This window comes from Paenibacillus sp. FSL K6-3182 (assembly GCF_037976325.1).
GTDB lineage: Bacteria > Bacillota > Bacilli > Paenibacillales > Paenibacillaceae > Pristimantibacillus.
Window position 1 is genome coordinate 2,933,946 of sequence record NZ_CP150265.1, and the last position, 57,671, is coordinate 2,991,616.

Sequence of the window (57,671 nt, forward strand, 5' to 3'; positions counted from 1 at the left end):
TAATCGAATTGAACGAGCTGATTTTTCACCGCAAAAATTACAAGTTCCCGTTCGTGTGGTAGAAAGAGAGTCCATTGGCATGCAGACGGTAGATGATCAAGCCTCGGTCAAATCGGTATAGGCAATCTATTATTCTGCGTCATTCATTATAGTGTAAAAAGCTGGCCATAATGGCCAGCTTTTTTATTTGGTATAATCAATAATGTATTTTACTATATTAAGTATATTCATTGTTTACAAAAAATAGTATTGCGATTATAATAACTTTTGTAAGCAGGCTAAAAGGTATATCTAATTACATAGCCAAGTCGGTTTGTAATTGAAGTGATGCACCTTGAGAACGAACCGATTGTACAACAATGGATATATCGGTTATTTTTGCTTGCGAAGAATGTAAGCGCTTTATAACTGGTTTTATTATGCCGTTAAGGAGGGCTGTTCGGTATTTCTGTCTAGAGCTTGGTTTAGCGTTTCGTAATCATGTCTTTTTAAAATTTCAATCCAATATGAATGATGGGGGATTTTAAATGAAAAAGCTAAAATTACGCTCGTTTGCAGTCATTGCATTAATACTCATGGTTTCAATTGTAGGATGCTCCGGTAAAAATGGTGCTAACAGCAATCAAGGGAAAGAAACGAATGCAGTTTCTCCGACAAATGCTGAACCAACAACAGAAGCGACTGTGGCGCCGGAAGAGAACAAATACGATTTAAAAGGTCAGACGATTAAAATCGGCGTTTGGTACGACGGAGCAGATCCAAGATTAGTAGAAGAAAAAGGTCCCGCAGAAGAAGCGCAAATCAAATTGATTGAAGCTGCGGAGAAAAAATATAACGGCAAAATTGAATTTGTAAAGTTCGGCGACTATGGAAAGTATATTGAAAATTTTACGACGACCTCTCTCTCAGGCACACCGTTTGCGGATATCGTTCGGATCGAGCTTTTCTGGGCGTTTCCACAACTTGTGAACAAACAGTTCATTCAGCCAGTTGATGAATTTTTGGATTTGAATGATCCGAAATATATTAGCTGGATGAAGGTTGGAGGAAGTTATGACGGCAAGCAATACGGGATGACGGATTCAGCTCCTTCTCCGTACGGCATGTTTTATAACAAAACGCTCGTTCAGAAGCTTGGCCTAGAGGATCCATACGAGCTTCAACAAAAAGGCGAATGGACATGGGATAAATTCCGTGAATTTGCAAAAACAGCAACGAAGGATACAGACGGCGATGGAAAAACAGATGTATTTGGCGTAACCGGCGCTTACGGTAAAGTTAAAGCATTTGCAGAGCAGATGGTCTACACGAACAACGGGGCTCTGGACAAGGATGCAAGTGGAGAATACAAATTCGCTATGAACAGTGAAAATGCGATTGAGTCCTTGCAGTTCATTTCTGATCTCTACAACACAGATAAATCGATCATGCAGCCGGTTCCTGAGGATGCAGCGAAAGAATTCATCGCTGGCAAAGGCGTTATCTATGCAGGATTTAGCTGGGAGCTTGGCACGTTTGTCGATAGTATGAAGGATCAACAACTTGGTTATGTTTTCTTCCCGAAAGGCCCTAAGGCTGATCGCTATGTTTCCTACACACCGTTTGGCAATATGTTCATGGTAGCTAAATATTCGAAAAATGCTGAAGTTGCTGTGAAAATTCTTGATGAGATTAGTCTTCATGAAGAGGGCAGAAAGCTAGCCAATGAGTCATGGGAAACTTCTTACCCAAGTAAAGAGTCGCTCGATACTCGGAAACAGATGGCCGACAACATTGAGTATATCTCCTACTATGGCATTCCAGATGGCGAGAAGCTCTTTGAAGGTGTCGTCAAAGAAATTACAGAAGGCAAAGTATCGCCGTCCACTGCAGTTGACAAAATCAAACCGCAGTTTGAAGCGAACATGAACAAATTGCTTCAAGACAACAAATAAAATTTTGTCAAAAACTCTCGGCAGGCTCCTATTTTATTAGAGAGCCTGCTAGGGAGGAGGGGGAAACGATGCGGCGACCAAGCGTTAAAGTCATTTCGTTATTGCTTCTGTCACTAGCTGTTTGCGTCTCCTTGTTTTTTCAGGAGTCCGCACTAAACGGCACGGTTACTGCTGAAGGAACATCGGCAAGCAATCGGAATACCCATTCGACGGCTTTAGATACGCCATATGAAAAGGGTGGTTATGACGAATACTTGTCTAAATATGATCCTATTCAACTGGCGGCTAACGATACGATTGTAATCGAAGGGGAGAGCTACAGCGAGGTTAAGGGAATGGAAGTTTCTATCGTTGAGAATAGAGCGGGCAATGAGGGGCAAGCGGTTCTCACGGAAGATTCAGGTGCGATTTCCTGGGCATTCGAGGTTAAGCAAGAAGGACTATACAATCTCGGTATACATTTTTATAGCGAGCCGGGCAAGGATTCAGATATTGAACGGGAGCTGTTAGTGGATGGGCAATCGCCTTTTAATGAAGCTAGAAGCATAACCTTCAATCGAATATGGAAAAACGAGAAGCAAAGCTTCGATCGCGATGCAAGGGGAAATGATCTGCTGCCTAACCAAATCGAAGAGCATATGTGGCAGGAAAGCTTAATTAAAGATAACACAGGCTTTTATGAAGAGCCTTTTTTATTTTATTTCTCGAGAGGCCAGCATACACTGACGCTGACTTCGGTTAAAGAGCCGCTCGTCATCGATTGGTTGAAGCTGTCTGCACCGGAAATTGCTCCTACATATGCTGAGGTTGCCAGCAAGTATAAAGAAGATGGGCTAAAGCAGGCTGCAGACGTTTCGATCAAGCTTCAAGCAGAGCAAGCTTTATACAAATCTACGCCAAGCTTGCTGCCTTATAATGATCGTTCTTCTCCCGCGGTCGAACCTTACCATGTATCAAAGCTTCGCAATAATGCAATGGGTGGATGGGCATGGAGAATGCCGGGACAATGGATTGAATGGGAAATTGAAGTAGAGCAAGAAGGGCTCTATCAAATCGCTTTGAAAAACCGTCAAAACTATTTGAATGGCATGTCTGCGCTGCGCTCCATTTATATAGATGGGAAGCTGCCCTTTAAGGAGTTGAAAGAGGTTCAGTTTCCATATAACCATTCTTGGCAAATGAATGTTTTGGGAACGAGCAAAGATGAGCCTTATTTATTCCATCTCACTAAAGGCAAGCATCGGTTGCGGATGGAAGTGACTTTGGGCGAGCTGGCGTCAATTTTGCGATCGGTGGAAACGAGCATTCTTGAGTTAAATGCCATGTATCGCCAAATCATCAGCTATACAGGTACCGTTCCGGATACCTTCCGTGATTACAATCTGGAACAGCGCATCCCTGAAATGATTGAAGTGTTTGAGAAACAAAGCGAGCTGCTTTATAGCATTGCGAGCAGTATGGAAGGACCATCCGAGAGTGGAAATGACCGTACAGCGATTATTAATAGACTAGCGTATCAGCTTAAGGACATGGCGGGCCGCCCGGAATCCGTACCATCACGGATCGAAGCATTTAAGACGAATGTTGGCGCGCTTGGCTCATGGATGCTTACAATCAATGAACAGCCGCTTGCTTTGGATTATTTGATCGTTAGCTCGCCAGAAGCAAAGCTGCCGAAGCCCGAAGCAACCAGATGGGCAAAGATGTTAACTGGGATCAAATCGTTCGCAGCATCCTTTAGTGAAAATTACGATGATTTCTCGGATGAAGAAGAGACGAAGCAAAGCGTTACTGTATGGGTCACATCGGCTCGTGACCAAGCACAAGTCATTAAACGATTGATAGATGATCGTTTTACGAGTACGACGGGCATACATGTGAATTTAAAACTCGTAAGCGCGGATGTGCTTCTACCGTCAACCGTCTCGGGGAAAGGGCCGGATGTTGCTTTGCAGGTTGGCAACGACTTGCCGATGAATTACGCGAGCCGCAGCGCTCTTCAGGATTTATCTGCGTTTCCAGATTATCCGGAAGTACAGCAGCAGTTTCTGGCCAGCGCCATGGTGCCTTATGAATATAAAGGAAGCTATTACGCATTGCCTGAGCAGCAAACGTTTCCAATGATGTTTTTCCGAAAAGATATATTGGAGGATGAGCTTCATTTGGAAGTGCCGGAAACGTGGCAGGATGTCTATGATATGCTCCCTACGCTCCAGAAGCATAACTTGCAGTTTGGTTTACCGCAAAAGCCGCTTGATTCCATTGGCAATGAGCTTGCAACGACGAATATTATGACGCTTCCGCCAAATCCTGCATTTGCGATGTTTCTGCTTCAGCAAGGCGGCCAGTTTTATAAGGACGGTGGTAAATCGAGTGATTTGGATTCAGAGACATCGATTTCGGAGTTCAAGAAGTGGACCGATTTTTATGTCAATTATAAAATTCCAATCGCAGCTGATTTCGCAAACCGCTTCCGAACAGGCGAAATGCCAATCGGTATCGTCGATTATACGATGTATAACAAGCTGACTGTTTTTGCGCCTGAGATCAAAGGGCTGTGGTCATTTGCGCCTGTTCCAGGCGTTGCTGCTGCCGATGGTTCCTTCCACCGCGAGGTAGGCAGCGGAGGCTCGGCATCGATTATGTTCAAGCAAGCGAAAAACAAAGAAGAGGCGTGGACCTTCTTGAAATGGTGGACAGGCAAAGATACGCAGGTTGCTTTTGGCAGACAAATGGAAATTCGAATGGGTGCTGCTGCTAGATACCCAACGGCAAATATGGAAGCGTTAGCTTCACTTCCTTGGCCAACAAAGGATTTTCAAATGCTGCAGGAGCAAATGAAATGGGTTAAGGGCATACCAGAGGTTCCGGGTGGATATTTGACAGGCAGAAATATCGATAATGCATTCCGCCGTGTTGTCGTTCAAGGAGAAGATCCGCGTGAAACGATGGACAAATATGTAAGGGCGATGAATGAGGAAATTACATTAAAGCGCAAGGAATTTAATCTTCCTTATTAGAAACGAGGGGCTTAAATGAAACAGCAGTTAGCAGCCCGCCCCGTAACGAGGGGGAAAGGCGATTCACGTATTCTAGCTCACGGGAAAGAGCTGAAGCCAAAATTAACGCGCATGTTTGTTGAAATGAAAAAAAGTAAACACGCTTATGTGCTGCTGGCACCATACTTTATTATTTTCTGCACATTTACTGTACTCCCTGTGCTATTATCGCTGCTGCTCAGCTTTACGAATTTTAATTTTCTTGAGAAGCCTAGGTGGATTGGCTGGCAAAACTATTCAAGATTACTCGTTCAAGACGATATTTTTCTGATTGCGGTAAAAAACACGTTTTTGTTCGCGGCCATTACGGGGCCGATTAGTTACTTGGCATGCTTCTTATTTGCATGGCTTATTAACGAACTAAGGCCGAAGATAAGAGCTTTCCTAACGCTCGTCTTGTATGCGCCATCGATTGCGGGCAATACCTATTTGATTTGGCAGCTATTGTTCGCAAGCGACTCTTATGGTTATGCGAACTCCTTTCTAATGAAGTGGGGCTTCATTATGGAGCCGATTCAGTGGCTGCAAGATACGAGGTATGTGCTGGGCATTCTTATTCTCGTTCAGCTATGGCTAAGTCTCGGCACATCCTTTCTAGCCTTTATCGCAGGGCTGCAAAATGTAGATCGCACCCTGTACGAAGCGGGAAGCATTGACGGCATTCGCAACCGCTGGCAGGAATTATGGTTCATAACACTGCCTGCTATGCGTCCACAGCTGATGTTTGGTGCGGTTATCCAAATTACGTTGGCGTTCTCCATTGCAGAGATCTCCATCTATATGATCGGTTTTCCAAGTGTGGATTACGCAGCACACACCATTGTTACACATTTGGTTGATTACGGATCCATTCGGTATGAGATGGGCTATGCGTCGGCGATTGCCACGGTATTGTTCAGTATCATGCTCCTTACAAATCTCTTAACGCAGAAGCTGCTGGGAAAAGTGGGTGAGTAGAGGGATGAAACGATCTTTTAAAGTGTCAAAGAGGCTCAATCGTTCCTTGTCAGTCGATATACTGCTGTTTCTACTGCTTGGCGGCGTCGCTTGTTTTATGGCATTGCCGCTTGTGTTCACGATCAGCAATGCATTTAAGCCGTTGGATGAAATTTTCTCCTTTCCTCCAAAGCTGTTCGTTCGAAATCCTACTTTCAAAAATTTTAGAGATTTGCTTGGTATATTCAGTGATTCGTGGGTGCCCTTCTCAAGATACGTATTCAATACTTTTTTCATTGCTATCGTGGGCACCGTGGGGCATGTCATTTTTGCTTCGGCAGCGGCTTACCCTCTTGCCAAGCTTAAATTTCCGGGGAAACGAGTGTTGTTCTCGCTCGTTGTACTCTCCCTTATGTTTACCGCCTACGTTACACAAGTGCCGAACTACATGATCATATCGTGGCTTGGTCTGATTAATACGTATTGGGCGATATTGCTGCCTGCTTTCGGCATGACTCTAGGATTGTATCTCATGAAGCAATTCATGGAGCAAATCCCGGATGCTCTGCTAGAAGCAGCCAAAATTGACGGAGCGAGTGAATACCGAATTTATTGGCAAATTATTATGCCGATCGTTAAGCCAGCTTGGCTGACGTTAATCATTTTCTCCTTGCAAAGCTTATGGACAAATGGCTCAGTAACGAGCCACAAATATATTTACAGCGAGCAATTAAAAACGGTAGATTACGTTTTTGGCCAAATCGCAAGCGGAGGACTTGTTAGAACAGGACCGGTAGCTGCGGTAACACTGCTGATGATGCTTGTGCCGATCACCGTATTTATCGTAACGCAGAGCAATATTATTCAAACCATGTCTACATCAGGCTTGAAGGAATAACAGGAGGGAAGCAACGGATGAAGAGAATCATCGCCGCGTTATTTATCGCATCGCTCATGATCGGTGCGGCCGCTCCTGTTGCAGAAGCCGCAATAGATACCTATCAGTATTCCTATTGGGGAGATGCTGTGCCCTCGCCGAATGCATACAAAATGGAGCAAGTCATTTACGGTGACAACTGGAGCAGTGGACGTCTTGCTTCGCCAATGGATATGTTCGTTGGCAAGGATGAGCGAATATACATTGCGGATACGGGCAATAACCGAATCATTATATTGAACAAGGAATTTCAAGAAGAACTGGTCATTTCCAAATTTGAGAATGAAGGAAAAGAAGATGCGCTGAATAAGCCGGAGGGGGTATTTGGCACAAACGATGGTCTCATCTATGTGGCAGATACACTCAACCGAAGACTTGTCGTATTTGATACTGCGGGTAAGTTCATACGAGCAATAGTCGAGCCTAAATCAACGCTGCTGCGGCCAGGGTTTCAGTACGCGCCAATTAAGGTAGCTGTTGATAAAGCGAAGCGAATATTAGTCGTTAGCCGCGGGTCTTACGAAGGAATGATGGAGTTTGACGATGAAGGGCAGTTTATCGGCTTTATTGGAACGAACCGCGTAAAGTTCAGCCCGATTGATCTGTTCTGGAAACGGATATCGACCAAAGCACAGAGACAGCAAATGGAGCAGTTCATACCGCTTGAATTTAACAATCTCGATCTTGACGAGGACGGGTTCATCTACACCTCAACCTCAGAAGAGGATTCGAACCGGCCGATCAAACGGCTGAATCCATCGGGAGCTGATATTTTGCGGAGCAAGGGTTATTTTCCGCCCAAGGGTGATATTGGCACTTTGAAGACGGGGACCAATCCGGGCAGCTCCATATTCATCGATGTGGCTGCGGATCAAGCTGGCATGTATTCCGCACTCGATTCTAAGCGGGGACGGATATTTACTTACGACAAGGATGGAAATCTGCTGTACGTGTTTGGAGGATTAGGAAGCAAGCAGGAGAATTTCCGTACCCCCTCTGCCATTGAAATTATGGATGATCATATACTTGTGCTGGATAAAGATAACGGACGGTTGACCGCATTTGAGCCAACCCGCTATGGCAGCTTGATTAGGGAAGCCGTTATTTCGCTTTATCATGGCAAAACAGAGCAATCCACAGCCGCTTGGGAGAAGGTGCTTCAGCTAAACGGAAATGTGGAGGTGGCCTATTTAGGAATCGGCAAATCTCTGCTCAAAAAAGGCGAATATCATGAGGCGATGTCTTATTTTAAGCTTGGGAACAACAGGGAGTATTACTCCGAAGCCTTTAAGGGTTATCGAAAAAGCATCGTGCTGGCGCATTTTGGCACTATTGTTCTCGTAGTTGCACTAGCTGTTGTACTTGGTTTTGCCCTCATGAAGTGGAATCGGAGAAAGGTGAATGGTCAGCACTTTCAGGAGTTCGGCATTATCAAAAATCCTTTCTACACGATGATGCATCCCTTTAATGGCTTCTGGGAAATGAAGTACGAGCAAAAGGGCAGGCTCAAGCTCGCTTTCGGCATTGTGTTTCTGCTTGTCATCTTCACCATTATTAAACGGCAATACAGCGGCTTCGTCGTCAATTTCAACAACCCAAGCCAATTGAACAGCTTGAACGAATTAACTTTTATCGTATTGCCTTTTGTTCTGTGGTGTGTTGCGAACTGGTCCTTAACGACCTTGATGGATGGTGAAGGTAAATTCAAGGAAATTGTGATGGCGACAGCTTATGCGATGATGCCATTGGTTATCATTTATTTGCCTCAAACGCTGTACAGCAATTTAATTACAGGCAGCGAAAGCTCGTTCTATTATTTGCTTGATGGGGTTGCCCTGATCTGGTCAGTATGGCTGTTCTTCACAGGTACGATGACGGTGCATCAATATTCAGCTGGGAAAACGGTTATGACGATGCTGCTTACACTTGTTGTCATCGGAATTATTGTTTTTATCGGGGTATTATTATTCAGCATGCTTCAGCAGATGATCAGCTTCGCCATTTCTGTCTATAAGGAATTATCGTTCAGATTGTAGCGTGCGGGAAGGAGAGATGGTCGTGACAGGTAAGAGGAAGATGTCCAGCATCCTGTTCGCGGCACTGCTTGCGAGCGTTGTTGCTGCAAGTGCGGCAGGCTGCAGCAAGAAGGAAGAAGCTGGAGCACAGATAAACCTCGGTACAAAAGAAGCTGAGGCCGTCTCTGATCAGCAGGAAGACCGGGTGATTGGAGCAGGACGTAAATCAACTGCGGTCAACACGGATAAGGAGCTGCAAGCGTTGTCGGCGATGGAATTAGTGAAAGAAAATGACGCGCTTCAGCTCTATATCAACCGTGAAACGGCAGAAATTGCCCTAAAGGACAAACGCGACAGCTACGTCTGGTTTTCAAACCCGGTAGAGAGAAGCGAGGATCAGAAAGCTTCGCCTTTGTACCATTCAGAGCTATCCTCACAGGTGCTGCTTACTTACTACAATGAAAAAGGGCAGGTCAATGCTTTCAACAGCTATGATGATAGCGTCGCAAAGCAGCAATTTGAAATAACGGACGAAGAGAACGGGATCAAAGTCGTTTATCGAATAGGCAATATTGCCAAAGGATTCGCTAATATTCCAAAGGTAATCAGCAAAAAAAGATTTCAAGAGCAAATCTTGGATCAGATTGCCGATGAAGAGCTGAGGAAAAGTGTTGAATACAAATTCAGCTTCGATGAGGCAAAACAAATTTATGTCGTCCGGAAGCTGCAGGATTACGTAGCGGAGGAAATATCTGCGGCACTCGAAGCTGCGGGCTACACAGCGGAAGATGCGCAGCAGGATAACGAAGAAAACGGTGCAGCCGACGCTGCATCAGCCGCAAGGGCAGAATTTACGATTCCAATTCAGTATACGCTGGATAATGAGCAGCTTGTCGTAACGATTCCGGGCAAGGAGCTGCAATTCAATGCGGAATATCCAATTGCCAGCGTACAGGTGCTTAAACATTTTGGCGCTGCTGGTGTGAAGGAATCGGGATACTTGTTCGTGCCTGACGGCGCAGGCGCTCTAATTGAGCTGAACAGCGGAAAGCACCAAGCGGAACCCTACAATTTGCCTGTGTACGGCAATGACGGTACGTACAATGTGAAAGAGAAAATACAGACTAATGAGATGACGAGGCTGCCGGTATTTGGGCTTAAGCGATCCGACCATGCTTTATTTGGGATCATTGAAAATGGTGATGCGATGGCAAGCATCATAGCAGATGTAAGCGGACGGAACGACTCCTATAATACCGTTGGCAGCAAGTTTCAAATTTCATCAATGGACTTTTACACGCTTACGTCGGGGACAAAAACGAGCTCCGTGCCGATGTTCCAAAAGAAAAGGTATGACGGCGACTTATCCATAAGATATTCCTTCCTTAGCGGTGAAGCATCCGATTATGTAGGAATGGCTGCTGAATATCGCAATTACTTAATCCAAAAATTCAATATACAAAAGCTGGATAAAGTCGAGGATTCGCCGTTTGTGATGGAGCTGGTAGGAGCATTCCGGGTAGATAAATCATTCCTCGGAATACCGTATGAAGCAACACAATCGCTAACCAGCTTTGCTGAAGCGAAAAACTTGCTGCAAGAGCTGATGGATACGGATATCCACCATATCGATTTACGTTATGTCGGGTGGTTTAATGATGGTATTCGGCACAGCTCGCCAGCAAGTATCAAAGTCGTGAATAAGCTGGGAGGCAAAGAAGGGCTTCGTGAGCTAGCTGATTTTGCGCAGAAAAACGGGATCGGCTTCTACCCGGATACAGCCTTTTTGGAAAAATACAAAGGTTCCAGCGGATCGGCTACATGGCTTGATCGCGGAGAAGCAAAGGTTTATCAATATAATCCGGTTATGTACGATCAGGATACTTCAAAATTTTCCCACTATATTTTATCGCCTGCTGCGCTGCCGAAGCAAATAAACGGTTTTTTGGCGGATTACAAAGCGCTCGGCCTGCAGGGATTATCGCTAAGAGATATGGGAAATCAGGTCAATTCCGATTACAACCCGGATAAAACGATAACCCGTCAGGAAGCGTTGGAAATGATTAAGACACAGACAAATAAGCTGAGCCTTCAGGCGCAAACGATCATGGTGAATGGCGGCAACGCATACAGCTTGCCTTATGCAGATGTAATCGTAAACGCACCGACCAAGAGCAGTCTGATGAATATTACAGATCAGGATATTCCGTTTTATCAAATTGCATTACATGGCTATTATGATTTGGCTGGCTCACCTTACAACATGGATGATAAACAAAATCCTCGTCTATCGATGCTGAAGGCGCTGGAAACGGGCTCGAGCTTATATTATCAATGGTATGCCAGTGACTCAACGAAAGTGAAGGACACCGATTACGATAACCTTTATGCTTTGAACTACAAAGATTGGCTTGATGAAGCGGTGCAGCTCTATAAGGAAGCGAATGGCGTATTGTCAAAGGTTCGGAATCAGGTCATTGTGAAGCATCGACAAATCGTGCCGGGCGTCGTGGAAACGACATTTCAGAACGGTTATGTCATTACGATCAACTACAATAATAAGGCGATAGCAGTAGAGGGCATGCAGCTTGCAGCTCAAAGTTATCAGGTAGGCGGTGAGGCAGATGTTCAATAAGCCATTGACCTTGGCGCAGAAAAAAGCATGGTGCGGCGTGTTGTTCGCCACGCCATTAATGCTGGGATTAGTCATGCTGTTTATCATGCCGCTCATTCAATCCTTACGATTCAGCTTAAGCTCAATAAGTTTGGTTGAAGGCGGCTTCGCAGTAAAGTATGAGGGTTTCGCAAACTTTCGTCATTTATTTCTGACAAATGCGGATTTTCCGCGCAGGCTGACTGAATCGGTTACAGATATGATCGTTAATGTGCCAATCATCATCGTATTCAGTCTCTTTGCAGCGGTGCTATTGAATCAGAAGTTCAGAGGAAGAGCGATGGCAAGGGCAGTCTTTTTTCTACCCGTTATTCTAGCATCTGCGGCTATAGCCAATATGGACATTAGCAGCTTTGTTGGAAGCTCTTCTTCATCTAGCGGAAGCGGAAACCTTATGCAGAGCTTCGAGCTGAAAAAGATGATGATGGAGTCCGGCTTGGCGCCTGTATTCGTAAATTATATTTCGGATGCGGTTGACCGAATCTATGAAATTATTAGCTCCTCTGGCGTCCAAATTCTTATCTTTCTTGCGGGCTTGCAATCCATTTCTCCCTCACTGTACGAATCTGCAAGAATTGAGGGGGCAACGGGCTATGAGATTTTCTGGAAAGTTACATTCCCAATGATGACGCCGCTTATTCTGACGAATTTAATTTATTCTATTATTGATTCATTCAATAACAATTCGGTTAACGCACTTATTTCAGAAACGGCATTCAAAACGTTTGAGTTCGGGCAGAGTGCAGCGATGTCTTGGGTGTATTTTATCGTTGTCGCAATAGTACTTAGCCTATCAGCGGGCATCATTTCGAGAAAAGTGTTTTACTACGATTGAGAAGGAGGAGAGGCCATGAAGCTGCCGGCCATTCACGCGGAAAGGTTTCACCGCCACTATAATCCGGTCGAGAGATCGAAGCGATTGTTATGGACGTTGCTAAGGTCAGTACTCGTTTCTGGTTTTTGTTTTATTATATTATTTCCGCTATTTCTTCGTTTCTCGGTCGCATTCCGCAACAAAATTGATATCTATGATCCGACGGTGCTGTGGATTCCTAGAAACTTCACGTTGGATAATTTTAAAATTGCGATGGAAGCGACCCACTATTGGGCTACTCTACTGAATACGTTTTTGATATCGGCGGGAACGACTGCCATTCAACTCGCATCCTGTGCGCTAGCGGCATACGCGTTTGCAAAGTTGAAGTTCAAAGGCAGCGGCATCCTCTTTGGATTCGTTATATTCACCATTGTTGTACCGCCGCAGACGATTATGATTCCGCTATATTTAACGTATAGGTACTTTGATATGTTCGGTTTAGTAGGTTTGTTTTCGAAGAGGGACAGCTTTAATCTAATTGATACCTTTTGGCCTTTCCTGATTTCATCCGCAACGGGAATGGGGCTCAAAAACGGTCTTTATATTTATATTTTTCGGCAATTTTTCCGAGGCATTCCGAAGGAGATTGAAGAAGCGGCCGTTGTTGATGGCTCAGGTGTTTTTAAAACCTTCTATAAGATCATGCTGCCGAATGCCGTTCCTGCTATCGTTACGGTTGTGCTGTTCTCCTTCGTATGGCAGTGGAATGACAGCTATTATGTTTCGTTGTTTCTCAGCAAAGTAAAAGTATTATCAACGCAGTTAGCAGACATGGGCTCTGTGCTTGGCAAAGAACCCGATCTTGTGTATCAATCCATGCTGCTGAATACAGGCGTTCTCCTGCTTATGCTCCCGCTTATCATCATGTACTTGTTCGTACAGCGCTATTTCGTCGAAAGTGTAGAGCGTACAGGCATCGTAGGCTAACGCAAGCAAAGTGAGCATTAATCGGCATTAGGCAAGAACGTGGAGCGGCGTCTTTGCTTTCATCCCAAACAGAGAATGGAGAAGGATACTTTGATATCATTAACTACTGTTCATATCATTTCACACACCCATTGGGACAGGGAATGGTACTTGCCATATGAGAAGCACCATGTTAGATTAATTGCGCTTATCGACCGTTTGCTTGAGACGCTGGAGCGAGATTCGGATTTCAAAAGCTTCCATCTTGATGGCCAGACGATTATATTAGAAGACTATTTGCAAATTCGTCCGGAAAAAAGAGCGCTGCTTGAGCAGTATGTTCGCGAAGGACGCATTCATATTGGACCGTGGTATATTTTGCAGGATGAATTTTTGACGAGCGGTGAAGCAAATGTGCGCAATCTCGTTTATGGACACCGAGATGCCATGCAGTTCGGCAAAGTTGCAAAGGTGGGTTATTTCCCGGATTCGTTCGGGAACATTGGGCAAGCACCGCAGCTGATACTGCAAGCAGGGATCGAGAATGCTGTGTTCGGACGCGGTGTGAAGCCAACTGGCTTTAATAATGAAGTTTCTCAAACGAAAGCCTACGAATCACCGTTCTCCGAGATGATTTGGGAGGCTCCTGACGGTTCAAGAGTGATCGGCATTCTATTCGCCAATTGGTACAGCAACGGCAATGAAATTCCAACTGATCCTGAAGCTGCCGGTGCTTATTGGCAGCGTAAATTAAAGGATGTCGCCGAGTATGCTTCAACGCCCCACTGGCTCATGATGAATGGCTGCGATCATCAGCCGGTGCAGACGGATGTAGCACAAGCTATTGCGACAGCACAGCAGCTATTTCCGGAATATCAATTTGTCCATTCGAATTTTGAAGATTATATTGAGGCGGTAACCGCATCGCTTCCTGAGAAATTGTCCATCGTTAAGGGTGAACTAAGAAGCCAGCATACCGATGGCTGGTCGACGCTTGTTAATACTGCATCTTCGCGAATCTATCTTAAGCAAATGAACCAAACAGGTCAGGCGCTGCTGGAGAAAGTGGCCGAACCGATAGCAGCCTTTGCTTATTTGACAGGCCATGCTTATCCTCATCATCTATTCACTTATGCTTGGAAAACATTGATGCAAAACCATCCGCATGACAGCATTTGCGGATGCAGTGTCGATGAGGTCCATGCAGAGATGGTGACCCGTTTTGCCAAAAGTAAGCATGTCGCCGAAAGCATTATCGAAGACAGTTTATCCGCAGTCGCTTCGAAGGTAGATACGAGCGGATTTGCTTCCTTTGGAGAGGTTGCTTCTACACTCGTTGTTGTTAATACAACGGGCTGGCTACGTTCTGGTATTGTTACCACTGATGTTGAGATCGAGCGCATCTATTTCAATAGTGGAATAGATTTTTATACGATGAAGCAGCGACTGAAGGAAATTGATTTAATAGGTCTATACCTCGTGGAGTCAGAGGGCAGCAAGGTCTCCAGCGGCATAGAAGATCTAGGCGTACAATTCGGATACGATTTGCCCGAGGATCAGTTCCGTCAGCCTTATTTTGCTAGAAAAGTACGTATTCGATTTGAGGCGCACGGTGTACCAGCACTTGGCTACAAAACCTATGCGCTGATTAGAAATGATCATTCTAATCAGCTTCAAGCAGAAGAAGGCTCTCTAATTAGGAATGAACGAGAGATGGGCAATGATTATTTGACCGTAACGATCGCTGATGACGGTTCCTTGACTATTGTTGATCATCGTTCGAATGAAGTGCTACGCAATCAGTGTATATATGAAGATACAGGAGACATCGGTAATGAGTATATGTACCGCCAGCCAAACGGTGACGTCCCGCTGACAACGAGAGGTCTTCGAGCCGAAATACGCATAACGGAAGATACACCTTTTCAAGCCAGCTTTGAAATTACGCACCAAATGTTAATCCCAAAGTCGGCAGAAGAGCTGTTGCAGCAGGAGAGAGAAGAGCTGATTTGGTTTACTGGACGAAAATCAGGCAGGTCGGATAAGCTCATTCCTTTTACGATTAAGACGAAGGTATCACTTAACAAAAACGGGCAAGAACTGCAAATAGAAACCACCTTTAACAACGAGGCTCTTGACCATCGTTTGCGTATGTTGTTCCCGGTAGACTTTCATTCGCAGACTCACTTGGCAGATTCAATCTTTGAAGTGGTGGAGCGGGATAATACCCCTTCAGAGGAATGGAGAAACCCAAGCAATTGTCAGCATCAGCAAGCTTTTGTGACGTTGATTGGCGAGAAGCAGGGTGTTACGATCGCCAACCTTGGTTTAAATGAATATGAAGTTTTGCGAGATGAAGATGAAAACAATACCATTGCGGTTACTTTGCTGCGTGCGGTGGGAGAGCTAGGTGATTGGGGATATTTCCCGACCCCTGAGGCGCAGTGTCTCGGCGAGCATACGGTTAAGCTTGAAATTATACCTTTTCCGGTGGAGAATCAGCATGCAAAGTCGGAGTTCATTGGACATGGAGCTATGGCATCGATGAAGGAAGCTTATCAATATCAAATTCCATGGATAGTGAAGCAGACGGGTACACATGAGGGGGAGCTTCCCAGCCGTTTTTTCTTTATGCAATGGGAGGGTGACAAACTATGTTTGTCTGCTCTTAAGGTATCGGAGAACACGGGGGATTTGATCGCGCGCTGGTATAATCTATCACGAGATGAGCAAACGTTAAGCGTATACCCTTCGCTGGGCGTGAACGCAGCACATCGCAGCAGCGTTATGGAGCAGAGGCTGGAGGAGTCAGAGCTTGGCCGAATTGTGGTTCGTCCCGCTGAAATCATTACGCTGAGTTTAGATGTTTCTATGTAAATTAGCATACGGAGTATAACACACCCCTAACTGTCTTTGAGAAACGGTTGGGGGTGTGCTATATTTCAAGAGGGATGAGGATGACATGTACGTAAGCATCAAGTTTGCGGCATGGGCAAATATTATGAAAACAAGGGGAAGGTGTTACGGATGAAAAGAGTACTGCTGCTCGGAGATTCGATCCGAATGGGCTATGAACCGCTTGTCCGCGAGGCTTTGAATGAAACGGCAGAGGTTGTTGCACCTGAGGAGAACGGCAGATTTGCGAAACATACGTTATGGGGAGTTAACTTGTGGATTAGAGATCTGGGCAAACCAGATATCGTTCATTGGAACAACGGATTATGGGATTTGCATCATGAAGCGCCAATGGTCGAGGCACTCACTTCATTAGAAGAATATTTGGAAACGCTTAAACGGACGGCGAATGAGCTGCAAAGAACGGGTGCAAACATCATATTTGCAACAACGACGCCTGTTCCAGCTGATGCGATTGGGCGCAGCAATGCAGAGATTGATTTATACAATGCGGCAGCTGTAAAGCTGATGGAAAGCCTGGGCATACAAATAAATGATCTGAACGCTACCATAAAGGAAGATCTAGCATTACATATTTGCGAAGACCGTTTGCACTTATCTGAACGAGGAAATCGTAGATGCGCGGAGAAAGTCATCGAGCACATACATAAATATTTGTAATGTAAGGAGTAAAGGAAATGGCAGTCCAAAGCCTGTAGCTAGGCCGGACTGCCATTTCTTGTTTTAACGGATAAGATTCACATCGTCGCATCGATCAAAAAAAGCGGTTTGCTGCTGCAAAGAGGCTTCATCATTTTTGACAGCGTGTATCGCTTTGGCGAAGTTGCCTGCGCACATTGAAATATACTCCTTACCATACGCTGCCGTCGACAATGAAGGATCGCCCGCAATCTGATTTGGGAACTCCATATACCAATGGATGCCAGCGGACAGCCTATGCTCCGTTAGCGTTTGTCCAAGACCTTTGGACTCCCACTCGCCTGGATTCAAACGTTCCATGTGGACAAGAGAAGGATTAATATGAAGAATTTGCGATGTCTCCATATGATCGGCATGCCCGTAGTCATCTGGCGTTTCATAGGATTGATCAAGATGAGCAAGCTGCTCGGCATTTAATTCCCATAGATTATAGGCGTACACAACATAATCCTTGCGTTCATCGAGCATCGTTTGGACGAAATAGCTCAGCAGATTGTTATTGCCGCCGTGCCCATTGGCCAAAATAATTTTGTTGAAGCCGTTGCGCCTAATTTCCTTGCACACTTCCTGCAAGAGGCGCAGCTGCAGCTCACTGCCAAGAGCAACTGTGCCTGCGTAATGCTTCACCTCGGATACTTGGCCGAAAATATAATAAGGAAAGATAACACAGGACTCTAATTGAGCTGACTTCTCTACAATTTCTCTAGCGATCATCATATCCGTTCCGAGGGGAAGATGATCGCCATGCTTTTCAAGACAGCCGATTGGAAGCACGCAGACTCGATTCGTTGACTTAACGGCCGCCTCAAATTCCTTGACGGTCAAGTTTTCCCATAACATACAGTTGGTCCTTTCTGCGTGTTGTTTAGTGGGCTGCCTTGGATACGTAAACGAGAATAATGGTTTCCAAATAATTAAGATCCGCAGCCATTCGTTTTTTAACTTCTATGTTCAAAGCACGATCCGATTCGATACGCTCCAGAAGCTTCTCTATTTTCTTAAGTGCTTCTTTGGCGTCCTTGCCAACTGATTTTTTATCCTTCCAGCTTTTTTCAAGCTGCTCCAGCTCTTTTACATATTTCTTATCGTTATCCATCCCATTGAACGGGACATAAATCTGTTTGATTTTGCGCTGCATTTCGGAAATGATCGTTTTGAATGATGTTAAAACATCTTTGTCTGGCACGATGGCGGGTTTGCTGTAGAGCCCTGCTAAAAGCGCCTTGTCATATTCATTTCCAAACAACGATTCAAATTCGAACAAAGCTGAGCCGGATACGCCTACTGCGACGGAGTCGTTTATTTGTTTAAGCAGCATCTCCTTCGTTAAGCCGAGATTCGTTCCGACACCAATGACGATCAGCGCTTTGTTGTTTGCGAGTGCGACTGAGTTTAAGGAATCAGTGGCAACAGATGAAGCGTCTGGATGATAGGACATCGGAAAGAGCTGGTCGATATAGTTTTTGGCAATCCAATCCTTTGGCTCTTGGTGCATGAACTCTGGTCCATTCACGTAGTTCGGCCATACGGCGGCGGAGACTCGGATATCCGGCTTCAATTTTTTTGCTTCACTGGAGATCCGGTATACGAACTCATTAATCGTATTTTTTCTAAAATCAACCCACGCTTGCCAAAGCTTGTCGCCGGGATGAAGGTCGATCGGATCTGCGCCATGCTTCTGCTTGAACAGATTGCGCGTATACGAGTCATAACCAAAGTCGTTCGTGTAATCACCTGCATCGGGATAACGAATATAGTCCAAATGCAAGCCGTCTACTTTATATTTCTGAAGCAGCTCCTTATAAATTTCAGAAACAAAGTCCCGTACTTCAGGCCTTACAGGATTGAGGAAATAGTACTGGGTGTTGTAAAGCGGAACATCTTGATAATCATGGCCTTGTCTACTAATCATGGACCATTCCGGCTTAAGGCTTCTGACGGGACCTGCCATACTGCCGACGCCTACCAAAAAGTTTTCGACCCATGCATGAACCTCGATGCCTGCTTTTTTGGCTTCTTTTATATAGGCGTTCAATACGTCAAAACCGCCATAAATCGGATTTTGAGCAGCTAGCGGATGGCTCGTTGGGTAAATCGTAAAGCCATTCCACCACGTCTCTAAGTAAATGGAGTTGATATTTAAAGCGTGAAGCTTCGCAATATGCTGCTGAACCTGCTCGAGATTCGTTTCCTTCGGACGAATCCAAATGGATCGATGGTCTACAGCGCGGGATTCATAGCCCATGAAGTTGGCTTTCTCCACCCGTGCGTTCAGCTCTGCGAACTGGACGGTGAAGGAAGCGAAATCACCTTGTGCAATCTGGCTTTTCAAATCGACCAATGCTGCTTGTGCAGATGTAATTTGCTGTTCCATACCGTTGTAGTTAATGTCTAGAAATTGCTGCTTGGAGAGAATAAGCTTTTGCTTCGCGGCATCTATTCCTATTTGCGCTTTATCCAGATAGGATTCTGGCGTGAATAGAAATAACGCTTGTTTCTTATCCGTGAGCAGCTTGAAGCTGCTGCCAATGGATACATGTTCGCTTAGCCAGCTTGCTTTGACGCCATGTCCGGATATGACATATCCGCCAGCTGGAATGGTAGAATTATTGCCGCTCACCTGCGTGACCTTGCCTTCCGAGTTTACGACAACCTCGTAACCCCAAGGATTCGTTCCCGTTGCTGCGTCATAGCTGTTGTCGTAAATAATGAGCTGATCCGTTCCGCGGTGTCCGGGGTATGGTTCATTGCTGCCGTCATCCCAGCCTCCGGGATTATCTTCTCTCGTTCGCGGATTTAAGGCGTCGTATCCTATTTTGGAGGCTTCAACTAACACTTCATTGTTCATATTCAATTCAACGGCATCTCCAATCCGCACAGTTCCATTTAATTTAGCAAAAAACGGACTTTCAGCTTGAATAGAGAGAACGTATCCACTTGCAGGAATGGATGAGTTGTTATCGAGCCAATTGCCGCTAGTATCCTGCGTCATCGTTGCTATTCGCGTAACGGAACCTCCGTCAACGGTAATCTCCATGCCCCATGGATTTGTTTTTGTTGCAGGGCCGTATTCTGGTAAATACAGAACGATATCCGCCGCTCCGCGCCCTGCATTAACCTGAGTAATTGGAACGATCTCTTCATTAACGGTGAAATATTGGGCTGGATAAACCGATATAGGAAAGCTCGTAGTAATGGAATCTCCAATCTTGAAGCCGTTGATCAATGAAGCTTTGTTTCCCGTTCCAGATATGACGTATCCGTTAGCAGGAATATAAGTGCCGTTAGTGCTGTTTGTATATATGGCTGTAACGATATCGTTTGTAATGATGGCTTCTGTTGTCGGAACGAGTGGAGGTTTTGTTGTGGTTCCGTAGCTGCGGGTAAATATCATGAGTTTGTTGTCTTGACTCTCTTGATTAATGAGGTCAACGATGTGGTTTGTGCCGTCCTCAAGCGTAATGGATGGCTGGTCAGGAGAAGCGGGCTCTGAGAAGGCGGTTGAAGAAATGCTGATCAGAAGAAGGGCAACACAAAGAACGAAATTAAACAATCGTTTGGTCATCATGGCATACACCTCGAATCTTCTCATTTGTACGCATAAAACAGAACCTTACACTTCACCGCCTTTCGGATAAAGTAGCTGTTCATGTTCATGATGGATTGTTTATCTAGCAGTAGTGTAACAGTAAGCGGATTGTTTTTCCATAAATTTTATAAAAAGAGGATAATATTTTTATTTTCAAACTATCGCTTCAAATTTTCTGGCCAATGCGTCTCAATGCCTTGATTTTGAATAAGCGTTAAGAAAGCTTCCAGATGCAGCTTATTTTCTCGTACTTCATGCGGGGTGACTTGATTTATAATGGAGTAAGCGGCTAAATAACCTGCTGATTCACCGATGTTCCATTCGGTTGGATGCAGTCGGTAGCAGCCGTTTGTAATTTGAGTGGTGCCAATATTTTTACACGCAGGGAGCAAATTTTTCATCCGAACGGGGAGGAGGGCTCCGAGCGGAATTTCGTAAGGCAAGCTGGGAATGTAGAAGCCGCGATTGGATTTTGTTGTTGTGTGGAGATCTAGATGATAACTTCCGACGCCTACACTGTCCTCATATCGTTTGATCCCTTGATCCCCCCTGATTTCGAGGCTGACATCATGTTCCGTAATCGTATATTGCGCCTTTATTCTGCGAGATTCCCGTATATAAGGATGTTTGGCAATGCCATCTTCTGTTCCAACAATGTCACCGCGAAGTCGAAGACCGGGATAACCAATGCCTCCATCTGGACGCGGTGCTTCTGTTTGCAGCCAATAAACGAGCGATAGACTTTGCTGACGCGCACTCTTCAAATGTTTTTGTTTTTCTTCCTCAGTTACCTCATAAATAGGTCCTAAATAATAATCGTTTTGTGCCCAGTTAATTAAAGTGATATCGCTTTCAAACGAGCCTTCTTTAAACAAAGAACGGTCAATAATACGCCTGTAAGTCCAGAAGGGCATGGGTTCTTTCCCATCGGGCATGAAGATAATTTCTTTGTCCTGGCTTGGATCATGAATGTCTCCCATTTTCCAGCCGAACAGCGGGAAACGTGAATGCGCAGGAATGCAGCTTCGCCAAAAGTCATACTGCTCTGGTTTCTCAATCGTATAATCCGCGTTCTCTATGTGATCCAAAGCAAATACATACGTAAAGGATTGCATGTCAAGGGAATCGGCCTGCTCGAGCGCATGCGGTTCTCCCGTTTCAGCTTTCTCTTCAGCTCCTGATACATACTCTGCACTGGCAAGAGGAAGAAGGTCGCCGCATTCAGTCGCGTCCAAATAGTAGGAGCCATGCAGCTTCTTCATTTCACCTGAAGTGATATGTTTGACAAGGACAGATTCAATCAGGTCTTCGTTTGTTTCAGCGGACTCTAATTGATAGCCGAGTAGAATAGTTATTTTTCCACTGCTGATATGAGGAGCAAGCATGGTCTCAAGCACATGAAGCGCGGCTTTTGGTTCATGGCATAGTCGGCTGACCCAGCCGTTTCCTGGGTTTAGGCGGTCATTGTTTTTGGCGTCTTCTACTAAGGGATAGTTTTCCTTGTAATAACGGCGAATACGGTTGCGAAACTCACGATATGTACGGGTGCAGCCGAAGCTTTCAATCCAAGGATGCTCGTCGGGAGGAACGGCTTGACTAGTCAACTGCCCGCCAATCCAATCCGTTTCTTCTGTAACAATCACCTTCATGCCTAACTTGGCTGAGGATAGTGCAGCCATGCATCCGCCAAGCCCTCCGCCAAGTATAATAATGTCAGCTGTAATCGATTGTTGTTCCATTCGAGTCCCGCCCTTCTAGAATTGAATGAAAATTTGCTATATCGTAACACGAGATAGAGATTATATCCACCAATTATGATATTATTAAAAAAAATATCTTTTTCAAAATTCTGGCAGACCATGAAGCCTATATCCGAACATTATTTTAATTTGTGAAAGTCAATTGAAGGAAAGAGGAGGGATTCTATTGCCTCAAGATATCAATATGCAATGGGTTACGAGTCTTTGTATTCATTACGATATTGGAGAGCCGCTCATTCTTCCAAGTCCGGTCACTGGCGGTTTGCTTCATCACATGTGGAAGCTCAGCACAACAGAAGGCCAATTCGCCTTGAAAATATTAAATCCTGAAATTATGTTAAGAGCAGGTGTCTTGTCCAACTATTTGCTCTCAGAGCGTATTGCAGCTGCCGCAGCAAGTGCAGGTATACCTGCCGTCTTAGCAAAGACGGTTAATAATGACATCATTACTCAGGTTTCTGGTGTGGATGTTATGCTGTTTGATTGGATTGATGGTGCTGTCATTACTCCTGCTGATTGCAGCAGGGAACACGCGAGTATAATAGGAGCTTTGCTTCATAAGATTCACAACTTAAAATTCGAGGAGCAGCATAGCCCGCTCTGGACCTCCTTCGGGCAGGACTACTTGAGGGAATTGATAGATGAAGGACTTAGGACAGCGACGCCATGGGCGCAGCAGATTGATGCTGGATTCAATGACTTGTTAGAATGGAATCATCAGTATCAGCAAGCCAGCCAGATGTTGAACGATAGCCAGTGCTTCAGCCATCGCGATTTAAATCCGAAAAACGTCGTCTGGAAGGACGGTCTTCATCCGCATATTATTGACTGGGAAGCAGCTGGTTCAACAAATCCAACAATGGAGCTGCTTGATGCTGCCTTAAGCTGGAGCGGGATTGATACGGGTCACGTCAATAAAGAGATTTTTATGACGATGCTAGGCTCATATCAAAAGGCCGGTGGGACAGAGCTAACGCATGTGAAGGAAGCTTTCTACGGCAGAATGGGCAGCATGCTCGAATGGCTGGAGTACAATATGAGACGTTCACTGCACAAAGATATTTTCGGTGAGTCGGAGCAGCAGCTTGGCAATGAGCAGGTGCTGTTGACCTTCTCGTCCTTAAAGGAAATGTCAGCAAATATTGATGAGTGGATGGAATGGATAGGGGAGAGAGATCAGAATGAAACCAGCAATCAATAAAAAAATTATCGTCATTGCCCACCGAGGTGCGGCCGGGTATGCACCCGAGAATACGATGGCGTCCTTTCAGCTTGCGATAGAGATGAAGGCTGATTTCTTGGAACTGGATATTCAGCTTACAAAGGATGGGCAGCTTGTTGTTATTCATGATACAGAGGTTGATCGTACGAGTAATGGCAGAGGCAAGGTGCTGGACTTTACGATGGCTCAGTTGAGTGAACTGGACGCAGGAAGCTGGTTTAATGCGAAATTTGAAGGTGAACGAATTCCAACACTATCAGAGGTATTCAACTTATGCAAAGGGAAAATCGGTATCTTAATCGAGATTAAGGCGCCTTGGCTATATCCTGGGATAGAGCAGAAGTTAGCCGAAGAGCTGCGTGATCACGGCATTCTGGATGAAGATCCTACCTCTATTATTGTTCAATCTTTTGATCAGAGTTCTGTGAAGCGATTTAGTGCTATTATGCCCCAGGTTCTAGTTGGTTTGCTTGCTTATCAGTCTGAAGATGTAACGGTAGAGAAGCTTCAAGAAATAGCCGTGTATGCAGATTATGTGAACCCGAGCTTGAATCTCGTTACGAAAAGTTTCGTAGACACCATTCATGCTTTAGGCAAAAAAACGACGCCTTGGACGGTTCGCTCGGCAGCGGAAGTGCCGCCATTGCTTGATTTTAACGTTGATGGCATTATTACCGATTATCCTGATTATGTGAAGTGATAGGGATTGAGCGGGATGTTTTGAGGGTATGTCATTTATTGTGAGCCTTGAATAGATCATCTAAACCATTTAGATAAGTACACTATGAAGCGAGCTGATACGATGAAGATGGCAGGTCAAAAAATTAACCAGTCCAATACGCTTTTGTTGATTTCGAGTATTTATACTTCCTTGACCAAAGCGGAGAAAAAAGTAGCCGACTATGTGAAATCAAATCCCGAGGAAGCGGTTATGGCGACGGTAACCGATTTATCTGAGCAGGCGGGGGTAGGCGAAACGTCCGTTATTCGGTTTTGCCGCAAGTTAGGCTTCCGTGGTTATCAAGAGTTTAAGCTTTCTATTGCGCAGGATTTGGTCAACCGTCCGTCGTACTCGACCGTTGAAATAGAAGAAGAAGACAGCACGCTGACGAAGGCAAGAAAGATTACGCTTCGCAACGAAATGATGCTGAAAAATACGCTTGATCTAATCAATCCGGCGGATTTGGAGAAAGCTGTCCATCGGATGCTCGCAGCGGACAAAATTTATATTTTTGGAGTAGGATCATCCGGTATTACAGCGCTTGATCTTCATTATAGGCTGATGCGAATTGGAATGAATGTGGAGGCGCATAGGGATTCCCATATTATCGCCATGTCTGCATCGCTCGTGAAGAAAGGGGAAGTGGTGTTTGGCATATCAACTTCGGGGAGCACGAGGGATCTGGTAGATCCGCTGCGCCAAGCGAGAGCTAATGGAGCTGAAGTCATTTGTTTGACAAGCCATATGCGTTCTCCGATAACAGCACATGCTGACACCATTTTATTGGTGCCCTCACGTGAGATGCCTACCGAAGGCGGATCTTGGTCTACAAAAATTACTCAGGTACATCTATTGGATATTTTGTGCAATTTGTTGTCTCATAAGAAAAATAATGCTACAGAAGCTTTGGAGAAGACGGCTCGCTCCGTCGTAGACAAGCTGTATTAATCGATAGGGCCTTCTTTCGATCATATCGCAAAGCCCATTAAAAATGGGGCTGTCTCAAAAGCGTTTAGCTTCTGAAGGGATTGCACACATGAAAAATAGCCTTACAGGAGAGCTATTCCTGTACGGCTATTTTTCTATTCTGGTCTATATTAGCTTGCATCATCAGATTGTGGGCAAGCGAAAGCCACCCGGCCTCTAGACTTACCTTAGGCAAGCCGCGAAGCAGAAAACGCCGAAATACCCGGCTATTCTTGATCTGCCCGAATACACTGCTTTAGGAAATCGAGTTTACACTTTTCTTTGTTTTGATGCTATTTTGAGAAGTCTCCAATACCAATCTCAGCGATCAACGTCCAGCTATCCTAGTAGAAGTGCAGTGTTGCCGAATTAGAAAAGAGGATATCCCAAAAGGGTAAACCTGAGAGAGAGAGAAGAATCTCATAGTATGTGCAAAAGAACCTTCAAAACCACTCTGAAAGTGAATCTGAAGGTTCTTTTTTGCCAGCATATTACGTGAAAAGTGGGGGCTGAATGATTCAGAAAATGCTTCAGAGACAGCCCCCTTTTCTTTGATGGGTCTCTATAAAGATAAAGAGCGCTTATTGCCCTGCTTCGTCCTGTTTCTCTGCTTCGAAAGATTGAATGCTTTCTTTACGGCGCTCGTTTTTAGCTTCGATCGATTGCTGCTGATCCGAAGATAATTCATCTGCAAATTCATTTAAGTACTGTTCTGCTTCTTGCAAATTTTCTTTTGTGTTGTTAATGTGCTGCTGCAAATGAGCGGCATTATCTTCTCTGTTGTCTGGTTTAGCCATTTGTAATCCTCCTCTCTGTGCAGTAGTCCTTATTAAGATGTCCGACAAGCACCGAAATTATGCCAATAGAGAGCCCTGAGATCTAATGTTTAAATTTTCTGACAATATAGAATAAAGGCATTTTTTTTTAATATATAAATTAATAGTGGAGAAAAAATCCTTTGCATGATAGGTTAAAAAAGGATTCATTTGAAGAAGGACGAACCTTATAGAATACGGTTTTTCAAAACGGTTGTTTACTGGATTTTCGGATAAAAAGAATTTTCTTTCAGAAAAAATAAAATTATTGAAAAATTCCTCCAGTGATGATATGTTGTAAACAGGAAAGATCATCACTTTCTGGGAGGATTTACAGCATCTCATTATTGGTGGACTACCATGACAATCACATAAAAAGTAAGCCGAAACCTTCCAAGTAAGTGGGGCATGAAGGCATCGATGCGGGGTTGGAACTTGAACTGAAAACAGGGAGGGATGACCAAACAGCAGTTGATCGCAGCAAATGTAGAGTAAGCATGAGCTCTTGCATTTCATCCATTGGAGGGGTAAAGCTATGCGGAAAATAAAATTATTTGCAATGGTTTTATTGGCGGTTACGCTCGTTTTTGTATCGGCATGCAGCAAGGGCACCAATAACGGAAGTGAGAAAGCTACGAACAAGCCTACGAATGATACGACTGTCGAAACGGCAGCTCCGACAGAAGCTCCGCCTGTAGAGCCGGTTATCGACATGAACGGCGAGACGTTGAAAATTATTCACTGGGTCGACGGACCGTCAGAAGATACGCCGGAAGGTGCAGCGACACTTGAGAAGTGGCGGGCTGCCGAGAAGAAATATAATGTGAAGATCGTATGGGAGAAGGTGCCTTGGGGCGAGAACATAAAAATGGTTACAAACGCTGCGCTCTCTGGTGAGTCGGCAGCCGATATCGTACCTTTGGATTACTATTTTGCAGTGCCGGCCATCAATCAAGGATTGTTTATGCCGGTGGATGATTTCTTCAATTTTGATGATCCCAAATGGCCTGCAGGCTTGAAGCAGCACGGTGCGGTCAATGGCAAAATGTACGGCTTTACCTCCAATATCAACAACGCCTCTGGTCTCTACTACAATAAAACATTATTTGAGCGCGAAGGTCTTCCGGATCCGCATGATTTGATCGCTCAAGACAAATGGACATGGGACGCTTTCCTAGACATCGCCAAAAAAGCGACAAAAGATACGAACGGCGACGGTGTAATCGACCAATGGGGCGTCACCAATATTGTCGGAAATCTATCGCGCATCTTGATTCACTCCAACAACTCCTCCTTTATTACACTCAAAGACGGCAAAAACGTCTTCAACTATGACGATCCAAACCTGCTAGAAGCACTTCGATTTTTTAGTGATCTATTTAATGTGCATAAAGTCGTCGCTCCTAACAAAAACGAGAATTTCGAGGATTACAATGAGTCGCAAACGTTATTCAACTCCGGTAAAGCCGCAATGGTGACTGGTGAAGTATGGGAAGGCGCAACAAGAACAACAATGACCGATGAGCAAGGTTTTGTTTATTTCCCTAAAGGTCCAAAAGCAACAACATGGCAAGGCAGCATTGAAAACTACGTGCAGTTCTATATTCCTGCCATCGTCAAGAGAGCAAAGGAGAAAGCTTATATTTGGGAACAAATTCAGATGTGGGATCGCGTAGAGCCGATTAACCGCGAGGAAGCGGAGAAGCAGCTGCTTGCTGATGAAAGTGATATTGAAGTGATGCTCGATTCTCTCAAATATGCACAGCCTATTTTTCTGCCGCTAGGCGGAGCTTTAAGCGATATTTCCTATTCGATTGCCAATCGCGGCGAGTCGCCAGAGACGGTGCTTGAGCGAAATAAACAAATTGCGCAGGATGCGATTGATAAGGATTTGAATACACAAACAACAACAAAGGCAGCACAATAAAGGATGAGACTAGATTGATGAAACAGCATCGCAGGGAATCCCCATAAGGGATTCCCATCCTTTTATATGGACGACCATTTAAAGAGGAATGAGGGGTTCGCATGCTGAAGGTAACCAGGAAAACAAAGAGAGTGGTTGGCGCACTGCTGGCTCTGGTCCTATGCCTGACAATCGTCTCCATTTATCCTGCGAGCCGCTCCTCAGGCAGCGATCACATACTTGAGTCTACTCACGCGGCATCAGCCTTATTGGAGAAGAAATTAGCAAACCTCCCTTCAGCAGGAAATCGCTATGAAGAGTATGCAGCTGAGTATGCAAATGTGCCGCATCCATCGCTCAATCAAACAATTGAAGCCGAATCCTTTGCTGCGATTGAGGGTATGAATGCTGAAAAATTGGAAGTTTACGACGGTGCCGAGACGCCAGTCGTTGAAACGGAAGATTCAGGTGTCATTCATTGGGATGTTGATGTGCCAGAAGACGGATTATATCATATGGCTTTGCGCTATTTTCCGGTGGAAGGCAACACTTCACCCATTGAGAGAGAGCTGCGTATCGACGGTGAAGTTCCTTTTGAAGAAGCATCCAGACTTGTTTTCTCACGGGTATGGCGCAATGAGCTGGCCGAACTGGAGCAGGATGCCAAGCAAAATGATTTGCGGCCAAGACAAGTTGAAAGCCCGCAGTGGCAGGAGAGAGTATTGCGTGATGCGGAAGGTTATTATCGTGAGCCATTCTCCTTTTATCTATCCAAAGGCCAACATCGAATTTCACTCGTTTCTCTAAGAGAACCGATGATTATAGACTATTTGAAGCTTTACCAGCAAGAAGAAATTCCTCCCTATGAGAAAGTAGCGCAAGGGTATCAAGAGCAAGGCTATAGTGCGACGAACGGCTTGTTTATTAAGCTTCAAGGCGAGGACGCCGCGTTCAAATCGAATCCCTCATTGTATCCGCTGAATGATCGCTCCAGTCCTGGTACGGAACCCTATCATGTATCGAAAATTAGAATGAATACAATCGGAGGCGTCAACTGGAAAATTCCCGGACAGTGGATTTCGTGGAACCTTGATATTCCAGAAGACGGGCTTTATGAATTTGGCCTAAGATACAAGCAAAATACGGTCAGAGGCGTCAACGTGGTTAGAGAGCTTTCCATCGACGGGAAAATTCCGTTCAAGGAGGCGGAAGCTATCCCTTTCCGTTATGACGGCGCATGGCAGATTGGAATGCCCGGCGAGGATGGCAAGCCGTACTTATTTTATTTGACAAAGGGGAAGCATGAAATCAAGCTGGAGCTGACGATGGGCGACCTCGCTGAAATTATTCGAATGGTGCGTTCCAGCATCCAGCAGCTCAACGCATTGTACCTCAAAATCATCATGATCACTTCAGCTTCGCCAGACCCTCTGCGCGATTACGAGCTGGAGAAAAAAATTCCTGAGCTGCAAAAGGTGTTTAAGGAGCAGAGCGAGTTTCTTACCGCTGCAGCAGATCGGATGGATGAGCTGGTTGGCGGCACGAGCGCCAGCACGACGATCTTAAGAACAACCTCCTATCAATTGAAGGATATTGGAAGCCGTACCGAGACGTTGACCTCACGGCTCAAAGGCTTCAAGGATAATGTGACCGCCCTCGGCACTTGGCTGCTTACCGTAAATCAACAGCCGCTTGAAATCGATTATTTGTTTTTCAAATCGCAGGACGTACCTGTGCCGAAGGTCAGTACTGGAATCATCGGGAAGTCTGTACATGAAGTGATGTCCTTTGCCAGATCGTTTTCCGAAGACTACAGCCACATCAGCAACGTCAAGCAAGGAGACAAGGAAGTAACCGTGTGGATTGCAGCAGGAAGAGATCAGGCTCAGCTGCTTCGGTCTATGATTGACAACACCTTTACGCCGCAAACCGGCATCTCAGTTAATTTACAGCTCGTGAATCCAGCAGTTGTTCTGCCGGCAACGCTAGCGGGGAAAGGCCCGGATATCGCGCTGACACAAGGCGATGTAATCAACTTTGCGATGCGGAACGCGCTTCAGGATTTATCCAGCTTCCCGGAATTTGAACAGATTAAGGACCGGTTTATGGATAGCGCTTTCGCAAGCTTTAAGTATCAGAACGGCGTGTTTGCTCTACCAGAAACACAATCGTTCCCAATGCTATTCTATCGCAAAGATATTTTGGAAGAGCTGCATTTGGACGTGCCGCAAACATGGGAGGATATGTACCGTATCATTCCCGAGCTCCAGAAGCACAACATGGATTTGGCGCTACCGCAAAATATCGTGTTTGAATCGATGCTCTATCAAAATGGCGGCCAATATTACCAAGAAGATGGCATTGCCACGGATCTTGATTCAGCCATTGGCATAGAATCGTTCCAAAAGTGGACGGAGCTGTATACCAACTATAAGCTGCCAATTGAATTTGATTTCATTAACCGTTTCCGCACAGGTGAGATGCCAATTGGTATTGCGGATTATACCACGTTCAATTTTTTGACGATTTTTGCCCCGGAAATTAGAGGCCAGTGGAGTTTTGTCGCGGTCCCGGGCACGAAGAGCGAGGCGGGGAAGGTTCGCCACGATACACTTAGCTCAGCTACAGGCACAGTGATGTTCAAAGACGCCAAAAATAAAGAAGCAGGCTGGTCGTTTATGAAATGGTGGACGGACACGGAGGCACAGGTCACGTTTGGGCGTGAGATGGAAGCGATATTAGGGGAATCGGCGCGATATGCAGCTGCGAATTTAGAAGCTTTGCAGCGTCTTCCATGGTCAGCAAAGGAAATGAATCAGTTGGTTGAAGAGCTGAACTGGGTTGTCGGCAGACCTGCTGTCCCAGGCGGCTATTCACTCGATCGGCACATCTATAATGCCTTTTACGAGGTGTACACCGACGGCAGCGAACCGCGTGAAACGCTGGAAAACTATGTCCGAACGATCAATCAGGAAATTACGATCAAGCGCGAAGAATTTGATTTGCCGACAAAGTAGAAGGGAGGGGTCCATATGATTCAGCTTGTTAAAAAAAGCAAGTTAAAATTGGACAGCAAAACGCTGCGGCCGCGGTTGAATCTGAAGTGGAAGGAAGTTTCGAAGAACAAGGTTTTATATGCCATGATTGCACCGTTCTTTCTGATCTTCTTCACCTTTACCGTCCTTCCCGTCTGCTTATCGCTGCTGGTCAGCTTCACTAACTTTAATATGCTGGAATTTCCGAAGTGGGTAGGCTGGCGCAATTACGCTCAATTGTTCGTTAGGGATGATGTGTTTCTAATCGCTCTAAAAAACACGTTGATCTTCGCCGCAATCACAGGACCTGTCAGTTATATCGCCTGTTTTGTGCTCGCGTGGATCATTAATGAGTTTCCGCCAAAGATTAGAGCTTTTGCGACGCTGGTTTTTTATGCGCCTGCCTTGTCAGGGAGCGCCTTTATCGTGTGGACGCTCTTGTTCAGCAGCGATTCCTATGGATATATCAATGCTTTCCTCCTCAAGTGGCATTTGATATTGGAGCCTATCCTTTGGCTCAAGACACCTAAATATATTCTTCCGATCATCATTATCGTTCAGCTTTGGCTCAGCCTTGGAACGAGTTTTCTTGCCTTTATCGCAGGGCTGCAAGGACTTGATAAAACATTATTCGAGGCGGGTGCGATCGATGGCATACGCAACCGCTGGCAGGAGCTTTGGTTCATTACGCTGCCTTCGATGAGGCCGATGCTGATGTTCGGCGCGGTCATCCAAATTACAGCTTCCTTCGGCGTTGCGGAGGTAGCGACTGCGCTCGCCGGGTTCCCAAGCGTGAAGTATGCGGGGCATACGATCGTTACGCATTTAATGGATTACGGCTCCATTCGCTTTGAGATGGGATACGCCTCAGCTATTGCGACCGTGCTGTTCGCAATGATGCTCGGCTCGAATCTCATTGTGCGTAGGCTGCTGGCGAAGGTCGGTGAGTAGCGATGATTACAATTCGTCTAAGAAAAAAAAGAATAAGCCGCTCATGGATGGGCGATGTCTTTCTGTTCTTGCTGCTTGCAGCAGTAGGATATTTTATGGCAATGCCGCTTGTATTTGTGATCAGCAATGCATTCAAGCCGATTAACGAAATTTTGAAGTTTCCGCCTGATTTTTTGGTCAAAAATCCTACATTCACTAACTTTACGGACTTATATCATCTGCTTTCCGGTTCATGGGTGCCTTTTACTCGTTACATTTATAACACTTTTTTTATTGCGATTGTTGGTACGGTCGGTCACGTGCTCATTGCTTCCCTCGCAGCTTATCCACTGGCGAAGCGGAAATTTCCAGGAAAGGGATTCCTTTTCACCATTGTAGTCCTATCACTAATGTTCTCAGCTACGGTTACTCAGATTACGAATTACATGACGATGTCATGGCTCGGTTTTCTGGATACCCACTGGGCGGTTATTATTCCGGCAATTGGCTCCTCGCTTGGGCTGTATCTTATGAAACAGTTTATGGAGCAAATACCGGATGCGCTGCTCGAAGCTGCACAGATTGATGGTTGCAGTGAAGTTCGCATTTTCTGGAGTGTCGTTATGCCTGTCGTCAAACCTGCATGGCTTACGCTAGTTATTTTTTCTTTCCAAGGTTTATGGGGGGCAGGCGGAGCAGCGGGCTCGATGTACATTTACAGTGAGCAGCTCAAAACAATTGATTACGCGTTAAGTCAGATTCTGGCGGGAGGCATCGCACGAACGGGTCCTTCGATGGCAGCAACATTGCTGCTGCTCACCGTTCCGATTCTCATCTTTGTGCTATCGCAGAGCAGCGTTATTCAAACGATGTCAACCTCCGGCATGAAAGAATGATGGGAAAGGGGAGGCTTACGTTGAATCGATTATGTAAATTTCTGCTGCTCTTCCCACTAATGCTGATCCTGGTTGGCATTTCGGTTCCAGTCTATGCTGCACCATATGATGGCTACAATTATTCGTGGTGGGGAGATCCTGAGCCAGCGCCTGTGCCGTACTTGCCAGTGAAGCAAATCGGCGGGGAGCAGTTAAGCTCCGGACCATTCAAATCGCCAGAGGACTTGTTCATAACCGCTGACAATCAGATCTATGTCGCGGATACAGGGAATAACCGCATTGTCGTGCTTGATGAGCAAGCAAGTGTAATTCAGACGATTGATGCTTTTGTGAATGGCAATAAAGCGGATAGCTTCTCAGCTCCGCAAGGAATCTTCGTACATTCAAATGGACATTTGTTCATTGCTGATACAGGAAACAAACGCATTGTTGAACTAACGAAGGAAGGCGAGCTGGTACGCGTCATTGGCGCTCCGGAGAGCGATGTGCTGGGCGGAAACTTTGTCTATGAGCCGATCAAGCTGGTCGGAGATTCAGCGGGTCGTTTATATGTTGTCGGAAAAGGCGTGTTCAATGGCATTATGCAGTTTGATTCCGGCGGCAAGTTCTCAGGGTTTATGGGCGTCAATAAAGTACGCTACAGTGCCGCGGATTTGTTCTGGAAGCGCGTCATGACGAAGGAGCAGCGTTCCAAAATGGTGCTCTTTATCCCTGTCGAATTCAACAACGTCGATATTGACAGTGAGGGCTTTGTTTATGCTACAACAAGCGAGGCATTCTCGGATACACCAGTAAAGCGTCTGAATCCATCTGGAACGGATGTGCTGAAGAGAACGGGCTACCAGCCTCCAAAAGGTGATATTCGATTCCGCACAGGAGGCACACGGCCCGGAACATCAGCTATTCAAAGCGTCGCTCTTGATCGAAATGGGATTTACAGCATTTTGGACAGTACACGCGGGAGAATCTTTACGTACGACAGAGAAGGCAAGCTGATGTATATTTACGGACTGCTTGGTGAGCAGGTTGGGACGTTTAAGACGCCAACCGACATTGACATGTTAGGCGATAAGATGATTGTGCTAGATAAAGGCTTGAATCAGCTGGTCATGTTTGAGCCAACGCGCTATGGAAAGGTGATTCGGGAAGCCGTTATTAATAATGATATTGGCGAGGAAGAAAAGTCGGTCGAGAAATGGCGCGAGGCTTTGCGATTAAACAACAATCTCGAAATCGCTTATTTGGGGATCGGGAAAGCGGAGCTCAGACAGGGACATAATTACGAAGCGATGAAGCATTTTGAGCTGGGCATGCACACGCAATATTATTCACGGGCTTTTGAACGTTACCGCAAGGATTTCATGTGGGAGCATTTCGGGAAAATTGCTGCAGTAGCGATAACAGCAGTCGTACTGCTCATCGCTGCGAGAGTGCTCATCAAGCGTAGAACAGCTGAGCCTGGCGTAGTGGGAATGGGCTGGTATACGATCTTCCATCCGTTTAATGGATTCTGGGAGCTGAAGTTCGAGCGAAAAGGGAAGATCTGGTTTGCTTTGCTGCTGCTGCTTATTCTATCACTTCTCTATGTACTCAAAAGGCAGTTTACCGGTTTTATCTTTAATCCAACGGTCAATGCAGAGAATGTAAACGTGCTTGATGAGATTAAATTTATTGTGCTCCCGTTTTTTCTATGGTGCATCGCCAACTGGTCGATGACGACGCTGATGGATGGCGAGGGGAAATTCAAAGAAATTGTAATGGCTACCGCCTATGCGCTTATTCCAGTTGTGCTGATGCAAATTCCACTCATTTTATTATCCAATGTCATTACGATTCAGGAAGGTTCGTTCTATCGATTGCTGGAGTCAATCGGCTTCTTGTGGTTTTTTGGATTGTTATTTGTCGGTATGCTTACCGTTCATCAGTACACGGTGGGGAAAACGGTCATTACGATGCTGCTAACGATGCTTGTGATGGGCATCATCATCTTCTTAGGCTTGCTTTTCTTCAGCTTAGCGCAGCAGATGCTTTCCTTCGCAGCTACGGTATACAAAGAAGCGATGTTTAGACTAGGGGAGGGATAATGCCATGTCAAAGCACAATACACGGAAATGGGTGGCATTGTCCCTGCTGCTTGCGATGCTGTCGCTGCCGGCTTGCACATCGGCAACGGTTAACAGCACCCTTACATCCGGGACGCCTAGTAAAGATTCCGCGGAAACGGATGCTTCGCTCCGTGCACTAGACGCGTCAGCTCAAGTGGAGCCTCGAATAGAAGGTCTTGATCCGGTGCTGGAGAACGATGCACTTCGGCTTTATATTAGCAAGGCTACTGCTGAAATCGCGGTCGTGGATAAAATAAGCGGGAACATATGGCGCTCGAATCCAGACAGCTCGGAGGATAAGCTTGCTTCACCGTATTTAAAGGGGAAATTATCCTCCCAAATCTCTTTCGTCTACCTCACGAAGAGCGGTCAGAACAAAGATTATGACAGCTATAACAACAGCGTGAAATTTAATCAGTTTGAAATTAAGCAAGCGGATAATGGGGTGACGGTCACCTATCAGTTCGGTGATCCGCAGAAAGGGCTTGAGTCCATACCGCAGAAGATAAACAAGGAGCGGTTCGAAGAAAGATTGCTGAAGCGATTGGAAGATCCAGCGGACCAAGAACAGCTGAAGGTTAGATACAAGCTAAATGAGGAGCAGGGTATTTACGAACGCCGAGAAATACCAAAAGCTGTCGTGAAAAAGCTATTGGCAATCTTTGAGAAGGCGGAATATACGGAAGAGGATTTTGCTATCGATAATGGTGAGGGAGACGGCGGCGGAGCAGCTGAAGAATCGGTTAAACCGAAATTTTCGGCAGCGATTGAATACACATTGGATGGCAGAGATCTAATCGCTTCAGTGGATACGTCGACCATCACTGAAGATACTCCGCCTTATCGGATTCATTCGATCAGTCTTCTAGAAAATTTCGGAGCTGCGGGCCAGAAGGATGACGGCTACCTCTTTCTTCCTGACGGGTCGGGAACGCTTATTAGGTTCAACACTGGAAATATCCAGGCGCAGCCTATCCTGATCCCGATATACGGTGAAGACAGCTCGATCTATGTAAATGAAAAGTTTAATACGCTTGAGCCAAACCGGTTGCCGGTATTCGGAATGAAAAAGAATGATGCAGCATTTCTTGCCATTATTGAGCAGGGGGAAGCGCTAGCCAAGCTTTCCGCGGATATAAGCGGGCGATTGCATGAGTTTAATACGATTGCTGCCCAGTTCATTATTTTGCCGAAGGACGAGGTGCGTTTAAGCAATAATGAGATCATGCACAAAACGCCAAAGGAGACGTACAAGGGGAATTTGAAAATTCGTTATTCCTTATTAAGCGGCGATGAGGCTGATTACTCAGGCATGGCAGCAAGCTATCGCACTTATCTGGAGAAGGCGGATGGGCTATCAAAGCTGAAAGCAGAAGGAGATGCGCCATTTTATATGGAGCTTGTTGGCAGCATCCCGAAAAAGAAAAACATGTTAGGTTTTCCTTATGAGGCTCTTGTGCCTTTAACGAATTTGAAGGAAGCTGAGCAGCTCGTTGATCAGCTTCACGGCAAGCAAATACAAAATATACGGCTGAGTTACAAGGGCTGGTTTAATGAAGGCTTAAATCATACGATAGCATCGAATATCGACATGGATAACGTGATAGGGAGCAAAGGCGATTGGAAGCGATTAGCGGAAAAGCTGCAGAAGAGCGGAGGTGGGTTTTATCCGGATGCAGCCTTCCAGCTTATCTATCAGAATTCCGGGAAATTTAGCCCGAGCAAAGACTCTGCCCAGTACATTTCTCGGCGCTATGCGAAAATTTATGAATTCGATCGCGCAGCATATTTTCGGCATAACGAGCTGTTGTCACACTTTTTGTTGACTCCAAGAAAGCTAAGTTCAACGGTCAGCGGTTTTCTGTCTGATTTCAAGAAGCTGAATCCTGGAGCTATTTCCTTGAGGGATCTGGGCTCTGAGCTTCATTCGGATTTTCGAAGAAATGCAGAGGTGACAAGAGAGGACGCAAAACGAATCGTTACAGATCAGCTCGAAGCCATTTCGGAGATGTCTCCAAGCATAATGGTCAATGGCGGCAATGCTTATGTTCTCCCGTATGTATCGCATATTCTAAACATACCGCAAAAAAGCAATGAATATCAGCTAGCCGGTGAGTCGATACCGTTTAACCAAATGGTGCTGCATGGTTATATCGAATATGCGGGAAAAGCATATAACATGGCTGATGAGCAAGACATTCGGGAAAGTGTACTGCGCTCGCTTGAAACGGGTTCAAATGTATACTTTAGCTGGTTCTATGAGGAGCCGTCCGTTCTTAAGGACACTCGATTCAGTTATCTTTATTCGAATGATTATGAGCAATGGTTTGATGAGGCTGTCGACGCTTATGGCGAAGTGAATGCAGTGCTGCGGCAGGTCCGCGGTCAGAGCATGATCAAGCACGAAAAGCTGGCGGAACGCACTTACAAAACCGTATATGAAAGCGGCTTAACGGTTTACGTAAATTACAGCGATTCCGTTGTTCAAACGGATGGTGTGACCATTGAAGCCCATGATTACATCGTTAAGGGGGGATAAGGATGTCGAAGAGACGAACACTGAGCTTGGAGCGCAAAAAGGAAATATACGGCGTGTTGTTCGTAACCCCTTGGCTGCTTGGATTCGTACTGCTGATGGTTATCCCATTCGTCCAGTCGCTTCAATTCAGCTTCCATAAGCTGACGCTTAATTCGGAAGGCTACTCGCTTCAATATGTCGGCCTTGAAAATTATCGCAACATCTTTTTCGTTGATGCGTGGTACGTTCGTTCCTTAACGGAAGCCGTTACGGTGATGGCATTAAACGTACCGCTCATTATTTTTTTCAGTTTATTTACAGCCACATTATTGGTGCAGAAATTCAAAGGGAGAATGCTTGCGAGAGCGATCATATTCCTGCCAGTCGTGTTAGCCTCAGGGGTTATAGCTAAGCTTGATAACGGCAATTTTCTAGCTCAAATGATCGGCTCCGCTTCAACCGACATGGAGGGCAACTATTCTGGACTGCGAAGCATTGAGCTAAGGCCGCTGCTCTTCCAAGCTGGTCTTAGCCGGGACATTGTGGAGTATTTGACTAGTGCGGTTGATCGAATCTACCAGATCATCAGCTCGTCTGGCGTCCAGATACTCATTTTTTTAGCGGGGCTGCAGTCGATCTCACCTTCTCTTTATGAAGCGGCGAAGATGGAAGGGGCCACAGGTTATGAAGCCTTCTGGAAAATAACATTTCCCATGATTTCGCCGCTCATTCTGACGAATGTGGTGTATACCATCATCGATTCCTTCTATGACAATAAAATGACGCAAATGATTCAGGACGCAGCTTTTGGTCGATTGGACTTTGGCGTCAGCTCGGCGATGTCATGGATTTACTTTCTAGTCATCTCGATCATTCTAGTCGTATCGACGTATCTGATTTCGAAGCGTGTATTCTACTATGACTAACAAGGAGGAAGAGATATGGAAGCTGAGACGAAGGTGAAAGGCCGCATCTCGGACTCTGCCTTAGTGCGGGCCGCAACGAGCTGGTACGATCGCCATAGCCCAGTTGAAAAAGCGAAGCATTGGCTTTGGATATTCATCCGTACCGTACTCATCGTCGGGATTTGTTTTATCATTTTGTATCCGATCATTACGAAGCTGTCCATCGCGTTGCGCGACAAGCAGGATATGTTCGATGCAACCGTCGTATGGCTGCCGCGGCATTTTACACTGGATAATATCAAAATCGTCATGGGTTATTTAAAATATTCGGAATCCGTCACTAACACGCTGCTGCTTAGCCTTGGGACGTCGCTGCTTCAACTCGCTTCCTGCGCACTGGCTGGTTATGGCTTTGCAAGGCTCAAGTTCCGGGGCAGCGCCATTTTGTTCGGAGTCGTCATCTTCACCATCGTTGTGCCGCCGCAAACGATTATGGTTCCTACGTATTTGCATTATCGCTTTTTTGATGTGTTTGGGCTCTATCATCTGTTCACGGGAAAAGATGGCGTGAATCTGCTGGAGAGCTTCTGGCCTTTCTTTATTTCTTCGGGGCTTGCGATGGGCTTGAAAAACGGTCTGTATATTTATATTTTCCGTCAATTTTTCCGCTCACTGCCGAAGGATTTGGAAGAGGCCGCGTATGTGGACGGAGCGGGCATTCCGGGTACCTTTGCAAGAGTCATGCTGCCTAATGCTGTACCTGCGATAGCTACGGTCATGCTGTTCTCGTTCATCTGGCAATGGAATGACAGCTACTTTGTAAATCTTTTTGCGCCAAATTATACCCTTCTAGCAAGAATGCTCGATTTGCTGCCTGGTGCTGTTCGACCCGAATATGTTGGTGGTATTTCTCATACATCTTTATATTTGAACACTGGAACACTGCTCGGCATTTTACCGATCTTTATTCTTTATTTATTCGCACAAAGATACTTTGTAGAGAGCATAGAGCGCACAGGATTGGTAGGCTAGCGATTATTCGGGCAACCGTACTTACGATTGGAGGGTTCTGCAATGAACGATGCCATAGGAGTAGATAGCGAGGGGTTCTTGGATAAGCAGGTGACCCTATGATCCCACCATTAATCGCCGGACTAAAAAAAGGATTTATCGTATCCTGTCAGGCGCTTGAGCATGAGCCATTGTACGGCTCCGATATTATGGCTGCGATGGCAGCGGCAGCGGAATCCGGAGGGGCATCAGCTATTCGTGCCAATACGCCGCAGGATATTGCCGCTATCAAACGCAAATGCAAGATTCCGGTTATCGGACTATATAAAAAACATTATCCCGATAGCGATGTCTACATTACTCCAACCTTGCTAGAGGTAGGGGAAGTGATCCGAGCGGGTGCTGATATCGTGGCTATAGACTGCACTTCCATGCCGAGGCCAAGAAACGAGAAGCTGGATCATGTCATTGCTGCTATTCGCAAAAATTTCCCTAATACGCTGATCATGGCGGATATTTCTACTTTTGAGGAAGGCGTATCCGCCATGAAGCTTGGCGTAGATGTCGTCTCTACGACGATGTCGGGTTATACGCCACAAAGTCCGAAGCTGCAAACCCCTGATTTTGAGTTGATCGGAAAATTAGCTGCGCTTGGTCAGACACCCGTTTTTGCGGAAGGAAGAATATGGTCGATCGAGGATTGCTTGCGCTGCTTTGACGCTGGCGCGCACGCTGTCGTAATCGGAACCGCTATTACAAGGCCGCAAGAGGTTGTGAGACGTTTTGTAACGAGCATCAAGTAATGAGTAGGAGGCAGCGATATGGAGCGATCGGATAGTGGAGCATTTCTTCGTTCAGGGGAACAAACGGCAGGAATAAACAATCTGATGTTATTTTATAACGGTCATTATAAAAACGATGCGGGCGTATGGAGGAAAGAGCAATTTATACCCTATATCAGCTACATCGATGCTGAAGGCAAGCCGCTCGAATGGCTGTTTGACGGGGCTTTGTTTCTAGCCAAGTGGTCTCATTCTTCAAATGGATTTGAAGAATCAGAGGAGCATCCAAACGATGAAAAAGACTGGAAATGGTACTTGGAAAAGACTTTTGCAGAATCAGGTGAACTGTCAGCATTAAATGAAGCGATGGAGGAAGTTGCTGTAAAATTAGCAGACCCGGAGCATAAAATGAAGGTTGTGCTCATGATTCCCTATCCGGCTCCGAATCAACAAAACTTTGGAGCAATAAGCGATGACAACAACTCGCTTTGCTTCGATCATACGATTGTTTCTGCAGTCGAAGCGACTCGAAATAAACAAAAAGCGCTTGAGTGGTATATTGGTCAACTGCTAGAGCGCTGGGAGCGTGCTGACTTGCCCTTTCTCGAGCTGAAGGCGCTCTATTGGATGAATGAAGCAGTGAATACGAGTGTTCCCTACGAGGAAGGGCTGATTGGCTGGACGGGAGATATGGTTCGCGCGAAAGGGCTGAAATTTTTCTGGATTCCCTATTACAGGGCCAGCTTGTATTGGAAATGGAAGGAGCTAGGCTTTGACGCAGCAGCAATGCAGCCTAATCACTTTTTTACTAAGACAGGTGAATCGAGAGTCGGTATCGCAGCCAATATGGCCAAACAAGCCGGCATGGGCGTAGAGATCGAGGTCGATTCTCGGGTTTTTGAAAGCGATGGCGATTTCCGCGCAAAATATGAGAATTATTTGGCAGGCGGCGCAAGGTATGGTTATAGCGGGGAAGTATTTAAAGGTTATTATCAAGACGTCAAGCTGCTCTTTGATGCAGCATATGCGGAGGAGCCGGAAAAAAGGGATATTTATGATTTGACCTATCAATTTATAAAGGGGCGTTATAAACGATGACAAAAGTGAATATTGGCGTGATCGGGGCAGGCTCTATTTCGGAGGTTCATCTGAATGCGTATGCAGGCAATCCAGAAGTTAACCTTTATGCCATATGTGATTTAAACGAAGAGCGCGCCCAAAACAAAGCAAGTAGATTTGGCGCGCAGAAGGTGTTCACGGACTACCGCGAGCTGCTTGCTGATCCAGCAATCGATGCAGTAAGCATTTGCACATGGAACAACTCGCATGCTGAAATTAGCATTGCTGCTGTAGAGGCCGGCAAGCATGTGCTCGTGGAGAAGCCGCTTTGCAAAACCGTTGCAGAAGCGGAGCGGGTAGAGCAAGCGGTGAAAAATAGCGGCAAGGTTTTGCAGGTTGGTTTCGTGAGGCGCTACGGCTCGAATACGGACGTTTTGCAGCGTTTCATCAGTGCAGGTGAGCTTGGCAGCATTTATTATGCAAAGGCGACTTGTTTGCGAAGGTTAGGGAACCCAGGCGGTTGGTTCTCTGACAAGGAGCGTTCGGGCGGGGGACCTTTAATCGATCTTGGCGTACACATCATTGATTTATGCTGGTACTTAATGGGCAAGCCGAAAGTAAAGTCGATCAGCGGCAATACTTATCGTCAGCTAGGGAATCGGGCAAATGTCCAAAATCTATCGTTTTACAAAGCATCCGACTATGATTCCAGCAAAAACACCGTTGAGGATCTGGCAAACGCGCTTATCCGTTTCGACAACGGGGCATCACTTTTGGTGGATGTAAGCTTTACGCTGCATGCCAAAAAGGATGAGATTACCGTCAAAATTTTTGGTGACAAGGGCGGCGCCGAAATCGAGCCGGAGCTGTTCATCGTTGCAGAGAAACATGATACGATTCTGAACATTACGCCTCAGGTTGACCAGCTAGGCTTTGATTTCGCCAGCGGATTCCAAAATGAAATCAACCATTTCATCGACAGCTGCCTCGGACGAAAAGAGACATTAAGTCCAGTGCAAGATGGTCTTGAAGTGATGAAAATGCTGTGCGGCATATACGAATCAGCAGAGAAAGGTGAAGAAATTCAATTCAGCTGAGCTTTAAAGGATTATTAAAAATGCTGTTCCATCGGGCAAGCCTAGGAACAGCATTTTTATATCTGATGTTGATCGCTTGCGAGCGCTGTGCTATAAGGATAAATCGACTTCAAACATGCGATTCCAAGGGAGATAGGCTTTTAATTCGTCGATTCTGCCCTCAGCGAGTTCAGCTAAATAATCATTGCAGAAGCGCTGCAGCTTTTGGGTGATGAGCTGAGATACATGCTCTTTAACTTGGCTCACATCAAAGTAGTTGGCTCCGAGCTCTGGCAGTTGATGAGCGACTTCCTGTCTTACGATCGTTTGATAACCCCAATCTTCAATCAAACGATAGAGCATGAAATGCTCGCTCATCAGTGTGCTTGATTCTTGGTTATTACTTTGTTGGCGATAGTAGGAAGCTACGATGGCATGCGCTATCACCGTTCCGAGTGTATTGCCGGACGTATTCCAGCCAGCGTAAGCGGAGAGGCGGGAAATTAGGTTTTTCTTGGATAACAGTTTTAAGAGACTATTATCGGCGCCATTGCATGAAGCGACATCAGCCAGTGCGACCATGCAGCCTTTATTAGCTATCGCTTCAATCGCCGTAACGAATTCAGCTATATGCACCTCAGAGAAGTAGGAACGGTGACGATCCCGGTATAAATTTGGTGATTCAGCTGCATCATGCGAAGACACTGGAGGAGAATGTACCATGAGTACAAAATCGGCTGTCATCGAGGAATCACCCATGAAGGCGCCTCCTGAAGTTAAGTGAGATTTTATGCTTTCATTCAGACTGCGATCCTCGTATTTCGGAATGATCGTTGGCCCAAGTGTCGAGGAGTAACGAACAAAAACCTCAGGTTGATATTTTTTGATCGTGCAAAACACCTTGGCGAATAAGATGTTTCCTATTTCGTCAGCACCAGGGTAAATAAGCACATTATCCATGAGATTGTACTGCTCTACCGAGATAAGAAGCTTGCGCTGCTCCATCGGACTGAAGCCGTATTTCGAATTATCGTCCAGAGGAATAACAAGATGATCAATGATGCCGGATTGTACGAGCGTGATCATATGTTCATTTACTTGTGAGTTCGTTTCTCTGCGCTGTAGAAAGTCATTTAGAATGGCGCTTGGTATAGAACTATGAAGCTGAAGCCATTCGTTTTGTTCATCATCGTTCAGCAGCTCGGAGGTCTGCTTGTCTTTTAACCAGCCATAGCGATAAATCGAGTGTCCATAATGCGCGTAATAATCAGGTTCCTCGTCACTGCTGTTGTAAGCTGGGGCTCTCATAATTAAATTGAACGCATAAATGCGAAGTGCCGGATTGCGCTGCTTCAGCTGCTCAAGCAGTTGGAGATGTTCCATGCATGCTTGAAGCGATAATTGATGCAGACGGGAAGGAACAATGCCGCCGTAAACGAGCATATCAACGGAAAGTATCAAATAGTCTGCATTAGCAGCTTGCTGCAACAGCCAGTCATGTACCCCTTCATAGCGGGCAGGCTGTTTCTTTCTTCCGAGCAATTCTAGTGGCGGAGCGACGAGCGAGAGATCGCTGATTGCAGCTATCATTTGTGGGAATTTTGCATTGCAAGGACGTTCGTCTAGCGGAAGGTAAACGACTTTACTCATACAATGACCTCCATTTATGGATAAATGATGAATTACACCTATTATACATCAAGCAGAGTGTATGGAATATTTTTTTATAAAAAAAATTTAAAAAGGATTTTTTCTCTAAAATGGTCATAAAAATTGGATTATGAGATCTCACATCAGCTATTGGATGATCATTTATGAGGCGTGGTCTCGTTTTACTAGAAAAGTCGTAATTGTGATGATTGGAGGATTTATTCTAAAAATTTAAAATAAATAAAAAAATATTCCGTTATCAATTAATAGGTGGTACACTACAAGTGAAATTGGAAAAAGGAGGTATAACTGGTTGTCTACGTTGTTTAAGGACTCATTTCGCAACCAAGCCGTTTCTGGTCCTAGCATCCAGATTGATCCCTCATTTCCCTATTATCAGCAAAGGTCGCCAGAGAGTATTGTTGAAGAAATTATGCTTGCAGGGTATCAAAGCGTCCATTATTTTGTTGTAAATGAACATGTCATTCAGAAGGAGTTGCTGCTTGCCTTCCGTCAAAATGGAATTCCGGTGTGGGCGATGGTGATAGGAAACGGTACCTTCTCTACCGACAGGTTTCCAGAAGAATGGCCTTCTTGGCAGATGAAGCTGCTTAAGGAGCCGAATGACGGCTTCTGGCGATTGTCGCCATTTAGTGAAGGCTACGTGCAGTGGAAAAAATCAGCGATGGCTAAGCTTGTGACGGAGTATCCTTTCGACGGGATAGAAATTGCCGAGCCGTATTTTCCAGAGTGGGGCGGGATTGAGAGAGGGGTTTACGGTGATGTTGGGCCGCTTGCTCAGTCGGCGTTCCGAGCACGTTACGGCGTAGATATGCCTGATTTTACAAATGCAGCTGCTCCTAACTATTACCTTCGGGATGTTCAAACCTACAACAAGTGGATCGAGTTCCGTGTAGAAGCAGTCAATGGCTTTATAAATGAAATGATAAATGGAGAAGGAGGCGTTCGTGAGGTTAGGCCAGATATCGTTGTTGCCACTTGGTCGCTTGCGATTAATGCAGGACAGGATAGCGTCGAACGACTCCGTGAAGACCAAGGCCTTGATGCTCCATCGATGATTGAAAAGGTAAACCCGGATATCCATTTCTTGCAAACGCATTGGCCCGATTGGCTGCGTGGAGATCTGCCAGCTGATTACGTAAAAGGCTACCAGCCTTTTGTCGATCAGATTAAGGAGCGATTTCCCGAGCTGCCATTAGCCGTTCAGGCGGATATCGGTTCTGCACAACCAATGATTAAAAGCGGGGAATGGCTGGAGACATTCAGTCAAACGGCTTTTGCGCTCGGCTATGCATCTTGGACAGCTTATGAGTATCATACAGGCGGTTATATGTATGATCATAAGCCGTTTCCCATGCTTACTGAACGGAGAAGCAGAAACGAAATTGTGATTTCATTCAACAAACGAATTGACGAACACTCGGCTATGAATGATTCCTGCTACAAGCTTTGGAATAACGGCGCTTCTATTTCTCTGGTATGGGATAGTATAGCGGTTGATGGAAATAGAGTTATTCTTCGTTCGGAACAGCTGCCGGCAGCTTCATTTGTGCTAGAGCTAAGTGATATTCGTGATACGCCGGAGAGTTGGTTGTTTAAGGATAGACCCGCAAATGTGATTCCAAATGGTACGAGATTGTCCATTCTAGGAGTTTATTGAGCAAGAGCGCTGCAATCATTACTCATGGGGAGTGAAGATGAATATATGCAAAATATTCATATTGGTTTTATAGGTACTGGCGGTATCGCACAGCTTCATGCTGGTCAGATGCAAGCGCTGGAAGGCGTGGAAATCGTTGCAGTGGCAGACCCAAATGAACAGTCTGCTCTGCAGTTTCTATCCACATTCCATTTGACCAATACCCGACGATACGCATGCCATAAAGAAATGCTCGAAGAAGGCGGTTTGGATGCCGTTATTATATGCTCACCGCATACTTTGCATTTTGCCCAAGCACTTGATGTATTGAATGCAGGCTGCCATGTCTTGATTGAGAAGCCGATGACCTGCACCTCCCAAGAAGCTGAACAATTAATAAACGCTGCAGAGGCAAATTCGAGGCTGCTTCAGGTTTCCTACCAAAGGCATTTCCAACCGGAGTTCATCTTTATTCGCCAAGCGATAGCAGATGGCGTAATAGGCAAACTAAGCTCGATTAACGCAACGCTCTATCAGGATTGGAAACGAAGCCAAACAGGCACATGGCGACAAAATGCTGCGCTTTCTGGAGGCGGTATGCTAATGGATTCAGGCAGCCATATTATTGACGTTCTGTTATGGACGACAGGCCTTACACCGCTTGAGGTGAAGTCGACCCTTAGCAGCTATGGTGCACCGGTGGAAATCGATTCTTTTACGAGCATCACCTTTGAAGAGGGTGCCATTGCTGCGCTGAACATTATTGGTTATGTACCGGGCTATAAGGAGTTTTATTCCTTCTGCGGCGATTTAGGCGTTATCTATCTCGAGAATGGCAGAATTGAGATTTCAACCTATAAGGATGGCGTTCTGCCAGTTCAGCTGCCAGCTCAAAGCACGAATCAGGATAAAAGCTTCATTGACGCGATCAGAGGAGAACATGAAATATTGGTATCGGGAGAATATGCTAGGAAGGTTATCCAATTGACTGAAGCAATATATCGTTCAGCAGACTATCAAGTTTGATTTGGCACTTCTAATTTCCATGAGGAGCGTGATTGGTTTGAACGTTAGCTTAAGTATGTGGAGCGTGCATAAATATTGGTATGAGGGAAAATGGGATACCGTTGATTTTCTAGCATTTGCCTCCGAGACAGGGGTTAAGGGAGTGGAGCTGCTCAGTTGTTTTTGGAAGGAAAAGGAGAAGGATATCCCACTAATCGATGAAGCGCTTCGTAAATATGGTTTGCAGGTTGCGTGCTTCAGCGCGTGCAACAACTTTGTGGTAGCAGATGATTCACAAAGGCAAGCCCAAGTAAAGGAAGTAACGGATGCTGTCGACGCGGCTGTTCATTTTGGAGCCAAGGTCGTTCGTGTATTCTCAGGGGATTTGCCCAATGACTCCATATCGTTTGAGCAGGGAATGCAATTCGTAATTGATGGACTTCGTGCAGCGGCTGATTATGCCGAACAGAAGGGTGTCACACTTTGCCTAGAAAATCACGGGTTATTTGCAGGACGCAGCGACCAGGTTATGGCTATTATCCAACAGGTTAATTCCCAGGCGCTGCGAAGCACGTTCGATACCGGAAATTTTCTGCTCGTTGGCCAAAGCTCTAGCGATGCGATTGATGAGCTGAATGGGTATGTTGGTCATGTGCATGTTAAGGACTTTTTACCAGTGCCGGAAGGTACGGCTGGCGGCGTCACTCGGGCTTTAACGGGGGAGCTGTTTCTAGGGAAAATTGCTGGAGAAGGCGCTGTCGATTTGAAGTATATTTTCGGCGAGCTGAAAAAATCAGGTTTTGACGGGTGGCTTACCGTAGAGTTCGAAGGCGAAGAAGAGCCTAAGCTTGGCTCTATTGAAGCGGTTAATCATGTAACACGAATAGTGGCAGGCCTTTAAGAAAGCATTAAATGATAAAGGATAGTTAGTTGATTGTGTCTACGACCAAAACTTAAAAACGATTTGGAAGGAGATATATCGTGAAGGTGCATTTTCTTGGCACTGCTGCTGCGGAAGGTTTTCCAGCGATGTTTTGTCGTTGTGTGCACTGCTTGAAGGCAAGAGAACTTGGCGGTAAAAATGTGAGAACACGGAGCTCCGTCCTTATTGATGGCGTATTAAAGGTTGATTTTCCGCCAGATACGCTTCATCATGTTTTGACGGGCGGCATCGATCTCGGTCTTGTGAAGGATTTGTTCATCACGCACACGCATTTGGATCATCTTCGTGCAGAGGATTTGGAGATGCGGATGCCTGTTTATGCTCATGGATTGGATGCGCCGTTGCATGTTTACGGCCACGATGCTGTCATTCGCAAATGCCGGGATGCTGTTGGCAGACCAGATGCAGAGCGGTTGGTGCTGCGAAAAATAGATCTGTTCGAAACCGTCGATACCGGAAACGCCAAGGTGACGGCGCTGCCGGCAAATCATGATCCCGATGAAACCTGTTTGCTCTTTCTAATCGAAAAGGATGGGAAGCGTATCTTTTATGGACACGATACCGGGCTTCTTCCTGAAGAAACATGGCGATGGCTGGAACAGACGAAATTGGACCTCACCATATTGGATTGTACGAACGGCCATCTGCCGTTTACAGGCGGACATCTCAACATCGCAGCCGTTCTTGATATTAGGAACCGGTTACGCAGCAATGGGATATTCAGCCCGGATAGCAAGGTTGTGGTCACACATTTCTCTCACAATATAGGATTGCTGCACGATGATCTTACGCAGTTTTTTGATCAAGAGGATATCATAGTAGCTTTTGACGGTATGATTTTGCAGCTATAATAAGGTTCCTGAAAGGAGTGAATGCCGTTCATGAAAGCCTCCGAACAGTACTACTTGCAATACAGCCATCATGTTGAAATTGAAAGGCAGCAGGCAATGGATGAGGGGAAACAGATCAGCGCAGAATTGGCTGCTACGTATGAGAAGCTGGCTTCCATGGAGTGGAATGACCCGCAACGTGAACAAATGGCTGCGGCTTATATCGACGAAATGGGGAAGCTGCCTTTAAGAGCTGACTTTCCTTTTGTTGAGCCCTCTAACCTGCCGGAAATAGTAGCGGAAAGACCAGTTGCCGAATTTCCGGTGCAACAACCTGCTCTTTATGAAGATTTGGCAGATAAAATGTATGGTGCCTGGCTCGGTCGATCCGCAGGCTGCTTATTGGGGCAGCCGATCGAAGGGTGGAGAAAGGAACGAATTACAGGCTTGTTAAAGGAAACAAACAATTTACCAGTTCATTATTATATTTCATCCGAAATTGATCCGGAAATTGCGGAAAAGTACGGCGTCATCAACGAGGGCGGGTCGTATGGAAACGAGCTCGTAAGCTGGATTAATAATGTGAAGCATATGGTCGAGGACGATGATATGAATTATACGATCATCAGCCTTGCTGTATTAGAAAAATTCGGCTATGACTTCTCTCCTGACGATGTAGCAGAAACATGGCTTAACCTGTTGCCATTGCTGCGCACCTGTACTGCAGAACGCATTGCTTACCGGAATCTCGTTAATCGCTTAGATCCACCACTCTCAGCTACATATCGCAATGTCTATAGAGAGTGGATTGGCGCTCAGATTCGTGTTGATTTGTATGGCTACATTAATCCTGGGAATCCAGCGAAAGCAGCTGAAATGGCTTGGAGAGATGCTTCGATCTCGCATGTGAAAAATGGCATCTACGGCGCCATGTGGACTGCAGCTATGCTGGCAATGGCTGCTGTGACGGACAACAGGCAGGATGTGATCAGAGCCGGTCTCGGTCAAATTCCTGCAAATTGCAGGCTTGCAGACGATATTCGGACGGTGTTACGCTGGTATGAGGAGCAGATGACCTTTGATTCAGTAGTAGAGCGTATCCACCATAAATATGATGAAAGCAATGCACATCATTGGTGCCATACGATCTCAAATGCGATGATTGTAGCCGCGTCTCTGCTGTATGGTGAAGGTGACCTGGAAGCAACAATAGGTTTAGCAATCATTTCGGGCTTTGACACGGATTGCAATGCGGCTACCTCAGGTTCTATCGTAGGTATGCAAAAAGGTGCGAGCCAACTACCCGAGAAATGGGTAAAGCCGTTAAACGATAAAATTCGTTCAGGCGTAGATGGCTTCGGCATCGTGCCTCTTTCTCATTTGGCAGAGCGAACGGTGAAGTTGATTGCAAATAATCCTTATTTGAAGTAATGGAGTTGCTATAATTTGAAAGCGATACAAAAACAATAAACCCAATACCGCCAAGGTGTTGGGTTTATTGTATACTGGGAGAAAAGGGTAATCATTTCATCTTATAATAAGAGCTATATTTGGAGGAGATCATTCAATGCGTTATGAAGTTAGATTGAATGCGATAGAACAGAAATGGGATATTGTAGCTGGCCGAAAAGAGATCATAAAAGGAATGACGGATAAAATTTTTGCTGAGAAAATTGCTGAAGAATTAAATAAAGCCTACGATCAAGGCAGTGCTGATAGAGAAAATGTAGATAAGAAAATCAATGACAGCATAAAAAATTTATTTTTTTAAGAGTTAATAGAGTTTTGTTGAAGTATTGAAGAGCTAATTGGACATTTAATTAAGAATGAGAAATTCGAAAGAGTTTTTGACAAGTGTATGGATTGAACTAAAACAGAATCGAGGTGTGAGAATTGAACCAAATTATTATACAAAAATATGATCCTCAAAGAGATAAAGCTCAAATCGAACGCATGCTGCTTAACTACAATCATCTATTGAATATATTTTATAATGATGAAAAAAGTAACAAAGATAATATTTTGGTTGCACTCAATAATACTTCAAGCATTGGGTTTCTTTCATTTAATGGTTTCGGCAGAAAACCTCAGGCCATATTATATGTTAACAAAGAGCATGATGCAGCGGATATCGGCTCAATGCTAATACAAGAATATGAAAAAATGCTTATTCCAAATGAAAAAGTAGAGCATACCCTATTTACATGTTCTCATCATGACACTGATTTAATCAGTCTTTTGGACAATAACGGATACAGATTATATTTATCCTCCTACATTATGGAGCGTAAGGGTGAATCATTCCCCTCAGATAACATCATAGTTAGAAATTATGAAGAGAATGATTATTTTGAATGGGATAGAATTTGCGAATTAGCTTTCTTTCATATGCGACAGCGTATAGGATTGTATCCTTCGTTTTTTTATAAGCCTGTGGAATGGGAACGCGAGCAGTTTGCACAAAATAAAAATAATATGTTTGTAATGATAGTTGATAATACTATAGTAGCCATAGGAAAAATTGAAGGAAATAAAATATGTACCGTTGCAATTTCCATAGAACATCAATCACGCGGTTATGGAAGAGTTTTTGTGAAATACCTGGTTAATGAAATCATCAGCAGGGGTGAAGAAAAGGTAATCCTTGACGTTGCAAAAGGTAATTTTGCGAAAACGTTATATGAAAGCCTTGGGTTTGAAGAAACGGCGTTTTACCACCACTATATTAAATATTTTAGACCGGATACAAGACTAAGTGCTCCACCCGACGGTTATTAAACAATACTTATGGATGCTGAAAAGTGCCTGGAAATGAAGCTAAAGCTCGGAAGGCAATCCATTCAAATACATATGAATAGCGTTTGTACTTTGTTTAAGTACTTGAATCGTTTTAGAGTTAGGCTGTTTATATATTTCTAAATAGTCTATCTCGTTATATTGTTGCCGTATAGGAAAAGCTAATTTTTCTTCAGTTAAAGAAAACTCCGCAGCAATGCCGGCTTTATTTCCACGAGCATCAAAGCGAACCCATCTTCCAATGCTGTTGATAAAAGCGGCATTAAGAGCATGAATGCAGTATCCTGTGTCGGGTGTATCCCCGATTGTAAGTCGCTGATAACAAAATCCTGTTGGAATCCCTTTGCTTCTTAACAGTGCAGATAATAAATTTGATTTGGCGTAACAAATACCTTCTTTATAAAATAGGACATCTGAAGCGCTGCATGTTATCCGATTGCTTTGAATGTCCCAAGAGTGCGCTATTTGATCTCGAACAAATTCGTAAGCATTTTTTATAAAATCGACTTCGTTAGAAGATCTAGAAAATAATCCATCTGATAAATCGTTGATTGCCGGATGACTGAAATCGATGACTTCTGTTTCCTCCAAATAATCTAATATGTTATCCGATTCACACGATATGTTCATAGCATAATGCCTCCAGTTATTCGTTTACCTTCAGGAATTATTATGCATTTAAATGAATTAATATACAAGATGTAATTTCGTTCAACCATTGTTAACCTAGTAGTTTTTATGACTGAATAATGAAATGCAATATGGTACAATAGAACGGATTATTATTGAGAAAATGCAATTTTATACGGTAGAATATAGAAGTAAAGTGCTTTAAGAATTAACATAATTTAGTGGTTGTAAAAATATTAGAAACAGGCAGGAGTAGAAACGATGAAATGCCCTCATTGCAACAACGAATTAAGGGAAGTCCCTTTATGTTACGGAATTGAAGCACCAGACTATTTTTACAAGGTGCCAGAAGAGCAAAGAACAGAGTTAATTAGAGATTTTTGCGTAATTGATGAACAGTTTTTTTATATTAGAGGACACATTGAAATACCAATTATTAATAGTAATGAAAAATTTATATGGAGTGTTTGGGTTTCACTTAGTGGCGAAAATTTTTTGAAATCCAATGAATTATTGAATGTACAAGGAAGAGAAAATGAGCAACCATATTTTGGTTGGTTGTCGACGGAACTTTCAATATATCCAATATCAACACTGTCGTTGAAAACAATGGTACATACACAAGAAGTTGGCGCCGTTCCATTAATAGAACTGGAACAGACGGATCATCCCCTTGCAGTTGAACAAAGAGAAGGAATTACAATGGAGAGAGTAATAGAGATTGCTCATTTAACCAATCACCACATGAACGATTGAATAACCAATGAAAACTGACTTTTATGAACATTTATTTTCAATAAAAATGAGTGAATCGCAAAATTACGCAACAAGAAAACCACTTCGTTATCATGAATTAAGTATCATGATAACGAAGTGGTTTAAATTTACAAAATGTTGTCTCATATTGACCACTAGATTAAACATCGTCTAAAATAGTCTATAAACCCAATAAGGATGCGGTCGAGAGGACTCGAACCTCCACGGCTGTTACACCACTAGAACCTGAATCTAGCGCGTCTGCCAATTCCGCCACGACCGCAAAACATGTTTTAACAAAAAATATCGTATCATGAACAAGCTGGAATAGTCAACAATATTTTATAAAAATGGGGGAAAATGCTGTGGAGCAATTAGAGCAAAAAATCATGCAAGAAGGAATCGTCCTTAATGACAATGTATTGAAGGTGGATTCATTCTTAAACCATCAAGTAGATCCGCAGCTTATGCTTGCCATAGGTAAAACGTTCACTTCCCTATTCGAAGCGCAAGGAATTACGAAGGTGCTCACACTGGAGTCTTCAGGCATTGCACCTGCGGTTATGGCCGCTCTGCAAATGAACGTGCCATTAATATTTGCGCGTAAACGCAAGTCGCTGACACTTAAGGATGATCTCTATACCGAGAAAATCTATTCCTTTACGAAGCAAGAGGAAAGTGAAGTTACTGTTTCACGCAAGTTTTTGGCAGCTGAAGATCGTGTCCTCATTATAGATGACTTCCTAGCGAACGGTGATGCAGCTCTTGGATTGGCTCGGATCGTTGAGCAAGCGGGTGCATCGGTAGCCGGAATTGGCATCGTGATCGAGAAGGCGTTCCAGCCAGGACGTGAAAAGCTGATCGAGCATGGTTATCTTGTACATTCATTGGCAAGAGTGGCATCATTAACAGGCGGAAAAGTATCATTTGCTCCTCATCCAGTCGCTCACGCTTAATCAACAAGTTGTATGTAACTAAATTGCTCACAGAAATTTAAGTTCGAACAAATTATAAATAGGATTCAATGACAAGGGAGGCCTAAATCAGGTCTCTTTTTTTTATATATTTATAAGTTAGGTTTATGCTTCTGATATTATGCTGCATTCGCATATTTTCCAGCATTTTCACAAACAATAACAGCAAACGGTGAAAGGTGCGTGCAGCAATGAGCAGACAGCATAATGTAATTGAGGAAAGAGAAATACAGAAATTTCGTAAAATGAGATGGTCATCGTTTGCTAAGACAGCTGCGACAGTCTTGCTGCTGAGTGCATTTTCAGCTGCTACGAGCCCGCTCAGCTATAATCATGTTTCTGCTCAAAGTTCAGCTAAAGGGATAAGTGCGGCTGCGCAGGTGGATGAACGGAAGCCAGTGGCAATCGTAATTGACGATTTTGGCAATAACATGAGCGGAACAGAGGACATGATGAAGCTTCCAGTCAAAATTACAGCGGCGATTATGCCTTTTATGCCAACGACTAAGAAGGATGCAGAGGAAGCGTATAGGCTTGGCCACGATGTCATTGTTCATATGCCGATGGAACCGAACAAAGGGCTAAAAAGCTGGTTGGGCCCTGGAGCGCTTACGACTGATTTAAGCGATGCAGAGGTGCGTAAACGGGTAGAGGATGCCATTGACGATGTGCCTCATGCCATTGGCATGAATAATCATATGGGCTCAAAGGTGACAGCAGATGAACGAATGATGCGAATTGTGCTAAGCGTGTGCAAGGAGCGGGGGCTCTTTTTTCTAGATAGCCGGACCACCTTCAAAACGGTTGTTCCCAAATTAGCCAAAGAGCTGGGCGTGCCGACAGTCTCCAATGATGTTTTTCTTGATGACGTTTATACCGTTCAGCATATATCTAAGCAAATCGGCGTGCTTCGCAAGCATTTGGAGTCACATGACAGCTGCATCACGATCGGACATGTTGGAGCTCCTGGGAAATATACCTCCTCGGTTCTTCATCAGTCCATACCTGCGATGCAGCCTACTGTGAGATTCGTGAAGCTGACTGCGCTTATTGGCGGAGAATCAATGAACGATCCACTTGTATTGCCTAATCCCTGACGCAATGGCTTCAGCAACTTCTTGCTGACGCTGCGGATCTGTCAGCATCGTACGATCATGCTCGCTGCTAATAAAGCCCATTTCTACAATTACAGCAGGGTCCTGCACCCTTCTAAGTAAATAAAACGGTTTTCCTTCCCTTGGGAGGAAAGCCGTATTTTGTTGTCGATTAAGTGCATCTTGTATGCAAAATGCAAGCAATGAGCTTTCACCGCTGCTCTGATGCAGTACTAAAGGGCCTTTCTGCATACTTTTCTTAGACCAATTGACATGCAAGCTAATGAGCAGTTCACTTTCAATTTCATCGGTTAATTGCCGGCGCTGCGATAAATCTTTACGATGTCTTGAGCGTGAATTATGCCAACGATTATCGTCACTGAGTGCATAGTCGCCGGTTCGATTGAGTACAGCCGGTATGTTTTGGCTTCGCAAAATAAAATACAGCTTACGCGCAACAGCTAAGTTAATGTCCTTTTCTAAAATATCAGCTGATGAGGCTCCCCCGTCAATCCCGCCATGCCCAGCATCAATGATGACGACAGTTGACGGAAGCGCCCAATCTTGATTGTAGCCTACCGGCAAAAGAGGCCATGCAAAAGCGCTGGATGAGCTGCTGGAAGCAGCCAGCCATATTACAACAAAGGTTAGTGCCATTTTACGAAACATGCTGATTGTTCCTCCAGATTTCTTTGACATACGGTTAGCGTGGCTGTTTGGAGGGAAACTCATGCATGTTTAGATTGGATGGTTAAGGGGCAAACTTAAATTATTAATTCATACGGTATTGAAAGGACTGATTAGCATGGCAAAAGGCGATGAATACGTAAAATTTATGACTGAAAAATTTATAAATTATATGGAGACACCAAGGGAAGAACGGAAACAAACCAACGTATTAGCCAAATCTCGGAGAGAGCCTTGGCTGACGCGTTGGTTCGGATGGGGACCAGTGAGTGTAATGTTATGGTGGCGTGGACGGGCTGAGCGTCATCGGTAAAAGTGACCAAGCTCGATTAAAAGCTGAAGGGGAATATAGCGACGATCAGAACCATCCTCGCTTGCTTCAAGAGCGACATAGATTTGACCGTTATCCCATTTGTTATATCCGACGACAGACCAGACATATAACATCTGGCCATCAAACAGCTCAGCGGTAAAGCGGAGCTGTTCTTTGTTGTTTATTTTGGCAAAGAGAGGTGTGTAGGAATTAGAGCTTAAGGTGATGGGTTTGTTCGTTAGCCAGGGAAGCTTATCGAATGGATTAAATGACGGCAGTGAGACTTGTTTAATAAGGACTGCTTTCTGAGTGTTAAGTAATGGAGCCGCTTTATCAAGCTTAGTTGCGGCAGCATTTGTCCAATTTTCCTTCTTGGCAGGGAGCGATTCACCGCTGACAGCATCTGCATAATACGTTTCTTTCTCTGTCGTTATTTTCCATGCGGCGAGGAGAGGATGAACATATATTCGATCAATTTGGGTTGCAGGCTTTAGAAGCTCAAGTTGCTTTATCGCTCGTGTAAGTGTGCTTTCATCGAATAATGGATGACTGTTTGTTCCGTATTCACCTAGCTGATATCCACCTGACTCTACCGCATTAATGACAAGATAACCGACAGTATTTTTATTTTGCATGACAAGCACAAGCCAGCTATGCGTTCCAGGACCAATAGGAGAAACAATGAGCGTCGACTTCTTCCATGCGGCAAATGAAGGCTGTACAGCCAGTTCTTCAACCCAGCGCTGCGCTTGCTGCTGAACAGGCTCATAAACGGTTGTAGGATTAGAAACGGCCGCAGCAGCTTGAGGCTGCAATCCGCCTGCATACAATACAATAGCGGTCAAAACACATGCCGCTGTAAGCTTGATGAATTTTTTTGGCATAATTAATCACCTCCATATCATTATATAGGACAAGCCTTAAGAAGGCTGTTGCAACCTGTCGCGTAAGGGCGGCCTTGTGACCGCCTTTTTTTGACGTATTGCTGCAGATAACGTCAGATCCATGTCAATCGATACCCTCGAGATGAAAGATGCCGCAGTTAATGGCGGACGCAGTCACCCTAGGCTCATATTGCCATCTGATTTCGGATTGACGCTGAGCGAATTGCTCCTCAATCGCTGGTTTGTTTTCTTCGATTGCATTCTTAACAAGCGGCTCGTAGTAGCCGTTAATTCGGTCAAGCTCTTCCTTCAACCTTGCTGATGCACTCTCAGCCCAGCTGTAATCATAGCTGCGAAGCTTGCGCTCTAGCGTTTGCTCTATGATGCTAAGCGCTTTATTGAAGGAGAGGCCATTTTTGGTGATATGAATATTTGCCGGCAGGCGAGGCGTAAGCTTGTGCGTAAGCAAGCGATCGTAGAAATGCTCCACACATTGGCCAGTCGCGAGTGAGACACCGTAGCTATGAATTTCTTCGCGTTTGCGATCACAAGCGAACTCTACCCGCATATTGACAGACAGCCATGCCGTGTAAGGGGTCGAGGTAAAGGGATTGTTCGAGCGTTTGTCTGGCTCCTGAAACAAATGGACGAAGCTGCCCTTAGCTTTTGCAGCATCAAATATTTGTTCGAGCTTGCGTGCGCCAAAAAACAAGTCTTCACGCGGGATGCGAACGGGTGCCGCTAAGCTGCCGTGAATAAAGCCTAGCGAACGCTCAAGAGCGGCATTCGCTGCTGTATCTTGCGCGTTCAGTGCAGCATCCTGATCGGTATTCACGACTTCAATTTTTTTGAGCTCCTCGGCAGCGTCATATTTGTTCTTGTCCGTTACAAATAAGAATGTCATCGTCTCTGGTTCTGCGTCGACACGATCGACGAAGCTCCAGTAGTAGGGACGATTCGTAAGTTCACGGTCGGCGTGAGGAGAGAGCTTCACCGTGAAATGACTTGGTGATTTTTCTAAAATTGAGCATTCGGTAGCTTCTAAATAGCGGTTTACAAATTTGTGCACCTGTTTTTCGTTCAAGGCTGCACCTCCACGGTTTGTCCAAGCGTATCCAAATTCACTAGTAGGTCGGGACTTGTCGGCAGTGGGTTTTCGCCTGTCAGCACCTCTTCACGAATGCGGCTGAGGGAGGAGCC

46 protein-coding genes and 1 tRNA gene (2 of these 47 cut by a window edge) are annotated in these 57,671 nt (G+C 45.0%); 36 read left to right on the forward strand and 11 right to left on the reverse strand.

The genetic code is table 11. The features are described from left to right. The 11 genes from MHH56_RS12560 to MHH56_RS12610 all read left to right on the forward strand — a co-directional run. Positions 1–121 carry the final stretch of a GntR family transcriptional regulator gene (locus tag MHH56_RS12560; RefSeq protein WP_339208571.1) on the forward strand. It extends 1,022 nt beyond the left edge of the window, so only the last 121 of its 1,143 coding nucleotides appear in the window; its start codon lies beyond the left edge, outside the window; the stop codon is at positions 119–121. A 406-nt stretch (positions 122–527) separates the two neighbouring features. Then, positions 528–1,934: an extracellular solute-binding protein gene (locus MHH56_RS12565; protein ID WP_339208572.1), complete on the forward strand. Its 1,407-nt coding sequence runs from the start codon at positions 528–530 to the stop codon at positions 1,932–1,934. Positions 1,935–2,002: 68 nt separating this feature from the next. Then, positions 2,003–4,954 (forward strand): extracellular solute-binding protein, encoded by a 2,952-nt coding sequence (locus MHH56_RS12570; protein WP_339208573.1) that lies wholly within the window; start codon positions 2,003–2,005, stop codon positions 4,952–4,954. A gap of 111 nt (positions 4,955–5,065) precedes the next feature. Further along, entirely contained in the window at positions 5,066–5,950 is an 885-nt protein-coding gene (locus MHH56_RS12575; protein WP_256711010.1) for a sugar ABC transporter permease, read from the forward strand. A 4-nt stretch (positions 5,951–5,954) separates the two neighbouring features. Beyond that, a complete protein-coding gene (locus tag MHH56_RS12580; protein WP_076270040.1) occupies positions 5,955–6,827 on the forward strand; it encodes a carbohydrate ABC transporter permease in 873 nt (290 codons plus the stop codon). 17 nt (positions 6,828–6,844) lie between these two features. After that, positions 6,845–8,902, forward strand: a complete 2,058-nt coding sequence (locus MHH56_RS12585) for a YIP1 family protein (protein ID WP_339208575.1) — start codon at positions 6,845–6,847, stop codon at positions 8,900–8,902. Positions 8,903–8,942: 40 nt separating this feature from the next. Beyond that, positions 8,943–11,516 carry a DUF5696 domain-containing protein gene (locus tag MHH56_RS12590; protein ID WP_339208577.1) on the forward strand — a complete coding sequence of 858 codons (2,574 nt, stop codon included), beginning with the start codon at positions 8,943–8,945 and terminating at the stop codon, positions 11,514–11,516. Then, on the forward strand, positions 11,506–12,390 hold the full coding sequence (locus MHH56_RS12595; protein ID WP_076270038.1) for a sugar ABC transporter permease: 885 nt from the start codon (positions 11,506–11,508) through the stop codon (positions 12,388–12,390). Before MHH56_RS12590 ends, MHH56_RS12595 begins: the two co-directional genes overlap by 11 nt. 15 nt (positions 12,391–12,405) lie before the next feature. Next, entirely contained in the window at positions 12,406–13,359 is a 954-nt protein-coding gene (locus tag MHH56_RS12600; RefSeq protein WP_076270037.1) for a carbohydrate ABC transporter permease, read from the forward strand. 75 nt (positions 13,360–13,434) lie between these two features. Beyond that, positions 13,435–16,215: an alpha-mannosidase gene (locus tag MHH56_RS12605; RefSeq protein WP_339208578.1), complete on the forward strand. Its 2,781-nt coding sequence runs from the start codon at positions 13,435–13,437 to the stop codon at positions 16,213–16,215. 150 nt (positions 16,216–16,365) lie between these two features. Further along, entirely contained in the window at positions 16,366–16,914 is a 549-nt protein-coding gene (locus MHH56_RS12610; protein WP_339208579.1) for an SGNH/GDSL hydrolase family protein, read from the forward strand. Between the two features lie 63 nt (positions 16,915–16,977). Here MHH56_RS12610 and MHH56_RS12615 read toward each other — a convergent pair whose 3' ends face one another. The 3 genes from MHH56_RS12615 to MHH56_RS12625 all read right to left on the reverse strand — a co-directional run bounded on the left by MHH56_RS12615 (position 16,978) and on the right by MHH56_RS12625 (position 22,281). After that, positions 16,978–17,793 (reverse strand): creatininase family protein, encoded by an 816-nt coding sequence (locus MHH56_RS12615; RefSeq protein ID WP_339208582.1) that lies wholly within the window; start codon positions 17,791–17,793, stop codon positions 16,978–16,980. Positions 17,794–17,818: 25 nt separating this feature from the next. Continuing rightward, positions 17,819–20,545 carry a family 10 glycosylhydrolase gene (locus MHH56_RS12620; RefSeq protein WP_339208584.1) on the reverse strand — a complete coding sequence of 909 codons (2,727 nt, stop codon included), beginning with the start codon at positions 20,543–20,545 and terminating at the stop codon, positions 17,819–17,821. Between the two features lie 155 nt (positions 20,546–20,700). Beyond that, positions 20,701–22,281, reverse strand: coding sequence for an FAD-dependent oxidoreductase (locus MHH56_RS12625; RefSeq protein ID WP_339208586.1), 1,581 nt, complete (start codon positions 22,279–22,281; stop codon positions 20,701–20,703). Between the two features lie 187 nt (positions 22,282–22,468). Between MHH56_RS12625 and MHH56_RS12630 the strand changes: the two genes are divergently transcribed. From MHH56_RS12630 to MHH56_RS12640, 3 genes are all read left to right on the forward strand, one after another. After that, on the forward strand, positions 22,469–23,503 hold the full coding sequence (locus tag MHH56_RS12630) for a phosphotransferase (protein ID WP_339208588.1): 1,035 nt from the start codon (positions 22,469–22,471) through the stop codon (positions 23,501–23,503). Beyond that, positions 23,484–24,224, forward strand: coding sequence for a glycerophosphodiester phosphodiesterase family protein (locus MHH56_RS12635; protein WP_339208590.1), 741 nt, complete (start codon positions 23,484–23,486; stop codon positions 24,222–24,224). Before MHH56_RS12630 ends, MHH56_RS12635 begins: the two co-directional genes overlap by 20 nt. 108 nt (positions 24,225–24,332) lie before the next feature. Then, complete coding sequence (locus MHH56_RS12640; RefSeq protein ID WP_339208591.1) at positions 24,333–25,193, forward strand: MurR/RpiR family transcriptional regulator; 861 nt, start codon at positions 24,333–24,335, stop codon at positions 25,191–25,193. 599 nt (positions 25,194–25,792) lie between these two features. Here the strand turns inward: MHH56_RS12640 and tlp are convergent. Continuing rightward, complete coding sequence (gene tlp / locus MHH56_RS12645; protein WP_339208592.1) at positions 25,793–26,008, reverse strand: small acid-soluble spore protein Tlp; 216 nt, start codon at positions 26,006–26,008, stop codon at positions 25,793–25,795. 553 nt (positions 26,009–26,561) lie between these two features. Here tlp and MHH56_RS12650 point away from each other — a divergent pair. The 11 genes from MHH56_RS12650 (at position 26,562) to MHH56_RS12700 (ending at position 42,270) form a co-directional block, all read left to right on the forward strand. Next, entirely contained in the window at positions 26,562–27,953 is a 1,392-nt protein-coding gene (locus MHH56_RS12650; protein ID WP_339208594.1) for an extracellular solute-binding protein, read from the forward strand. A gap of 101 nt (positions 27,954–28,054) precedes the next feature. After that, positions 28,055–30,949, forward strand: coding sequence for an extracellular solute-binding protein (locus tag MHH56_RS12655; RefSeq protein WP_339208595.1), 2,895 nt, complete (start codon positions 28,055–28,057; stop codon positions 30,947–30,949). Between the two features lie 15 nt (positions 30,950–30,964). Further along, positions 30,965–31,918: a sugar ABC transporter permease gene (locus MHH56_RS12660; RefSeq protein WP_144376841.1), complete on the forward strand. Its 954-nt coding sequence runs from the start codon at positions 30,965–30,967 to the stop codon at positions 31,916–31,918. Between the two features lie 2 nt (positions 31,919–31,920). Further along, entirely contained in the window at positions 31,921–32,793 is an 873-nt protein-coding gene (locus MHH56_RS12665) for a carbohydrate ABC transporter permease (RefSeq protein WP_076270027.1), read from the forward strand. Between the two features lie 20 nt (positions 32,794–32,813). Next, a complete protein-coding gene (locus MHH56_RS12670; RefSeq protein ID WP_339208598.1) occupies positions 32,814–34,877 on the forward strand; it encodes a YIP1 family protein in 2,064 nt (687 codons plus the stop codon). A gap of 4 nt (positions 34,878–34,881) precedes the next feature. Then, a complete protein-coding gene (locus MHH56_RS12675) occupies positions 34,882–37,437 on the forward strand; it encodes a DUF5696 domain-containing protein (protein WP_339208599.1) in 2,556 nt (851 codons plus the stop codon). A gap of 2 nt (positions 37,438–37,439) precedes the next feature. Further along, entirely contained in the window at positions 37,440–38,342 is a 903-nt protein-coding gene (locus MHH56_RS12680; RefSeq protein WP_339208600.1) for a sugar ABC transporter permease, read from the forward strand. A gap of 15 nt (positions 38,343–38,357) precedes the next feature. Continuing rightward, positions 38,358–39,353 carry a carbohydrate ABC transporter permease gene (locus MHH56_RS12685; RefSeq protein ID WP_339208601.1) on the forward strand — a complete coding sequence of 332 codons (996 nt, stop codon included), beginning with the start codon at positions 38,358–38,360 and terminating at the stop codon, positions 39,351–39,353. A 98-nt stretch (positions 39,354–39,451) separates the two neighbouring features. Then, positions 39,452–40,135 (forward strand): N-acetylmannosamine-6-phosphate 2-epimerase, encoded by a 684-nt coding sequence (locus MHH56_RS12690; RefSeq protein WP_339208602.1) that lies wholly within the window; start codon positions 39,452–39,454, stop codon positions 40,133–40,135. 18 nt (positions 40,136–40,153) lie between these two features. Next, entirely contained in the window at positions 40,154–41,212 is a 1,059-nt protein-coding gene (locus tag MHH56_RS12695; protein WP_339208603.1) for a DUF4855 domain-containing protein, read from the forward strand. Then, positions 41,209–42,270, forward strand: coding sequence for a Gfo/Idh/MocA family oxidoreductase (locus MHH56_RS12700; RefSeq protein ID WP_339208604.1), 1,062 nt, complete (start codon positions 41,209–41,211; stop codon positions 42,268–42,270). Before MHH56_RS12695 ends, MHH56_RS12700 begins: the two co-directional genes overlap by 4 nt. 90 nt (positions 42,271–42,360) lie before the next feature. On the opposite strand, the gene MHH56_RS12705 is transcribed toward MHH56_RS12700, so the two are convergent. After that, positions 42,361–43,899, reverse strand: a complete 1,539-nt coding sequence (locus MHH56_RS12705) for a DUF4127 family protein (RefSeq protein ID WP_339208606.1) — start codon at positions 43,897–43,899, stop codon at positions 42,361–42,363. 313 nt (positions 43,900–44,212) lie between these two features. Between MHH56_RS12705 and MHH56_RS12710 the strand changes: the two genes are divergently transcribed. From MHH56_RS12710 to MHH56_RS12740, 7 genes are all read left to right on the forward strand, one after another. After that, positions 44,213–45,580, forward strand: a complete 1,368-nt coding sequence (locus MHH56_RS12710; RefSeq protein ID WP_339208607.1) for an N-acyl-D-glucosamine 2-epimerase — start codon at positions 44,213–44,215, stop codon at positions 45,578–45,580. Positions 45,581–45,625: 45 nt separating this feature from the next. After that, on the forward strand, positions 45,626–46,585 hold the full coding sequence (locus MHH56_RS12715; protein ID WP_339208608.1) for a Gfo/Idh/MocA family oxidoreductase: 960 nt from the start codon (positions 45,626–45,628) through the stop codon (positions 46,583–46,585). Positions 46,586–46,622: 37 nt separating this feature from the next. Then, a complete protein-coding gene (locus MHH56_RS12720) occupies positions 46,623–47,465 on the forward strand; it encodes a sugar phosphate isomerase/epimerase family protein (protein ID WP_339208609.1) in 843 nt (280 codons plus the stop codon). Positions 47,466–47,545: 80 nt separating this feature from the next. Then, on the forward strand, positions 47,546–48,358 hold the full coding sequence (locus tag MHH56_RS12725; protein ID WP_339208610.1) for an MBL fold metallo-hydrolase: 813 nt from the start codon (positions 47,546–47,548) through the stop codon (positions 48,356–48,358). A gap of 30 nt (positions 48,359–48,388) precedes the next feature. Then, complete coding sequence (locus tag MHH56_RS12730) at positions 48,389–49,768, forward strand: ADP-ribosylglycohydrolase family protein (RefSeq protein WP_339208611.1); 1,380 nt, start codon at positions 48,389–48,391, stop codon at positions 49,766–49,768. Positions 49,769–49,904: 136 nt separating this feature from the next. Then, a complete protein-coding gene (locus MHH56_RS12735) occupies positions 49,905–50,108 on the forward strand; it encodes a hypothetical protein (RefSeq protein ID WP_339208612.1) in 204 nt (67 codons plus the stop codon). A 122-nt stretch (positions 50,109–50,230) separates the two neighbouring features. Beyond that, a complete protein-coding gene (locus tag MHH56_RS12740) occupies positions 50,231–51,115 on the forward strand; it encodes a GNAT family N-acetyltransferase (protein ID WP_339208613.1) in 885 nt (294 codons plus the stop codon). Positions 51,116–51,154: 39 nt separating this feature from the next. Here the strand turns inward: MHH56_RS12740 and MHH56_RS12745 are convergent, their stop codons facing one another. Continuing rightward, positions 51,155–51,763 carry a transglutaminase family protein gene (locus MHH56_RS12745; RefSeq protein WP_339208614.1) on the reverse strand — a complete coding sequence of 203 codons (609 nt, stop codon included), beginning with the start codon at positions 51,761–51,763 and terminating at the stop codon, positions 51,155–51,157. Between the two features lie 261 nt (positions 51,764–52,024). Here MHH56_RS12745 and MHH56_RS12750 point away from each other — a divergent pair, with 261 nt between their 5' ends. Continuing rightward, a complete protein-coding gene (locus MHH56_RS12750) occupies positions 52,025–52,519 on the forward strand; it encodes a DUF2199 domain-containing protein (protein ID WP_339208615.1) in 495 nt (164 codons plus the stop codon). 199 nt (positions 52,520–52,718) lie between these two features. Here the strand turns inward: MHH56_RS12750 and MHH56_RS12755 are convergent. Beyond that, positions 52,719–52,802 (reverse strand) — tRNA-Leu (locus tag MHH56_RS12755). Positions 52,803–52,884: 82 nt separating this feature from the next. Between MHH56_RS12755 and MHH56_RS12760 the strand changes: the two genes are divergently transcribed. Then, positions 52,885–53,475, forward strand: a complete 591-nt coding sequence (locus MHH56_RS12760) for a xanthine phosphoribosyltransferase (RefSeq protein WP_339209579.1) — start codon at positions 52,885–52,887, stop codon at positions 53,473–53,475. Between the two features lie 209 nt (positions 53,476–53,684). Then, positions 53,685–54,590 carry a divergent polysaccharide deacetylase family protein gene (locus MHH56_RS12765; RefSeq protein WP_339208616.1) on the forward strand — a complete coding sequence of 302 codons (906 nt, stop codon included), beginning with the start codon at positions 53,685–53,687 and terminating at the stop codon, positions 54,588–54,590. On the opposite strand, the gene MHH56_RS12770 is transcribed toward MHH56_RS12765, so the two are convergent. Continuing rightward, entirely contained in the window at positions 54,555–55,256 is a 702-nt protein-coding gene (locus MHH56_RS12770; RefSeq protein WP_339208617.1) for an N-acetylmuramoyl-L-alanine amidase, read from the reverse strand. The genes MHH56_RS12765 and MHH56_RS12770 overlap by 36 nt on opposite strands. Positions 55,257–55,392: 136 nt before the next feature. Between MHH56_RS12770 and MHH56_RS12775 the strand changes: the two genes are divergently transcribed. Then, positions 55,393–55,587: a YqzE family protein gene (locus MHH56_RS12775; protein ID WP_339208618.1), complete on the forward strand. Its 195-nt coding sequence runs from the start codon at positions 55,393–55,395 to the stop codon at positions 55,585–55,587. On the opposite strand, the gene MHH56_RS12780 is transcribed toward MHH56_RS12775, so the two are convergent. The 3 genes from MHH56_RS12780 to MHH56_RS12790 form a co-directional block, all read right to left on the reverse strand. After that, positions 55,578–56,471 (reverse strand): hypothetical protein, encoded by an 894-nt coding sequence (locus MHH56_RS12780; RefSeq protein ID WP_339208620.1) that lies wholly within the window; start codon positions 56,469–56,471, stop codon positions 55,578–55,580. The genes MHH56_RS12775 and MHH56_RS12780 overlap by 10 nt on opposite strands. Before the next feature lie 124 nt (positions 56,472–56,595). Then, positions 56,596–57,555, reverse strand: a complete 960-nt coding sequence (locus MHH56_RS12785; protein WP_339208621.1) for a YqhG family protein — start codon at positions 57,553–57,555, stop codon at positions 56,596–56,598. Further along, on the reverse strand, positions 57,552–57,671 hold the 3' end of the coding sequence (locus MHH56_RS12790) for an SNF2-related protein (protein WP_339208622.1). 1,707 nt of this gene lie beyond the right edge of the window; only the last 120 of its 1,827 coding nucleotides appear in the window; its start codon lies off the right edge, out of view — the gene reads right to left on this strand; the stop codon is at positions 57,552–57,554. The genes MHH56_RS12785 and MHH56_RS12790 overlap by 4 nt, the downstream gene beginning before the upstream one ends.

Bases quoted from the DNA above. Each gene is read 5' to 3' on its own strand.
- MHH56_RS12680 (WP_339208600.1), top strand. From the start codon at position 37,440: ATGTCGAAGAGACGAACACTGAGCTTGGAGCGCAAAAAGGAAATATAC.
- MHH56_RS12675 (WP_339208599.1), top strand. From the start codon at position 34,882: ATGTCAAAGCACAATACACGGAAATGGGTGGCATTGTCCCTGCTGCTT.
- MHH56_RS12580 (WP_076270040.1), top strand. From the start codon at position 5,955: ATGAAACGATCTTTTAAAGTGTCAAAGAGGCTCAATCGTTCCTTGTCA.
- tlp (WP_339208592.1), bottom strand. From the start codon at position 26,008: ATGGCTAAACCAGACAACAGAGAAGATAATGCCGCTCATTTGCAGCAG.
- MHH56_RS12700 (WP_339208604.1), top strand. From the start codon at position 41,209: ATGACAAAAGTGAATATTGGCGTGATCGGGGCAGGCTCTATTTCGGAG.
- MHH56_RS12650 (WP_339208594.1), top strand. From the start codon at position 26,562: ATGCGGAAAATAAAATTATTTGCAATGGTTTTATTGGCGGTTACGCTC.
- MHH56_RS12635 (WP_339208590.1), top strand. From the start codon at position 23,484: ATGAAACCAGCAATCAATAAAAAAATTATCGTCATTGCCCACCGAGGT.
- MHH56_RS12665 (WP_076270027.1), top strand. From the start codon at position 31,921: ATGATTACAATTCGTCTAAGAAAAAAAAGAATAAGCCGCTCATGGATG.
- MHH56_RS12585 (WP_339208575.1), top strand. From the start codon at position 6,845: ATGAAGAGAATCATCGCCGCGTTATTTATCGCATCGCTCATGATCGGT.
- MHH56_RS12705 (WP_339208606.1), bottom strand. From the start codon at position 43,899: ATGAGTAAAGTCGTTTACCTTCCGCTAGACGAACGTCCTTGCAATGCA.
- MHH56_RS12575 (WP_256711010.1), top strand. From the start codon at position 5,066: ATGTTTGTTGAAATGAAAAAAAGTAAACACGCTTATGTGCTGCTGGCA.
- MHH56_RS12770 (WP_339208617.1), bottom strand. From the start codon at position 55,256: ATGTTTCGTAAAATGGCACTAACCTTTGTTGTAATATGGCTGGCTGCT.
- MHH56_RS12735 (WP_339208612.1), top strand. From the start codon at position 49,905: ATGCGTTATGAAGTTAGATTGAATGCGATAGAACAGAAATGGGATATT.
- MHH56_RS12590 (WP_339208577.1), top strand. From the start codon at position 8,943: ATGTCCAGCATCCTGTTCGCGGCACTGCTTGCGAGCGTTGTTGCTGCA.
- MHH56_RS12685 (WP_339208601.1), top strand. From the start codon at position 38,358: ATGGAAGCTGAGACGAAGGTGAAAGGCCGCATCTCGGACTCTGCCTTA.
- MHH56_RS12695 (WP_339208603.1), top strand. From the start codon at position 40,154: ATGGAGCGATCGGATAGTGGAGCATTTCTTCGTTCAGGGGAACAAACG.
- MHH56_RS12745 (WP_339208614.1), bottom strand. From the start codon at position 51,763: ATGAACATATCGTGTGAATCGGATAACATATTAGATTATTTGGAGGAA.
- MHH56_RS12750 (WP_339208615.1), top strand. From the start codon at position 52,025: ATGAAATGCCCTCATTGCAACAACGAATTAAGGGAAGTCCCTTTATGT.
- MHH56_RS12640 (WP_339208591.1), top strand. From the start codon at position 24,333: ATGGCAGGTCAAAAAATTAACCAGTCCAATACGCTTTTGTTGATTTCG.
- MHH56_RS12610 (WP_339208579.1), top strand. From the start codon at position 16,366: ATGAAAAGAGTACTGCTGCTCGGAGATTCGATCCGAATGGGCTATGAA.
- MHH56_RS12715 (WP_339208608.1), top strand. From the start codon at position 45,626: ATGCAAAATATTCATATTGGTTTTATAGGTACTGGCGGTATCGCACAG.
- MHH56_RS12605 (WP_339208578.1), top strand. From the start codon at position 13,435: ATGGAGAAGGATACTTTGATATCATTAACTACTGTTCATATCATTTCA.
- MHH56_RS12570 (WP_339208573.1), top strand. From the start codon at position 2,003: ATGCGGCGACCAAGCGTTAAAGTCATTTCGTTATTGCTTCTGTCACTA.
- MHH56_RS12615 (WP_339208582.1), bottom strand. From the start codon at position 17,793: ATGTTATGGGAAAACTTGACCGTCAAGGAATTTGAGGCGGCCGTTAAG.
- MHH56_RS12655 (WP_339208595.1), top strand. From the start codon at position 28,055: ATGCTGAAGGTAACCAGGAAAACAAAGAGAGTGGTTGGCGCACTGCTG.
- MHH56_RS12775 (WP_339208618.1), top strand. From the start codon at position 55,393: ATGGCAAAAGGCGATGAATACGTAAAATTTATGACTGAAAAATTTATA.
- MHH56_RS12625 (WP_339208586.1), bottom strand. From the start codon at position 22,281: ATGGAACAACAATCGATTACAGCTGACATTATTATACTTGGCGGAGGG.
- MHH56_RS12690 (WP_339208602.1), top strand. From the start codon at position 39,452: ATGATCCCACCATTAATCGCCGGACTAAAAAAAGGATTTATCGTATCC.
- MHH56_RS12660 (WP_144376841.1), top strand. From the start codon at position 30,965: ATGATTCAGCTTGTTAAAAAAAGCAAGTTAAAATTGGACAGCAAAACG.
- MHH56_RS12765 (WP_339208616.1), top strand. From the start codon at position 53,685: ATGAGCAGACAGCATAATGTAATTGAGGAAAGAGAAATACAGAAATTT.
- MHH56_RS12595 (WP_076270038.1), top strand. From the start codon at position 11,506: ATGTTCAATAAGCCATTGACCTTGGCGCAGAAAAAAGCATGGTGCGGC.
- MHH56_RS12565 (WP_339208572.1), top strand. From the start codon at position 528: ATGAAAAAGCTAAAATTACGCTCGTTTGCAGTCATTGCATTAATACTC.
- MHH56_RS12780 (WP_339208620.1), bottom strand. From the start codon at position 56,471: ATGCCAAAAAAATTCATCAAGCTTACAGCGGCATGTGTTTTGACCGCT.
- MHH56_RS12620 (WP_339208584.1), bottom strand. From the start codon at position 20,545: ATGAGAAGATTCGAGGTGTATGCCATGATGACCAAACGATTGTTTAAT.
- MHH56_RS12600 (WP_076270037.1), top strand. From the start codon at position 12,406: ATGAAGCTGCCGGCCATTCACGCGGAAAGGTTTCACCGCCACTATAAT.
- MHH56_RS12730 (WP_339208611.1), top strand. From the start codon at position 48,389: ATGAAAGCCTCCGAACAGTACTACTTGCAATACAGCCATCATGTTGAA.